The sequence below is a fragment of the Mycetohabitans sp. B3 genome, assembly GCF_021498065.1.
Classification (GTDB): Bacteria; Pseudomonadota; Gammaproteobacteria; order Burkholderiales; family Burkholderiaceae; genus Mycetohabitans.
Genome location: NZ_JAHLKN010000032.1, coordinates 1 through 57,517 on the forward strand (window position 1 = coordinate 1; position 57,517 = coordinate 57,517).

The 57,517-nt window shown below is 61.6% G+C and carries 53 protein-coding genes and 4 pseudogenes (1 of these 57 cut by a window edge); 20 read left to right on the top strand and 37 right to left on the bottom strand.

The window, feature by feature from the left end; genetic code table 11:
- From KQH55_RS09315 to KQH55_RS09350, 8 genes and pseudogenes are all read right to left on the bottom strand, one after another.
- On the bottom strand, positions 1-1,576 hold a 1,576-nt coding region (locus tag KQH55_RS09315; protein WP_235090666.1), incomplete at its 3' end, for a condensation domain-containing protein.
- 370 nt (positions 1,577-1,946) lie between these two features.
- Positions 1,947-2,874: pseudogene (locus KQH55_RS09320) on the bottom strand (IS3 family transposase); the annotation flags it as partial.
- Positions 2,875-2,978: 104 nt separating this feature from the next.
- On the bottom strand, positions 2,979-3,122 hold the full coding sequence (locus KQH55_RS09325) for a hypothetical protein (RefSeq protein WP_235090667.1): 144 nt from the start codon (positions 3,120-3,122) through the stop codon (positions 2,979-2,981).
- A 3-nt stretch (positions 3,123-3,125) separates the two neighbouring features.
- Positions 3,126-4,136, bottom strand: coding sequence for a 4-hydroxy-2-oxovalerate aldolase (gene dmpG, locus KQH55_RS09330; protein WP_076786539.1), 1,011 nt, complete (start codon positions 4,134-4,136; stop codon positions 3,126-3,128).
- The gene (locus KQH55_RS09335) at positions 4,133-5,095 is read right to left on the bottom strand and encodes an acetaldehyde dehydrogenase (acetylating) (RefSeq protein WP_235090668.1); all 963 of its coding nucleotides are present in this window, start codon (positions 5,093-5,095) and stop codon (positions 4,133-4,135) included. The genes dmpG and KQH55_RS09335 overlap by 4 nt, the downstream gene beginning before the upstream one ends.
- A 60-nt stretch (positions 5,096-5,155) precedes the next feature.
- Entirely contained in the window at positions 5,156-5,923 is a 768-nt protein-coding gene (locus KQH55_RS09340) for a 2-keto-4-pentenoate hydratase (protein WP_235090669.1), read from the bottom strand.
- The gene (locus tag KQH55_RS09345) at positions 5,920-6,726 is read right to left on the bottom strand and encodes a 2-keto-4-pentenoate hydratase (RefSeq protein WP_235090670.1); all 807 of its coding nucleotides are present in this window, start codon (positions 6,724-6,726) and stop codon (positions 5,920-5,922) included. The genes KQH55_RS09340 and KQH55_RS09345 overlap by 4 nt, the downstream gene beginning before the upstream one ends.
- A 1-nt stretch (position 6,727) precedes the next feature.
- A complete protein-coding gene (locus KQH55_RS09350) occupies positions 6,728-6,937 on the bottom strand; it encodes a tautomerase family protein (protein WP_076786533.1) in 210 nt (69 codons plus the stop codon).
- Positions 6,938-7,078: 141 nt separating this feature from the next.
- Between KQH55_RS09350 and KQH55_RS09355 the strand changes: the two genes are divergently transcribed.
- From KQH55_RS09355 to KQH55_RS16920, 5 genes and pseudogenes are all read left to right on the top strand, one after another.
- Positions 7,079-7,975 (top strand): LysR family transcriptional regulator, encoded by an 897-nt coding sequence (locus KQH55_RS09355; protein WP_076797233.1) that lies wholly within the window; start codon positions 7,079-7,081, stop codon positions 7,973-7,975.
- A 517-nt stretch (positions 7,976-8,492) separates the two neighbouring features.
- Positions 8,493-9,563 carry a hypothetical protein gene (locus tag KQH55_RS09360; protein WP_306666082.1) on the top strand — a complete coding sequence of 357 codons (1,071 nt, stop codon included), beginning with the start codon at positions 8,493-8,495 and terminating at the stop codon, positions 9,561-9,563.
- A gap of 318 nt (positions 9,564-9,881) precedes the next feature.
- Entirely contained in the window at positions 9,882-11,609 is a 1,728-nt protein-coding gene (gene leuA / locus KQH55_RS09365; protein WP_076795759.1) for a 2-isopropylmalate synthase, read from the top strand.
- Between the two features lie 357 nt (positions 11,610-11,966).
- On the top strand, positions 11,967-12,218 hold the full coding sequence (locus KQH55_RS09370) for a hypothetical protein (protein ID WP_076786528.1): 252 nt from the start codon (positions 11,967-11,969) through the stop codon (positions 12,216-12,218).
- Between the two features lie 284 nt (positions 12,219-12,502).
- Positions 12,503-12,586: pseudogene (locus KQH55_RS16920) on the top strand (TetR/AcrR family transcriptional regulator); the annotation flags it as partial.
- A gap of 179 nt (positions 12,587-12,765) precedes the next feature.
- On the opposite strand, the gene KQH55_RS09380 reads toward KQH55_RS16920, so the two are convergent.
- The 24 genes from KQH55_RS09380 to KQH55_RS09495 form a co-directional block, all read right to left on the bottom strand.
- The gene (locus tag KQH55_RS09380) at positions 12,766-13,986 is read right to left on the bottom strand and encodes an O-succinylhomoserine sulfhydrylase (RefSeq protein WP_235090672.1); all 1,221 of its coding nucleotides are present in this window, start codon (positions 13,984-13,986) and stop codon (positions 12,766-12,768) included.
- A 29-nt stretch (positions 13,987-14,015) separates the two neighbouring features.
- Positions 14,016-15,551 (bottom strand): amidophosphoribosyltransferase, encoded by a 1,536-nt coding sequence (gene purF / locus KQH55_RS09385; RefSeq protein WP_076786524.1) that lies wholly within the window; start codon positions 15,549-15,551, stop codon positions 14,016-14,018.
- Positions 15,552-15,587: 36 nt separating this feature from the next.
- Complete coding sequence (locus KQH55_RS09390) at positions 15,588-16,094, bottom strand: CvpA family protein (protein WP_083703693.1); 507 nt, start codon at positions 16,092-16,094, stop codon at positions 15,588-15,590.
- Positions 16,095-16,109: 15 nt separating this feature from the next.
- Positions 16,110-16,805 carry an SPOR domain-containing protein gene (locus tag KQH55_RS09395; RefSeq protein ID WP_076797235.1) on the bottom strand — a complete coding sequence of 232 codons (696 nt, stop codon included), beginning with the start codon at positions 16,803-16,805 and terminating at the stop codon, positions 16,110-16,112.
- A 56-nt stretch (positions 16,806-16,861) separates the two neighbouring features.
- The gene (folC, locus tag KQH55_RS09400; protein WP_076786522.1) at positions 16,862-18,187 is read right to left on the bottom strand and encodes a bifunctional tetrahydrofolate synthase/dihydrofolate synthase; all 1,326 of its coding nucleotides are present in this window, start codon (positions 18,185-18,187) and stop codon (positions 16,862-16,864) included.
- A 28-nt stretch (positions 18,188-18,215) separates the two neighbouring features.
- On the bottom strand, positions 18,216-19,088 hold the full coding sequence (gene accD, locus KQH55_RS09405) for an acetyl-CoA carboxylase, carboxyltransferase subunit beta (protein ID WP_076786520.1): 873 nt from the start codon (positions 19,086-19,088) through the stop codon (positions 18,216-18,218).
- A 44-nt stretch (positions 19,089-19,132) separates the two neighbouring features.
- Positions 19,133-19,936: a tryptophan synthase subunit alpha gene (trpA, locus tag KQH55_RS09410; protein WP_235090673.1), complete on the bottom strand. Its 804-nt coding sequence runs from the start codon at positions 19,934-19,936 to the stop codon at positions 19,133-19,135.
- Positions 19,923-20,831: a site-specific DNA-methyltransferase gene (locus KQH55_RS09415; RefSeq protein WP_286137283.1), complete on the bottom strand. Its 909-nt coding sequence runs from the start codon at positions 20,829-20,831 to the stop codon at positions 19,923-19,925. The genes trpA and KQH55_RS09415 overlap by 14 nt, the downstream gene beginning before the upstream one ends.
- A gap of 29 nt (positions 20,832-20,860) precedes the next feature.
- Positions 20,861-22,054, bottom strand: a complete 1,194-nt coding sequence (gene trpB, locus KQH55_RS09420; protein WP_235090674.1) for a tryptophan synthase subunit beta — start codon at positions 22,052-22,054, stop codon at positions 20,861-20,863.
- A 48-nt stretch (positions 22,055-22,102) separates the two neighbouring features.
- Positions 22,103-22,822 carry a phosphoribosylanthranilate isomerase gene (locus KQH55_RS09425; protein WP_139337383.1) on the bottom strand — a complete coding sequence of 240 codons (720 nt, stop codon included), beginning with the start codon at positions 22,820-22,822 and terminating at the stop codon, positions 22,103-22,105.
- A complete protein-coding gene (truA, locus tag KQH55_RS09430) occupies positions 22,815-23,615 on the bottom strand; it encodes a tRNA pseudouridine(38-40) synthase TruA (protein WP_235090675.1) in 801 nt (266 codons plus the stop codon). The genes KQH55_RS09425 and truA overlap by 8 nt, the downstream gene beginning before the upstream one ends.
- 11 nt (positions 23,616-23,626) lie before the next feature.
- Positions 23,627-25,039 (bottom strand): FimV/HubP family polar landmark protein, encoded by a 1,413-nt coding sequence (locus KQH55_RS09435; protein ID WP_235090676.1) that lies wholly within the window; start codon positions 25,037-25,039, stop codon positions 23,627-23,629.
- 184 nt (positions 25,040-25,223) lie between these two features.
- Positions 25,224-26,345, bottom strand: coding sequence for an aspartate-semialdehyde dehydrogenase (gene asd / locus KQH55_RS09440; RefSeq protein WP_235090677.1), 1,122 nt, complete (start codon positions 26,343-26,345; stop codon positions 25,224-25,226).
- 356 nt (positions 26,346-26,701) lie between these two features.
- The gene (gene leuB, locus KQH55_RS09445; protein WP_235090678.1) at positions 26,702-27,775 is read right to left on the bottom strand and encodes a 3-isopropylmalate dehydrogenase; all 1,074 of its coding nucleotides are present in this window, start codon (positions 27,773-27,775) and stop codon (positions 26,702-26,704) included.
- Positions 27,776-27,833: 58 nt separating this feature from the next.
- Positions 27,834-28,487, bottom strand: a complete 654-nt coding sequence (gene leuD, locus KQH55_RS09450; RefSeq protein ID WP_235090679.1) for a 3-isopropylmalate dehydratase small subunit — start codon at positions 28,485-28,487, stop codon at positions 27,834-27,836.
- Between the two features lie 94 nt (positions 28,488-28,581).
- Complete coding sequence (locus tag KQH55_RS09455) at positions 28,582-28,722, bottom strand: entericidin A/B family lipoprotein (RefSeq protein ID WP_083703694.1); 141 nt, start codon at positions 28,720-28,722, stop codon at positions 28,582-28,584.
- A 21-nt stretch (positions 28,723-28,743) separates the two neighbouring features.
- Positions 28,744-30,153 carry a 3-isopropylmalate dehydratase large subunit gene (leuC, locus tag KQH55_RS09460; protein ID WP_235090680.1) on the bottom strand — a complete coding sequence of 470 codons (1,410 nt, stop codon included), beginning with the start codon at positions 30,151-30,153 and terminating at the stop codon, positions 28,744-28,746.
- Positions 30,154-30,773: 620 nt separating this feature from the next.
- Complete coding sequence (gene gltA / locus KQH55_RS09465) at positions 30,774-32,075, bottom strand: citrate synthase (RefSeq protein WP_076795777.1); 1,302 nt, start codon at positions 32,073-32,075, stop codon at positions 30,774-30,776.
- A 51-nt stretch (positions 32,076-32,126) separates the two neighbouring features.
- Positions 32,127-32,396 carry a succinate dehydrogenase assembly factor 2 gene (locus KQH55_RS09470; RefSeq protein ID WP_076795780.1) on the bottom strand — a complete coding sequence of 90 codons (270 nt, stop codon included), beginning with the start codon at positions 32,394-32,396 and terminating at the stop codon, positions 32,127-32,129.
- A 7-nt stretch (positions 32,397-32,403) separates the two neighbouring features.
- Entirely contained in the window at positions 32,404-33,108 is a 705-nt protein-coding gene (locus KQH55_RS09475) for a succinate dehydrogenase iron-sulfur subunit (RefSeq protein ID WP_076786497.1), read from the bottom strand.
- A gap of 30 nt (positions 33,109-33,138) precedes the next feature.
- On the bottom strand, positions 33,139-34,914 hold the full coding sequence (gene sdhA, locus KQH55_RS09480) for a succinate dehydrogenase flavoprotein subunit (RefSeq protein WP_076786495.1): 1,776 nt from the start codon (positions 34,912-34,914) through the stop codon (positions 33,139-33,141).
- A gap of 3 nt (positions 34,915-34,917) precedes the next feature.
- Positions 34,918-35,286: a succinate dehydrogenase, hydrophobic membrane anchor protein gene (gene sdhD, locus KQH55_RS09485; protein WP_076786493.1), complete on the bottom strand. Its 369-nt coding sequence runs from the start codon at positions 35,284-35,286 to the stop codon at positions 34,918-34,920.
- Positions 35,287-35,697 carry a succinate dehydrogenase, cytochrome b556 subunit gene (sdhC, locus tag KQH55_RS09490; RefSeq protein WP_076786491.1) on the bottom strand — a complete coding sequence of 137 codons (411 nt, stop codon included), beginning with the start codon at positions 35,695-35,697 and terminating at the stop codon, positions 35,287-35,289.
- A gap of 203 nt (positions 35,698-35,900) precedes the next feature.
- Positions 35,901-36,659, bottom strand: a complete 759-nt coding sequence (locus KQH55_RS09495; RefSeq protein ID WP_235090715.1) for a GntR family transcriptional regulator — start codon at positions 36,657-36,659, stop codon at positions 35,901-35,903.
- A 414-nt stretch (positions 36,660-37,073) separates the two neighbouring features.
- On the opposite strand from KQH55_RS09495, the gene KQH55_RS09500 reads away from it, so the two are divergent.
- From KQH55_RS09500 to acnA, 6 genes and pseudogenes are all read left to right on the top strand, one after another.
- Entirely contained in the window at positions 37,074-38,057 is a 984-nt protein-coding gene (locus KQH55_RS09500; RefSeq protein ID WP_235090681.1) for a malate dehydrogenase, read from the top strand.
- A gap of 24 nt (positions 38,058-38,081) precedes the next feature.
- Positions 38,082-39,158 (top strand): CoA ester lyase, encoded by a 1,077-nt coding sequence (locus KQH55_RS09505; protein ID WP_235090682.1) that lies wholly within the window; start codon positions 38,082-38,084, stop codon positions 39,156-39,158.
- Positions 39,159-39,225: 67 nt separating this feature from the next.
- Positions 39,226-39,762 (top strand): hypothetical protein, encoded by a 537-nt coding sequence (locus KQH55_RS09510; RefSeq protein ID WP_235090683.1) that lies wholly within the window; start codon positions 39,226-39,228, stop codon positions 39,760-39,762.
- A gap of 32 nt (positions 39,763-39,794) precedes the next feature.
- A pseudogene (prpD, locus tag KQH55_RS16925) lies at positions 39,795-39,984 on the top strand (2-methylcitrate dehydratase); the annotation flags it as partial.
- A pseudogene (gene prpD / locus KQH55_RS09515) lies at positions 39,972-40,273 on the top strand (2-methylcitrate dehydratase); the annotation flags it as partial. The pseudogenes prpD (KQH55_RS16925) and prpD (KQH55_RS09515), both read left to right, overlap by 13 nt.
- A gap of 34 nt (positions 40,274-40,307) precedes the next feature.
- Positions 40,308-43,022, top strand: a complete 2,715-nt coding sequence (acnA, locus tag KQH55_RS09520; RefSeq protein ID WP_235090684.1) for an aconitate hydratase AcnA — start codon at positions 40,308-40,310, stop codon at positions 43,020-43,022.
- A 166-nt stretch (positions 43,023-43,188) separates the two neighbouring features.
- On the opposite strand, the gene KQH55_RS09525 is transcribed toward acnA, so the two are convergent.
- Positions 43,189-44,253, bottom strand: coding sequence for a 2,3-butanediol dehydrogenase (locus KQH55_RS09525; protein WP_235090685.1), 1,065 nt, complete (start codon positions 44,251-44,253; stop codon positions 43,189-43,191).
- Between the two features lie 718 nt (positions 44,254-44,971).
- Between KQH55_RS09525 and KQH55_RS09530 the strand changes: the two genes are divergently transcribed.
- The 4 genes from KQH55_RS09530 (at position 44,972) to KQH55_RS09545 (ending at position 48,797) form a co-directional block, all read left to right on the top strand.
- Positions 44,972-46,189 (top strand): DUF2863 family protein, encoded by a 1,218-nt coding sequence (locus KQH55_RS09530; RefSeq protein ID WP_235090686.1) that lies wholly within the window; start codon positions 44,972-44,974, stop codon positions 46,187-46,189.
- A gap of 187 nt (positions 46,190-46,376) precedes the next feature.
- Positions 46,377-47,231, top strand: coding sequence for a response regulator transcription factor (locus KQH55_RS09535; protein ID WP_076787778.1), 855 nt, complete (start codon positions 46,377-46,379; stop codon positions 47,229-47,231).
- A 72-nt stretch (positions 47,232-47,303) separates the two neighbouring features.
- Entirely contained in the window at positions 47,304-47,996 is a 693-nt protein-coding gene (locus KQH55_RS09540) for an energy-coupling factor ABC transporter permease (RefSeq protein WP_076797239.1), read from the top strand.
- 222 nt (positions 47,997-48,218) lie between these two features.
- Positions 48,219-48,797, top strand: a complete 579-nt coding sequence (locus KQH55_RS09545; RefSeq protein WP_076786475.1) for a BspC domain-containing protein — start codon at positions 48,219-48,221, stop codon at positions 48,795-48,797.
- A gap of 57 nt (positions 48,798-48,854) precedes the next feature.
- On the opposite strand, the gene KQH55_RS09550 is transcribed toward KQH55_RS09545, so the two are convergent.
- On the bottom strand, positions 48,855-49,997 hold the full coding sequence (locus tag KQH55_RS09550; protein ID WP_235090687.1) for a M14-type cytosolic carboxypeptidase: 1,143 nt from the start codon (positions 49,995-49,997) through the stop codon (positions 48,855-48,857).
- 24 nt (positions 49,998-50,021) lie between these two features.
- Positions 50,022-50,804 carry a peroxide stress protein YaaA gene (gene yaaA, locus KQH55_RS09555; protein WP_076795800.1) on the bottom strand — a complete coding sequence of 261 codons (783 nt, stop codon included), beginning with the start codon at positions 50,802-50,804 and terminating at the stop codon, positions 50,022-50,024.
- A 153-nt stretch (positions 50,805-50,957) separates the two neighbouring features.
- Between yaaA and KQH55_RS09560 the strand changes: the two genes are divergently transcribed.
- From KQH55_RS09560 to KQH55_RS09575, 4 genes are all read left to right on the top strand, one after another.
- Positions 50,958-51,500 (top strand): PIN domain-containing protein, encoded by a 543-nt coding sequence (locus KQH55_RS09560; RefSeq protein WP_235090716.1) that lies wholly within the window; start codon positions 50,958-50,960, stop codon positions 51,498-51,500.
- Between the two features lie 59 nt (positions 51,501-51,559).
- A complete protein-coding gene (locus tag KQH55_RS09565) occupies positions 51,560-52,744 on the top strand; it encodes a pyridoxal phosphate-dependent aminotransferase (RefSeq protein WP_235090688.1) in 1,185 nt (394 codons plus the stop codon).
- A 138-nt stretch (positions 52,745-52,882) separates the two neighbouring features.
- Entirely contained in the window at positions 52,883-53,662 is a 780-nt protein-coding gene (locus KQH55_RS09570; protein ID WP_076786467.1) for an oxepin-CoA hydrolase, alternative type, read from the top strand.
- A gap of 309 nt (positions 53,663-53,971) precedes the next feature.
- Positions 53,972-54,664: a glutathione binding-like protein gene (locus KQH55_RS09575; RefSeq protein ID WP_076795805.1), complete on the top strand. Its 693-nt coding sequence runs from the start codon at positions 53,972-53,974 to the stop codon at positions 54,662-54,664.
- 88 nt (positions 54,665-54,752) lie between these two features.
- Here the strand turns inward: KQH55_RS09575 and KQH55_RS09580 are convergent, their stop codons facing one another.
- Positions 54,753-55,208, bottom strand: a complete 456-nt coding sequence (locus KQH55_RS09580; RefSeq protein WP_076795807.1) for a DUF1178 family protein — start codon at positions 55,206-55,208, stop codon at positions 54,753-54,755.
- Between the two features lie 680 nt (positions 55,209-55,888).
- On the opposite strand from KQH55_RS09580, the gene ribA reads away from it, so the two are divergent.
- The gene (gene ribA, locus KQH55_RS09585) at positions 55,889-56,539 is read left to right on the top strand and encodes a GTP cyclohydrolase II (RefSeq protein WP_076786461.1); all 651 of its coding nucleotides are present in this window, start codon (positions 55,889-55,891) and stop codon (positions 56,537-56,539) included.
- A 96-nt stretch (positions 56,540-56,635) separates the two neighbouring features.
- Here the strand turns inward: ribA and KQH55_RS09590 are convergent, their stop codons facing one another.
- Positions 56,636-57,517: the final stretch of an ABC transporter ATP-binding protein/permease gene (locus KQH55_RS09590; protein ID WP_076797241.1), read on the bottom strand. The gene runs 942 nt beyond the window's last position; the window shows 882 of its 1,824 coding nt (coding positions 943-1,824); its start codon lies off the right edge, out of view; its stop codon occupies positions 56,636-56,638.

Consider the following 57,517-nt stretch of genomic DNA (forward strand, 5'->3'; position numbering starts at 1 on the left):
CCTTCAGAATGCCTAATAGGCCAATGATTGCCTCAAGCGAGCGCTCGGCGCACAGCCCCACCACGACTTCCGGACCCACATCTAAGGCACGCAGGTAATGCGCCAGCTGGTTTGCCTTATCGTTTAATTGCGCATAGCTCAGCGTCTGGTTCTCATAGACCAATGCCGTTGCATCCGGCGTGCGCTCGACCTGCGCTTCGAACAATTGGTGAATACACCGGTGCGATGGATAATCCTGTTGTGTCGCGTTCCACTCCATCAGCAGCCGATGCCGCTCTTCAGCATCGAGCAGATCGATCCGGCCAATCGGTTGCGTTGCATTCGCAGCCAGCGCGTGCACGAACCGAACGAACCGACGCTGATGCGCGTCGAGCTCTTTCATCGTATAGCATGCGGGATTCGCGTTAAAGTCGATCCGTAATTGACTGCTGTCCGGGGCCCAATAGACATCGAGCACCAGATCGTCAACCGGACCATTGAGCAGATTATGGTTCGTCGACGGGTAACCATCGAACGATAGATCATAGTCGAACGGCATCACGTTAACCGTGGCACCGAATAGCGCTTGTCCTGGAGGCAGCCCCAATCGGCACCGTAGCGCCTCGCTCGGGTAGCGTTGATATCGGAAGCCGCGCTGGATCTGCTGCGCGGCTTGCTGCAGCAATGACGACAAGTTCATTCCCGACTGGATTGTGAACTGCAGCGGAATATCATGCGCCAGCGTGCCGGGGATGTACCGATCCCCGCCCAAGCGAGCCGTCACTGGCAAGCCCAGCACCACGTCCTGCACGCCGGTCATCCGATGCAAATACACGGCCAGCGCAACTGTAAGAATTTGGGCTAACCGACCTGTATCCGACATAAAGTCCCCCAGCGCCTGAGTCGGCAGGTAAGCTGTCTGGCGCAGCCGGTGCTGCGAGAGTGGTGCGGCACGACTCACCAGCATCGTGGGCTCGGTCCAATCGGCGCATTGCTTGAGCCAATACGCTTCGTCTCGTTCTCGCTGAGCGGCCGCCTGCTGCGCATCGCTGTCCAACGGCTGCAGAACCGAGCCAAACGCACACGGCTCAGGCTTCTTGCCTACGCGCATTGCGCTGTACACTTGCGCGACGCGTTGAGCGATGAGCACAGCGCCATAGCCATCTATGATGATATGGCAGTAACGCTGATACCAAATCCATTGTTCAGAAGCGACTTTCAGTAACGCATAGCAAAAGAGCGGGCCTTGCACGAGATCCACCGGCTGCTCATAATCGGCGCGCATCCAGGCTTGCGCGCTTGTGTAAGGATTAGCCTCTGTATTAAAATCCAACACCGGCATCGACCATGCGGGTGAGCCAATTGCCTGCCGCAGCCCCTCGCTACTATCGACAAATTGCAAACGCAGGTTGTCCATCTCACCGATGACTTGGCACAATGCGGCTTCAAACACAGCCGGATCAATCGCGCCTTTGATCACTGTGTATTGGGCAATGTTGTCGGCTGGAATGTCCGGATGAAGCTGCTGCGCGAGCCAGATTTCCTTTCGCTCAGAAGAAGGCGAATACGTCGCAAGAGGTGTCGCGCTAACAGCCATCAATTTATCTCCAATTTAGGTCAAAAATTTATTTGATTTAAGATACGTGGTTCGCCCCTCCCCCACGTATTGAGGTACCGTCAAGTTTCGGGGGCATATTGTACGTCAGCGGCCTGTAATGTAACCTTTACCCGGCTTACCTTGGCGCAAAATTGCTTATCAGGTGCAATTTCGACCAGGGCTGCATCTTTTAGCTGCTTAATTCGATTAATTGTGCACTGCAGCTATCTTAATGCAATGGACTCCACCCACCCGAACCGCAGCGACATAATCCGTCTAGCCGGGTAGCGAGCGGCGTCAAACCAATGAGGCAAGGAATCCTTATGAATTGCGTAGCTACCGTGATCGGTCTAGGTATTTCGAAGGATGTGCTCACCATCTCAAACGCCGCACGGCGGCTGGTCTCGTCAGCGGCGATCTCGCCGTTGTACAAGTCCAGCACCGGCGAAAGGTCAAGCTTGTGCCCGCCCACATTGAATTCGGTGACGTCGGTCGCCCACTTTTCGTTTGGACGCTGAGCATGGAACTGACGCTGCATCAGGCGCTGAACGGTCTTGTGGTTGATGACTTGCTCAAGGTTGCGCAGCGCGAGCGTGATAAGCCGATAGCCATAGCGGCCCTTGTGCTGCTCAAACAGTGTAAGGATTTTGGTCTTCAACTCAGCATACTTGTCGGCGGTGCTCAGCGCCTTTTGCTGGTAATAAAACGTGCTGCGCACCAAGCCGGCGAGTTTCAGCAAGCCTTCCAGAGGGTACTGCTGCCTTAGCCCGAGCACGATTTGCGCTTTTTGCGTTGCGCTGCTTGTTGCTGCGCTTGAGCCAAAGCTTCGAGCTTTTTTAGATACGCGTTCTCCATGCGCAAGTCATTCAACTCCTCGAGTAGCGCCTAACGAGTGCGTGTGTCGCCATCGGGCGAAGGGGGCGCTTTGGTCGGCTGTTCTGGCACCTTTTGGAGCGTGCTGGCGGGCGTTGCGACAATGCATCTACGCCCCCTCATCATACTGACGTTTCCTCAGGCCGCTGACGGCACAGTTGCGAATATCGAACCGCGCAGCCGCTTCGCGATCTGCTAGGCCTTCGCTACGGATTTGCTGCAGAACAAGCAGCTTGAGCTCTCGGCTATAGCGCTCGTACTTGCGCTTGACGCTGACGGCGCCATGCACCCGGTACCCCGTGTACCCACTTGCGTATCGTCGCTTCATCTACGCCATGCCGACGAGCCATGTCGCGCAGCCCTGCTTGGCCAGATTCATACTCCTCGATGATCGATAACTTGAACTGCTCCGTGTACTTCGCCATGGAAAACACCCCAAAGGTTGGATTGGCGTCCAACTTTTGAGGTGCAGTTCACATCAAGTACTGGCTTTTTCGCAAGGGTGAGGCAGGCTGAGGTGTTAAGCTGTTCAGCGCCGCGGCAACGCATGCGCCTCGTGCAACACATCGGAAATTTGCGCGTCAAACTGAAATCCGAAATGACTAAACATCCATTCCCAGGCTTGGCTCGGCGTGACGTTGTGCAACGTCGGGCCGTCGGTATTCGGGTGCACGGCCTAGCGAAGATCGAGCGCGACGTCGACGATCATGTCTTCCTGGCCGCCCACCATCTTGCGGCGGCCAAGTTCGACCAGGATGTCAACGGTCTTCAGGCCGTACTTCTGCGCGGCCACCTCAGCATGACGCAGAAAACTCGAATACACGCCAGCATAACCCAGCGCAAGCGTCTCGCGATCGACGCGCACCGGGCGGTCTTGCAACGGCCGCACCAGGTCATCGGCTGCGTCCATCAGCTGATACAGGTCACAACCGTGATTCCAGCCCTGCTTGTCAGCAGCCGCGATGAATACCTCGAGCGGCGCATTGCCCGCCCCGGCACCCATTCCGGCTAGGCTCGCATCGATGCGGTCACATCCTTCTTCGACCGCAACCAGCGAATTGGCCACACCAAGGCTCAGGTTATGGTGCGCGTGGATGCCGGTCTGCGTATCGGCGCGCAGCACCTCCTTCAGCGCGCGGAACCGATCACGCACGTCGCTCATGCCGAGCGCACCACCGGAGTCGACCACATAGATACAGCGCGCGCCATAGCTTTCCATCAGCCGCGCTTGCTCGGCCAGCTTTTGCGGCGTGGTCATGTGGCTCATCATCAGGAAACCGACCGGGTCCATGCCCAGTTCTCGGGCGTACTCCAGGTGTTGTCGCGAGACGTCAGCCTCGGTACAGTGCGTCGCCACGCGCACGACACGGGCGCCGGCATCGTACGCATTGCGCAGGTCGTGGATCGTGCCAATGCCGGGCAACAGCAGCGTGGCGATTTTGGCCCTCGTCACGCTTTGCACGGCGGCCTCGATCCATTCAACGTCGCTGTGCGCACCGAATCCATAGTTGAAGCTAGAGCCCTGCAGCCCGTCGCCATGCGCGACCTCAATGCTGTCCACGCCGGCGCGGTCCAACGCTGCTGCAATCACGCGCACGTTCTCCACGCTGTACTGGTGTCGTATGGCGTGACTGCCGTCGCGCAACGTCACGTCGGAGATATACAGTTTCTTGCCGGTGTGGCTCATTGTGCAGTCTCCCGATGGCCGCGCGCCATGCCCGTGTCGAGGCGGCGGCGCGCGATCAAGTCGCCGCATGCAAGCGCGGCCGATGTCATGATGTCTAGATTGCCAGCATACGACGGCAGATAGTGCGCCGCGCCTTCGACCTCCAGGAACACGGACGTCTTCAGGCCGTGCGCGGGCCCGATGCCTGGCACGTTTAGTGGACGCTGCGGCACGATCTCGTCGAATTGGACCTTCTGTTTGAGCCGGTATCCCGGCACGTAGGCCTGTACGCTTTGCACCATTTGCTCGATGCTTTGCTCGACCAGCCGTGTATCGACGTGCTCGGACAGCACAAACACCGTATCCCGCATAATCAGCGGCGGCTCCGCCGGATTGAGGACAATGATTGCCTTGCCGCGCGTGGCGCCGCCCAACGACTCGATCGCGCGGCGCGTGGTCTCGGTGAATTCGTCAATGTTCGCGCGCGTGCCGGGTCCCGCGGACCGACTGGCGATCGACGCGACGATTTCCGCGTAGTGAACCTTGGCCACGCGCGATACTGCCGCCACGATCGGTATTGTCGCCTGGCCGCCGCACGTGACCATATTGATGTTCGACGCAGTCTCAGCATGCAGGTTAATCGCCGGAATCACGAACGGCCCAATCGCGGCTGGCGTCAGGTCGATCACCTGCACGCCATGGGCCTGCAGGATCTCATTGTGCCGCGCATGCGCGGCGGCAGACGTCGCGTCGAACACAATGTCGACGTCGTCAAACACGTCCAGCTCGAGCAATCCATCGATGCCCTGCGCAGTGGTCGCTACACCGAGCCGCGCAGCCCGCGCCAATCCATCGGACTGAGGATCGACGCCCACCATCACACCCATCTGCAGGTGCTTGCCGTTGCGCATCACCTTGATCATCAGGTCGGTGCCGATATTGCCCGAGCCGATAATGGCGACCTTCACCTTTTGCGTCATGCTTGTGCTCCAATCGTACGGTTTCTTGCTAAGTAGCGCGCGCTGCGAAGCATGCGCCACTTAGTCGGCCACGTGGAATCCGGCACTGCCCAGCCGCTCGATGTCGATCGACACATACTGACCCGGCGCGATGTACTCGGCCGAAGTCGCGCCACCCGCCATCACGATCCAACCAGCTTGCAGCGGCTCGCCGGCCTGCGCGGACAAGCGCGCGGCCGCCACCAGCGAACGCAGCGGGTGGCCGAGCAATGCCGCGCTCGAGCCGACTTGCTTCACTCGTCCGTCGATGTTCAGTGTCAAGCCCAGATTCGAGAAGTCGATGTGCGGATCACACCACGCGCCAATCACAAAGCCACTGGACGAGGCGTTGTCAGCGATCACCTCGGGCAACGTGAACTTGAAATTCTTGTAGCGCGAATCGATAACCTCGATCGCCGGCGCGATCGCCTCCACGGCGGCCAACGCCGCAGGGGCCGTCACCTCTGCGGCCAGCGGCCGCTTGAGCAAAAATGCGATTTCCGGCTCCACGCGCGGATGCACGAAGCGCCCGAACGACACCGATGCGCCTTCCTCGAGCTGCATAGCGCAGGTCAGCCTGCCCCAGATCACATCGGACAATCCCATCTGAAGCATCTTCGCGCGACTCGTGAAACCCATCTTCACGCCCACCCTGCGCTCGCCGCGCTCGAGCCGCCGCGCAATTGACGCGGCCTGGATCGCGTAGGCGTCCTCCAATGACAGACGAGCGTCGAGATCGAACTGCTCCACCTCGTGCGCGTCGCGCGCCGCCGTATCGAGCAGTGTGGCGTATTCAGTAATGAAGCTCATCCATGGGCCTCGTTCGAATCACGTTCAAAAACTGCCCGCACGGAACCCACACCATTGATGCGAGCTTGGACAACGTCGCCGGGCACGATCGGGACCATCGGCCCGAGCGCACCGGACAACACTAGGTCGCCGGCCCTGAGCGGCGTGCCCAAAGCCGCCATCGTGCGGGCGAGCCACACGAGTGCGTTGACGGGGCTGCCCAGGCATGCGGCGCCCGCGCCGACCGACACCGGCTCGCCGCGGCGCTCCATCACCATGCCGCACAACCGCATATCGAACGCGGCAACGCTTACCGGCGTATTGCCTAGCACAAAAGCCCCCGACGACGCGTTGTCGGCAATCGTATCGGTGATCCGGATATTCCAATTCGCGATGCGGCTGCCGACGATCTCGATCGCCGGCAACGCATAGTCGATGGCGCGCAGCACGTCCACATGACTGGGACGAACCGCCTCGATATCCTTACCGATGATGAATGCGATTTCGGCCTCGGCCTTCGGTTGCGCGAGCACCGACGTGGGAATCGGCTCGCCGTCGCCAAAAGCCATGTCATCGAACAGCATGCCGAAGTCGGGCTGGTCCACGCCTAGTTGCTGCTGCACCGCGACCGACGTGAGGCCGATCTTGCAGCCGATCACACGCTGCCCGCGCGCGATACGCCACTCAGTGTTCTCACGTTGGATTGCATAGGCTGAATCGATCGACAACAACGGCCAGGTGTCGCGAAGTGGTGCAATGTACTCGCCGCTGCTGGCCGCCGTGCGCAGCGCCGCGGCCGCCTGCTGGATCTGTTGTGGCGTCATGTCAGGCCCTCCGCTCCAGCTGCGCAGCCGCTTCGTCCTTCGTGTGCGCACCGATCGCCCAGTGCACGGCCGGCACTTGGGTTGCATACACACGAATGCTCTGCAGCGGTGCGCCAAGCGTCTCGTGCACCGTGACGGCGACCGCCTTGACGCAAGCCTTGACCGCTGCTTCACTGCGGCCCTCGACCAGCGAGATATGTACGATTGGCATCGAACTTCCCTTGAAATACTGAGTCCGCCAGGCGCGGACGCGCCAACACGGTAATGATCTTGCCCACCGCCGGACATACCGTCCAATACTATTTTTTTAGGTTACGATACTAAAACGGTATGGCATAACGGGATGCGAACGATGGATCTGAAGCAAATGCGGTACTTCCTCGCAGTCGCACAGGAACGCAATTTCGGACGCGCCGCCCAGCGTCTGCATATTGCGCAGCCACCATTGACGCGACATATCCATGCCATGGAGGCGCAGCTGGGCGTCACGCTGTTCGTGCGCAGTGCGCGCGGCGCGCAGTTGACTGAGGCGGGACGCACGCTGCTCGCCGAAGTGCCCAACATCCTGGCGCTTGCCCAAAGAGCTACCGAGCAGACACAACTCGCCGGCCAGGGGCTGATCGGACGACTGGACGTGGGCATCTTCAGCTCCGGCGTCCTGCAGGTGATTCCGCAGTTGCTCGCCACCTTTCATACCGAACGGCCACGGATTAAGATAGGACTGCACAATCTGACCAAGGCCCAACAGCTCGATGCGCTGCGCGAGCGCCGGATCACGATCGGCTTCAACCGGCTGGTGCCGTACGATGACGACATCGCCGTCGAGAAAGTACTCGAGGAGCCGTACCTCGTCGCGCTGTACGATGGTCATCCGCTATGCAGGAAGGAGCGAATACGACTGCGCGACTTGGACGGCGAGCCGATGATCCTGTATCCGAACGCGCCCGTGCATGGGCTCGCCCAAGAAATCGCGGCCGCCTTTGAGCAAGAACGTGTAACGTTGCGGGTGGAACAGGAGGTGGAGGATGTGGTGACCTGCATCGCACTGGTGGCCAGCCGGTTCGGCGTCTGCATCACCACGGCTTCCGCCGCCAACCTGCGCTTGCCGGGCGTCACCTACCGGCCGTTGCAGTCGCGACGCATGCGCCACATCGAGCTCAGTTGCCTGTATCGGCGCGACGACGATACGCCGATTCTGCATGCATTCTTGGACGTGATCCGGCGACGCCGCCATGCCGGCAAGCACTAGGGGTCGTTAACACACAATAAATGTGTTTCCATTTTGATTCTCAAGGGGAATCAGGATAGTGCGCAGACTGATGAGTGACACGCAATAGGCGAAGATCGACTATCTGTTCGCTTTCGACTATTTTATGGTGCAGCATCGCTTCGCGTTGCATGTATCCGACCTCTTACCGAGCTTGCCAATGGACTTTGATCTAAGCGCCGCTTTAAACAACCAGCAGACCTATCTGTGCGCGTTGGCAGCCTGCCCGGCACCCGCCGGCTCGACGCCGCCGCCATTGACGCCGTCAAGCGGTGCCCTGACAGGCAGGTCGGCCACCGGGCCCACCACCTATCAGGACCTACCGCCCGAAGTGATTCAGCGGATCGGTGACTACGTGCCCATTCGAGACATCGGACATTTCTCGGCAATCGATCGCCATACGTATCGTTCAATGCATGACCGGCGGCTTGTCTGGCACTATTGGCAACGTGCTAACCAAGCCACGAACTTGGCGTCAGTCAACCAGCTGCTCGATGAGATGGAGCGCACGCTCCACCAGCCAACGCAGCGGGTCGAGCCCATTGAGTCGCTGCGCCGGCGTCTGCACACGCTGCCGCAGGCCGAGCGCCTCGACGCGTTTAAGCGAGTGTTCTCGGCTGCGGACCGCCTTCCAGAATACGGCGTGCGGATACAAAGGGTAATGCTGTTCACGTTACGTCATCTTTTCGATAACCGTGCATTGTCTGGGCAGGAGTTTCAGGAGGTGTTCGACTTTGTTCACGCAATGGCAGCGCAGCGCGGGCCCGAACAAGAAAATGTCTGGCCGGAACTGGCATACGCATTAGCAACTAGCTGGACTTGCCCGTTCGATGCGTTTCTTGGGTATTATCAGGCGCTTTTATCTCGGTTGCCATCGTTAAGCATGCCTGAGCAAGCGGCATTGATTCCGGTATTGTGCAAAGCATTATTTTATTTTAAACCTAGAGAATGGCGCGTGAACATTCCTGAACTGCATGCGGCCTTACGCGAACGGGCCCGGCAGCTGCCACCGTCTCATCAGGGCGCATCAGTCGGCGCGTTAGCGAGTAAAGTTTGGAGATTGCCGCCAGCGGAGCAATTCACGATCTACGCAGAGCTGCGCGATTGGGCCTTATCGTTGCCCGACGATCAGTGGGGAGCCGCCCTATCGCTGCCAGGTGAGGAGTGGGGACCCCCGCAGTGTTTTCTAAAAGGACTCTATAGGTTGCCGCCCGAACTACGTGCGCAGGAGTTCGCGCTAATTGAGCCCCAGCTGGCGCGCGTACCCGCGGCACAGCGTGAGCAGGTGGCGCTTGGATTGCTTTTCGATATTCATCTCCATAATCTGGATAATGCGCTGGCGCAGCGGGTGTGGCAGCAGGCGTTAAGTCTGCTCAATGGCGTGGATGCGGCAACGTTCTCGCGCTTTCTTTGCAAGCTTCGGGAGAACGGTCCAATAGCTCCGCACTTTCACCAATGGCCATTGGTTAAGGCTGAGATTATCCGCTTTATACAAATCAATCAATTTTCTGAGGCGGCGCTGACACAAATCGGGAACAGTATGCCATGGCTCAAAAGTGAGTTGCCTTAACAGCAGCTTCGGCACGCACAACTTGGCCGGCTGCAACGTCAGTCTGACGCTAGGCTAGCCCTCATTGACATCGCCACGATACTGTGATTCTATTGCTCATATGAACCGCGCACCGATCCGTCTATCGCTACGACTACTAGCCTGCTTGTTCGGGCTAGGTCTGTTTGCGCGCGCTTCATGGCAGCTTCATTAACGAAGCACCCCTGAATCCCCTAATCTGACTACCTGGCCCCGGTAACCGACCGGCGGTCTTGTTCGTCCATGCCTTCCGGTCGCAAATGCCGGCCCGATGTTTTTCAACCCTTGGCGAGACGAACCATGCTGAAAGACCCTTCGATCAAATACCGTCCTTTTACGCCGATCGAGCTGCCGGATCGTGTGTGGCCCGCGCGCACGATCACCCGCGCGCCGATCTGGATGAGCACCGATTTGCGCGACGGCAACCAGGCGCTGTTCGAGCCGATGGACGCCAAGCGTAAGATGCGTCTGTTCAAGACGCTGGTCGCCATTGGTTTTAAAGAGATCGAAGTCGCATTCCCCTCCGCCTCCGAAACGGATTTCAACTTCGTGCGGGAGTTGATTGAAGGCGGCCACATCCCCGACGACGTGACAATCGAAGTGCTCACACAGGCGCGCGAAGACTTGATCGAGCGTACGTTCGCGTCGCTACACGGTGCCCAGCGTGCGATCGTCCACTTGTACAATGCCACCGCGCCGGCATTTCGCCGTATCGTATTCGGCACTGACCGCAATGGCGTACGACAACTGACGGAGCGGGCCGCCCGCTTGATCAAGCAACTCGCGGACGCGGCGCCCCAAACGCGGTTCACGCTGCAATACAGTCCGGAGACTTTTACCGCGACCGAGTTAGACTTCGCCAAGGAAGTCTGCGATGCGGTGTTCGACATCTGGCAGCCAAGCCCCGAGCACAAAGCCATCGTCAACCTGCCCGCTACTGTCGAGATTGGGATACCGAATTTCTACGCGGACCAGATCGAATGGATGCACCGTCACCTGGCGCGGCGGGACTCGCTGATCCTGTCCGTGCATCCGCATAACGACCGCGGCACGGCCGTCGCCGCAGCAGAGCTCGCGGTCATGGCTGGCGCGGACCGGATTGAAGGATGCCTGTTCGGCAACGGCGAGCGCACGGGTAACGTCGATCTCGTGACACTCGCGCTGAATCTGTACACACAGGGCGTCGACCCAGGCCTGGACTTCTCGCAGATCAACGAGATCGCGCGCACCGCCGAAGCATGTACCCAACTGCCTGTACATCCGCGCCACCCGTACGCCGGTGACCTGGTGTTCACCGCGTTCTCGGGCTCTCACCAAGATGCCATCAAGAAAGGCTTCGCCACGCAGCAGGTCAATGCCTTCTGGGAGGTCCCTTACCTGCCAATCGATCCGAGCGACCTGGGCCGTACCTATGACTCAATCATCCGCGTCAACAGTCAATCCGGCAAGGGCGGTATCGCATACCTGCTCGAACAGGGCTATGGCATCGCGCTGCCACGGCGGCTGCAGGTCGATTTCAGCGCCGCGGTACAGCGACACACTGACGACAGCGGCCAGGAGGTCAGCGCCGCACAAATCTGGGCGTTGTTCCAACAGGAATATGCGCGCAACGATGCACCGCTGCGCTACATCGGCCACGACTTGTCCAAGCACGAGGGTAGCGAATCCATCGCGGTCACCGTTCAGATCCATGGCCGCCAGCAGGTTCTGACCGGCACGGGCAACGGTCCCCTCGATGCGCTGATGCACGCGCTGCACACGCCGCTGCGCATCCAGCACTACGAGGAGCGCGCGTTGGCCCAGGGCGCCGACGCGCAGGCCATCGCCATCGCTGAACTGGCCGGCCCCGCCGTATGCGGCAGCGCGTTCGGCGTCGGCATTGATGCGAATTTGACGACTGCGTCGATCCGCGCGGTCGTGAATGGCGTGAACCGGGCGTATGCGCGCTGTGACGCCACAAGGCAACGCACGTTCTTCGATGCCGTACAGCAGGCATCGACCAACGCCGGCGTCAGCCGGGCTGCGTAACGCCCCGGTTCAACGCATGCCCAGGCGCGCGGCGACAATACACTGGGTTTCGTGTGCACTTGCGCCTGGATTCCGGTTCGAGGGACGAGCAGCGCAAGGACCTGGCACGAGCCCTCCCACCGCCGATTTCGAGCAGCCCGACATCGCTTACCCATAACCGTAAACTCGTGCGCGAACTCGGCGTCGCGCGCCGCACACCTATCGTCCGACGCGGCGCGATGCCGCAATGAACGGAAACAATCATCACGGAACAGCACGCGGTACCCGTGGTCCAACCCCGGTCATTCGACATCGCCGCCCGGCGGCATCCCCCTTGCCGGCGGCCAGCATTGTAAAAACCTTGCAGATACCCAGCGCATGAACGCCGATATCGTCAATACGCCGTCACCGCGCAAGCCGTTGTTGCGCCGCCTGTTGAGCCACCATGAAATAGCCACGCTGCTACTGTTGCTGCACGCGCCAGCCGGCGCCCTCGCGGCCAAGCCGGATGTCGCCGCGCTAGCGGAGGTCGGCCTAGTACGTATCGTCGATTCGTCGGAGAGCGGATCGCACGTCGAGTTGACTCCCGAAGGCGATGCAGTGCTGCGCACGTTGACCGCGTCGCGCTGAGCAGCCAAACAGAGCGACAAATGGATTACGCGGGGGCACCGTCCGGCGTGTCGCGAGTACCAGGACACCGACAGGACGGCCGATCCACTCGCGCACGCCGCCATACACGCCCATCTAGACGGAACGTTCGTTTACCGATGTATGTGCGTTATCACACCCATAGCGCGGTGTGGCAAGCATCACACATCCGAAGATATCGGGCCACTACGAATAGTCGAATGGCGCACCGCGCAGTTCGATGCATGCATCGACTCTGACAAGCACTTAATCGGGATGGCGATCCAATGCGCGAAAAGCGGCAAATCCTGCTCGATACGGCGGCGCGTCTGTTCGCGCAATACGGTTTTCATGCGGTTGGTATCGATCGGATCATTGCCGAATCCGGCATCCCCAAAATGACGATGTATCAGCACTTTGCGTCCAAGATGTCAGTTGGTGCTGGACGTGCTGCGCACGCACGCGGTGCAGCGAGCCGAGTCAGTGGCGGCGTTGGTGGACAAGCAGCGGGCAACGCGGGCGCGGCAACGCGAGCCTATCGTGGCGACGGTCAGCCGTTCAGGCCGCGCGCCAGGTCGCGCTTCAGGTCATCGACCCCTTCAAGACCAACCGACATCCGGATTAAGCCTTCGGTGATACCGGCAGCCGCTCGGGCCTGCTCCGTGATCCGCGCATGTGTGGTAGTCGCCGGATGGGTCAGCGTGGTGCGCGTGTCGCCAAGGTTGCCCGTGATCGAGCAGATTCTCGTGCCGTCGATCACGCGCCACGCGTTGGCGCGCATCTGCTCGGGCGAGTCGCCGTTGAGCTCGAACGATACGATCGCGCCGCCGGCACGCTGCTGGCGCTGGGCGAGCGTGTACTGCGGATGCGACTGGAGCCCCGGATAGAAAACCCGGTTCACCGCCGAATGCTCGTCAAGCCAACGCGCCAGCTCAAGCGCGTTGGCTGACTGCCGCTCGAGCCGCACGTGCAGGGTCTCCATACCCTTAAGCAGCACCCATGCGTTGAACGCGGACAGCGTCGGGCCAGCGCTGCGCACGAACGGGAACACCTTCTCCATCAACAACTGCCGCTCCCCCACCAGCGCGCCGCCGAGCACGCGACCTTGGCCGTCCAGATACTTGGTGGCCGAATGCATCACCACGTCTGCCCCAAGCTTCAGCGGCTGCTGCAACGCCGGGCTACAGAAGCAGTTGTCGACGACGAACAACGCCCCTGCCTGCTTCGCGATCTGGCTCACCGCTTCGATGTCCGACACCTCGGTGAGCGGATTCGACGGCGTCTCCAGAAAGAACATCCGGGTGGTGGGCGTCACCGCGCGACGCCAGGCATGCAGGTCGGACGGATCGACGAACGTTGTCGTGATGCCCAGCCGCGGCAGCATTTGCGCGAACATGCCGAGCGTCGAGCCGAACAGGCTTCGGGAACTGACAATGTGTTCACCAGCCTGCAGTACCGACAATACGATCGACAGGATAGCGCTCATGCCGGAAGCAGTCGCGATACAAGCCTCGCCGCCCTCGAGCGCCGCCAGACGGTCCTGGAACATCGATACCGTCGGATTCGTGAAGCGCGAATAAGTGAAGCTGTTTTCGGCGTCGGCAAAGCGCTCGGCGGCCTGCGCCGCGCTGTCGAAACAGAAGCTCGAAGTCAGCAGCAGCGCTTCGGAGTGCTCGTTGAACAGCGTGCGCCGCGTACCGGCACGCACCGCCAGCGTATCGCTGGACAATCCTGGCAGGTCCCCATCGTGCGGGTGGAGAAAATCGTTCATGGGATGACATTCGCCGATGGATTGCTTGCTTATTCAACCGCCAAATGCAAGTGCAGTTGTGAGCGATCGTTGCCTTCGCCGGCCACATCACGGTCCGACTGTGACGCCCGATCGAGCCGCACCCGTTCAAGCTTGCTTAGATACTCGGCCGTCACGTCGCCGGTGATGTAGTGGCCATCGAAGCACGATGCCTCGAAATTCTGCAGCTGCGGGTTCGTGTCACGCACCGCCTGCTTCATGTCCTCGACGTCCTGGTAGACGAGCGCATCGGCGCCGATGATCTGCGCCACTTCTTGGTCGGTCCGGCCGTGCGCCACCAATTCACCGCGGATCGGCATATCGATGCCATACACATTCGGGAACCGTACTGGCGGTGCCGCCGACGCAAAGATCACCTTGTTCGCGCCGGCGTCGCGCGCCATCTGCACGATCTCTTGTGACGTAGTGCCGCGCACGATCGAGTCGTCGACGATCAGCACGTTGCGGCCCTTGAATTCGACTGCCATCGCGTTGAGCTTCTGGCGCACCGACTTCTTACGCACTGCCTGACCAGGCATGATGAAGGTGCGGCCAACATAGCGGTTTTTGAAGAACCCTTCGCGATACTCGATATTGAGCTTCTTGGCCACCTGCATCGCCGCCGGCCGCGACGAATCAGGAATCGGCATCACGACATCGATCTGCATGCCGGGCAGCGTGCGCTTAATCTTCTCGGCCAAGTAGTCACCCATGCGCAGCCGCGCGTCATAGACGGGCACGCCATCGAGTACCGAGTCGGGCCGCGCCAGGTAGACCAGCTCGAAGATACACGGGTTCAGGCTAGGATGCTGCGCGCATTGCTTTGCGTGTAGCGCGCCGTCCATGCCGATGAACACGGCTTCGCCCGGCGCCACGTCTCGTACGAACTCGAAACCGATGCCCTCGAGCGCGACCGATTCGGATGCGATCATCCATTCGGTGCCCTGCGCAGTGTCGTGCTTGCCGATGGCCAGCGGCCGGATACCATGCGGATCGCGAAACGCCAGCAACCCGTATCCGGCAATCAACGCGACGATCGCATAAGAGCCCTTCACACGCCGGTGCACCCCGGACACCGCCTTGAAGATCGCATCAGGCTCCAGCGAGAACCCGGTCGTGGCCAACTGCAGCTCGTGTGCGAACACGTTGAGCAACACCTCGGAATCGGAACTCGTGTTGATGTGCCGACGGTCGATGCGGAACATTTCGTCCTTAAGCTGTTCCCAGTTCGTCACGTTGCCGTTGTGCGCGAGGATGATACCGAACGGTGCATTCACGTAGAATGGTTGAGCCTCCTCTGCACTACTGGCCGAGCCGGCGGTCGGGTAGCGGACCTGGCCGATCCCGCAGTTGCCGGGCAGCGAACGCATGTTGCGCGTGCGGAACACGTCACGCACCATGCCGTTTGCCTTGTACATGTGGAACGTACTGCCGTTGACCGTTGCAATACCGGCCGCGTCCTGGCCGCGATGCTGCAGCAGTAGCAAGCTGTCATAGATCAGCTGATTGATGGGAGACTGGGAAATTACGCCTACGATGCCGCACATGGCATGTCCTTCAAAGAAATTGAATCCGGGTGCCGCTCAGAAATGCACGTACGCTGCAATCGCGGCCGGCAGGAACGGTTTCAGTTCGCGCACGCCGTATTCGGCATAAGGCCTGAACATCGCGTTGCGCCAAAAATTCTGTCGCGGCAGCTCGGTCAACCCGGCGACCGCCACCAATACGAGTACCAGCAGGACGCCTCGTATCAGCCCAAATAGTATGCCCAACGTGCGATCGACACCGCGCAGCCCGCCGGCTTCGGCAAGCCGCGTGATCAGCGCACCGACCACGCCAGAGACAACCAGTACAGTTGCCGCCAAGCCGAAAAATGCGACTAGGTACTGCGTCAGCACACCGCCGGGCCAGTTCGCCGGTACATAGCGTACCAGCGCTGGCGCATAGACCGCGGCGACAATCAACGCGACGACCCACCCAATCAGGCCGAATACCTCCGCCAGCAGCCCCCGCCACATCCCGCGTAGCGCCGACAGGCCGATGACCACGATCACGGCGTAGTCGAAAGCGGTCAACGTCGCGTCTGTCACTTCGTCAGCCGTTCTCTACTGTGTGCGCTTGCTGTCGCCGCCCGAGGTCAGGCCGGCCTCGCGCACCTTCGCCACCGCGGCAGCGGCCGCCGAACGATCGGCGAAAGGTCCGGCGCGCAATAGGATGCGCTCGCTGCCGTCGGACTGGCGCCGGCGCTCGACATAAGCCGGCACGCCAAGCGCCTTCAACCGGCCCACCCAATCCCGCGCGGCGGCATCGCTGTTCAGCGCGCCCAGTTGCACCACGTAGCGATTGCCGGCTGGTGCATTCGGCGTACCGCCGGGGCTCGACGCGTCAAATGACGCATTCGCACCGCTTTGTGCTCGAGCGCGCCCGGTTTCCATCGCAGTCTTGCCGCGCGGCGGCGGCGCGGTGGCCGGCATCACCTCATCGCCATGCGCATGCGACGATGCCGGCGCCGATTCGAGCCGCGCCGGAATGTGGATGGCGATGTCGTCGGTAAAGGGCTTTGGTTGGGAGTCGAGAATCATCGGCAGCGCGACCACGGCCGCCACGACCAGCGCGATCGCACCGACCAGGCGCCGACGCGCGCGCTGTTTCTCAGGCAGCGTCGGATCGAGCAGCATCGCGTCCGGATCGGGGCGGCGCTCGGCACGCTGCTCGCGGCGGCTCGTGCGGCCGGCACGGCTCCCCGCGGTGGTCCGAGACGGGCCCGCGTTGTCTTTGCTGCCGAAGGAGAACAATCCCATATATGGCTCGTGGCGGCGCCGGCAGGCCGGTTTGCCCGGCTCGCGCGCCGCGCGGATCAATGATGCTGCATCTTACGATAGGCCATCACGCCGGCTACCGTATAGAAACTACCAAAGACCACGATTCTATCATTTTCGCCCGCCCGGCTGAGTGCATCCTGATAGGCAAGCTGTGGATTCGCGAACCGCCGAATCGACGCGTCCGAGGATGCGTCGGGATCGCCGCGCGACACACCCAGCGCCACCAATGTCTGTTCGATGTCGACCGCACTGGCCGCACGCGACGTGGGCAACTCGGTTACACACCAATGGTCGACCTCGCCTTTCAAGCGTGCGAGCACACCGGCGATATCCTTGTCGGCCATCGCGCCGAACACTGCATAGGTGTAGGGGAAATAGCCCATGTTGCCCAGATTCTGTGCCAACACCGCGGCCGCGTGAGGGTTGTGCGCAACATCCAGCACGATCGCCGGTTTGCCGGGCAGCACCTGGAAGCGCCCGGGCAGCTCGACATTGGCCAGCCCGAGCCGAATATCCTGCGCGCTGACTGGCAGACGCTCGCGCAGCGCCTCGAGCGCGGCGAGCGCCGCCGCGGTATTGAGTAACTGGTTTGCGCCGCGCAGCGCCGGATAGGCCAGCGCCGCGCGTTTGAGCGTACGGCCGCGGTAGCTCCATTGCTGCCGCTCGCTGCCGGCATGACCCTCGTAGTGGAAATCGCGGTTGAACAACCACAGGTCGGCGCCGATCGACTCGGCATGCTCGACCACGCTGGACGGCGGCAGCGGATCGCCAACGATCGCCGGCTTGCCGGGACGGAAGATCCCCGCCTTCTCGCGGCCGATCTGTTCCCGCGTGTCGCCAAGGTAATGCTGGTGGTCCAGATCGACGCTGGTGATGACCGCACAATCGGCATCGATGATATTCACCGCGTCGAGCCGGCCGCCCAGGCCGACCTCTAAAATCACCGCATCGAGCTGGCGGGATGCGAACAAGCGCATAATCGCCAGCGTCGTGAACTCGAAGTAAGTCAACGACACCGGCTCGGGCAACGACAACCGTGCAGCCTCGATCGCTTCAAAATGCGGCAGTAGTTCGTCATCAGTCGCATTGCGGCCATCCACACGCGCGCGTTCGTTGAACTCGAGCAAGTGGGGCGACGTGTGGCACCCGACATGATAGCCGGCACGCAGCAGAATCGCTTCCAGAATCGCGCACGTCGATCCCTTGCCGTTGGTGCCGCCCACGGTGATCACCGGACAGTCGAACTGCAGGCCAAGCGCCGCTTTGACGCACCCAATGCGTGCCAGCCCCATGTCGATACCGACCGGATGGGCGGTTTCCAAATGCGTGAGCCAATCCTGAAGCGTGGCGAAAACAGTCATGACAGCCCCATTGCTAAACGCCGCCGTTTCACGCGACCGCGTCCGCCGGCTGGTGCGTCAACAGCGCGATCAGCCGGGCAATTTCCTCGCGCATCTTGCGCCGATCCACGATCATGTCAATCGCACCTTTTTGCAGCAGAAATTCCGAACGCTGAAAGCCCTCTGGCAGTTTCTCACGCACCGTCTGCTCGATCACACGCGGGCCGGCGAAGCCGATCAGCGCGCGGGGCTCGGCAATCACGACATCGCCCAGGAACGCGAAGCTAGCCGACACGCCGCCCATCGTTGGGTCGGTCAGCACCGAGATGAACGGCAGCTTGGCCTCGGAGAGCTTGGTGAGCATCGCTGTGGTCTTGGCCATCTGCATCAGCGATAGCACGCTTTCCTGCATCCGCGCGCCGCCCGATGCGGCAAAGCAAATAAACGGGACCTGCTGCTCGAGCGCGTTCTTCGCCCCGCGCACGAAGCGCTCGCCAACGACCGAGCCCATCGAGCCGCCCATAAACGCAAACTCAAAGCAGGCGACCACTACCGGCAACGTGTGGATCGCACCGCCCATCACGACCATCGCGTCGGTCTCGCCGGTCTCGTCCATCGCGTCCTTGAGCCGATCCGGATATTTACGGCTGTCCTTGAACTTCAGCGCGTCGACCGGCACGATCTCCTGGCCGATCTCATAGCGACCCTCCGGATCGAGCAACACGTCCAACCGCTCGCGTGCCCCCATCCGCATGTGGTGATCGCACTTCGGACACACGTGCAGGTTGGCCTGCACATCATTGCGGTAAAGCACCGCTTCGCAGTTCGGGCACTTGACCCACAGTCCTTCCGGGATGCTCTTGCGGCTGCGCGGATCCGTTTGCTTGATCTTCGGCGGCAGCAGTTTATCCAGCCAACTCATGAAAGCTCCTCGATGCGTAGTTTCGTCGCGGCATACCGCCGGGTTCAGGCTGCGTGGTCCAGCGCGTGCCGCACCTCGGCGACAAACGCCTTGAGTACGTGCGCAGCGTCCTGCCCGGGTGTCTGCTCGAGCAGTTGGACAATGCGGCTACCGATCACGACCGCGTCGCTAACCTCGGCGACCGCACGGGCCATGGCGGCATCGCGAATGCCGAAACCGACTCCGATCGGCAAAGGCACCCGCGCCTTGATGGTCGGCATTTTACCTGCGATGCTGGAAACGTCGAGATTTGCCGCACCGGTCACGCCCTTGAGCGACACATAATAGACATAGCCGCTCGCCACGCGCCCCACCGCGGCAATGCGCTCTTCAGTGGACGTCGGCGCGAGCAGGAAGATCGGATCGATGCCGTAGCCACGCATCGCGTCGGCGAATTCGGCAGTTTCCTCGGGCGGATAGTCGACCACCAGCACGCCATCGACGCCGGCCTCACGCGCCGCGGCGCCGAACGCCTCGCGCCCCATCCGCTCAATCGGATTCGCGTATCCCATCAGCACCACGGGTGTATCACGGTCGCGCTCGCGAAACACGCGCACGTCGTCGAGCACGCGCCGCAGCGTGATACCGCGCGCCAGCGCCCGCTCGGACGAGCGCTGGATCACGGGGCCGTCGGCCATCGGGTCCGAGAACGGCACACCAAGCTCGATCACGTCGGCGCCACCAGCAGCCAGCGCGTGCATGAACTCGACGGTGCGCGCCGGATCCGGATCGCCCGCGGTCATGAATGGAATCAGACCCTTGCGTCGAGCGCGGGTCAACGCCGCAAACTTCGTTTCAATTCGGGACATGGGATGAAGTCTCGTCTAAGATCGCGCGGTCTGCCTCCAGCGCAGCCAATCGCCGGCGAGCAAGCGCGCAGTATTCAGGATTGATCTCGTAGCCGACAAAGCGGCGCTGGTGCCGCGCGCAAGCCACCGCGGTGGTGCCACTGCCCATGAACGGATCGAGCACCAAACCGCCCGGCGGGCAGCTGGACAGCACCATTCGCTCGATAATCTCCAGCGGCTTTTGCGTCGGATGCGCGACGCGCTCGCCATGCTGGCGATGCAGGCGCGACACTGACCAGACGTCCTTCGGGTTATAGCCGAGTTCGAGCCATTTGCTACCTTCGAAAAGGCGCCGCGAGCGGGCCTTCTTCGTGACAGGATCGTACGGGATACGCACCGAGTCTAGGTCGAAGTAATAGTCCTTCGACGCCGCGAAAAAGCCGATGTTGTCGTGCACCGACGTGAACCGGCGCGTCGTGCCGCCCATGCTCGGCACGCGCCGGTCCCAGATAATCTCGTTGATCATCGTGAGCCGGCGCTTCAAGAAGCAGAAGATTTCCGGCGCGTATTGCCACGTGCAGAATACATACAGTGAGCCGCTCGGCTTAAGCTTCGGAATGGCCAGCTCGAGCCAGCGGCAGGTCCACGCGATGAAATCCTGGCCGTTGCGTTTGTCCGAATCGTTGCCATAGTCCTTGCCCAGCCCGTATGGCGGGTCGGCCAGAATCAGGTCGATCGACTGGTCAGCTAGGCTGCCCACGTCGGCAACGAAATCGCGATTGCGTAACGCAATCCCCGGCGGGATGGCGCGCGGATGCAGTGCATCGAGCGCCAGCGCGAAGTCACACCCGCCGTCGGCCGGCTCGCCGTGATCGTCGTCCGGTCCGGCTCGTTCGCTCAGTTTGTCGCCGTGCATCGTGATCGGTGTCGTATCGCGCGGCACGCTCAAACCGCAATGCCGGCGCGCTCAGCCACCGTATGCATATCCTTGTCGCCACGTCCCGACAGGTTCACCAGCAGCAGCTTGTCGCGCGCCAAGCTCGGTGCAAGCTTCGCTGCATACGCAAGCGCGTGGCTGGACTCGAGCGCGGGAATGATGCCCTCGATGCGGCAGCAGTCGTGAAACGCCTGCAGCGCCTCATCATCGGTGATCCCGACGTACTGTGCACGGCCGGTATCGTGCAGCCACGCATGTTCCGGCCCGACACCCGGATAGTCCAGCCCCGCGGAGACCGAATGCGTATCGATGATCTGCCCGTTTTCGTCCTGCAACAGATAGGTGCGGTTGCCATGCAGCACGCCGGGCGTGCCGCCGATCAGCGACGCCGCGTGCCGGCCGCTGCCCAGTCCATCGCCGGCCGCCTCTACGCCGATCAATTGCACCGCCGTGTCGTCGATGTAGGGATAGAAAATGCCCATCGCATTCGAGCCGCCCCCCACACACGCGATCACCGCGTCCGGCTGACGACCGACCAGCTCGGGCATCTGCACGCGGCACTCGTCGCCGATTACGCGCTGAAAGTCACGCACCATCATCGGATACGGATGGGGGCCGGCCACGGTGCCGATGATGTAAAACGTATTCTCGACATTCGTGACCCAGTCGCGCATCGCCTCGTTCAGCGCGTCCTTCAGCGTGCGCGAGCCCGAGTCAACCGGCACGACGGTCGCGCCAAGCAGCTTCATCCGGTAAACGTTCGCCGCCTGCCGGCGCACATCCTCGACGCCCATGTACACCACGCATTCCATGCCAAGGCGCGCGGCGATCGTCGCCGTGGCCACGCCGTGCTGGCCGGCGCCCGTCTCCGCGATGACGCGCGGTTTGCCCATACGGCGCGCCAGCAACGCCTGGCCGATCACGTTGTTGACCTTATGCGCGCCAGTGTGATTCAAGTCCTCGCGCTTCAAGTAAATCTGCGCACCGCCGAGCAGCTCGCTCCAACGCTGTGCGTGATAGATCGGCGACGGACGGCCGACGAAATGCTTCAACTCGCGCGCATATTCGTTGACGAACTCGGGATCCTGCCGGTATTGGTCGTACGCGTCGCGCAGTTCAGCGAGCGCATGAACCAAGGTTTCGGCGACGAACACGCCACCATATGGGCCAAAGTGGCCACGTTCATCAGGCAAGTTGTGCATTGCGTCACTCTCGTCAGACAGGGCCCGCGCATCACGCGAGCCCACTGTTCACCAGGCGCCCATCGCCGCCGCTGCCACATCTGCGGCCCGCACGGCATCGACGAACGCCGCCATTCGGGCATGATCCTTCACGCCCTTTGCACCCGGCACTTCGATGCCACTGGACACATCCACGGCATACGGGCGCACCCGGTGGATGGCGTCAGTTACGTTTTGCGCGTTCAACCCACCACTCAAAACGGCCTGACGCGCGATATCTGCTGGAATAAGTGACCAATCGAAAACCTTTCCGCCTCCGCCATAGCCGGCGACCAGCGTATCGAGCAGCAAGCCCGTCGCGCAAGCATAGTTGACCGATAATTCTACCAAATCAGCCGGCTGGGTAGCCGGTCCGACACGTAGGGCGCGCAGCCAGCGCAGGCCCGCGCGCCCCGCCAATGCAGCGCAACGCTGCGGCGTCTCGTCGCCGTGAAATTGCACCATGCCAAGCGGCACCGCGTCGAGCACCTGTTCGAACAGCGCGTCGTCGGCATTAACGAACAGCCCCACCACGGTCATGAATGCCGGGACTCGGCGCGCCAGCGCGGCGGCAATCTCGATGCTCACACAACGCGGGCTGGGCGGATAGAAGACCAGTCCAATCGCATCGGCACCCAGTGCGACCGCGCAATCGACGTCTTGCGCGGTGGACAGGCCACACAGCTTCACGCGCGTGCGCCGCGCACGGCAGGCCGGCGCGGCGGCCCTGGTGGTGGCGGGCTCAGTCACGATGCCATACCTCGCTGAACGGCAAACTGGCAAGATTGGGCGGCGGCACGCCGAAGTCGTCAGGATACCCCACCTGCGTCAGATACAGGCCATCCGGCATGAACGTCGGCGCCGCGTGCTTGCGCTCGCGAGCGGCTAGCACTTCGGCCATCCAATGGGCCGGATGCCTGCGCCGTCCCACCGACACCAGGCAGCCCATAATGTTGCGCACCATGTGGTGCAGAAACGCATTCGCGCGAAAGCGCAAATGCACGAACGGCCCATGCTCGACGATATCAATCGCATACAGGTGCTTGACGGGCGTCTTCGCCTGGCAATCGGACGAGCGAAACGACGAAAAATCGTGCTCACCAATCAAATAACTGGCGGCCTCGCGCATCATCTCGACATCCAGCGCCGTATGAACCCACCCGGCGCGCCCCGCGAGCATCGGCGAGCGCACGGGATGCACATACAGCACATAGAAATACGTGCGCTCGAATGCCGCAAAGCGCGCATGAAAAGTCGGCGGCATCGGCTTGGCCCACTGCACCGAGACACTGGGCGGCAAGAACGCATTGACTCCACGAACCCACGAAAATTCTGCTCGGTCGAGCTGTGTATCAAAATGCACGACTTGACCGAGCGCATGCACACCCGTGTCGGTACGGCCGGCGACAACCGTGGGCAGCGGCACTTGCGCGAATTGCTCCAGTGCACACTCGAGCACGTTCTGCACCGTATTGCCGTGCGGCTGCGCCTGCCAGCCGCAAAATGCGGCGCCGTCATACTGAAGTCCCAGCGCGATGCGCATCGCCACCCCACTCAAAGCGGCGTAAGCACGGCGTGCAGCTTCCGCGCCTCGTCCAGCGTCGTCGACTCGTTCGACGCGATGACTTCACTGACCAATGCGCGCGCGCCCGCCGCATCGCCCAACTCCATGTATTCGACGGCCAGGTCGAGCTTGTTACGGGCGATCGCGGCGAGTTCGTCCGGCGTCGACACGACGCACGGTTGTTCGGCCAGCGGCGGCAAATTGAGATCAAAATCGAGGTTCAGTGCGCCGAAAGGGGCGGCACCGACGCCGGGCGGCGACGCAACGGAGGGTGGCGAGGCCATCGGTGCGTCGCGCTCAACGGCAGCAATTGCCGCATCGTTCGCGCTCGACGGCGTGGACGACAGCGGCGGCAGCGACAGCTCCAGCGATGCCAGCGCGGCAGCGGCGTGTGCCGGAAAGTCGGGCGCTAGCGGCGTTTGCCGCTCCCCAGCGTGCGTTGCTGTGACAGTCAGCGATTCGGCTGCTGAGGCGGCTAAAACAACACTCGATGACGGCGGCGCAGCGTTCGGACCGTGCTCGACCGTGTCACCGCGCGACAACGCGTCGTGCGCTCCGGCGGCGGAAACGGCCCTAGGCAGCAGGCCGGCCTGACCAGCGTCACTGGTCGGGCTTTCGCACGCCGTGTCAGCGGCATGGGCTGCCGCGCCGTCAGACGGCTCAGATCCGGTCCGCATCGCCAAGACGCGATGCGGCAAGCCATCATCCGGCGCACGCGCCGCACCCGCTCGAGTCTCTTCGCGTGGGCCAACGCCTTGTGCACCGCCCATGTCGCCGTTAGCTGCCGTGCGCCGCCGTCGTCGCACCAGTGCACTCAGCAACCCCACCAACAGGACCGCCAGCACAGCAGCACCCGCCGCGATCGCCGACGACAGACGTAGTGAGGCACCCGTGCGGGCCGACGCGTGGTCCGTACCCTGGCTCGCCGCCACGGTAGGTGTCGAAACCGCCCGCGCCGCAGATGAGGACGCGGCGCCACCCGGCGCGGCCGTGCCCGACGCCGCGGGCGGCAGTGCATTGCCGGCGCCCGACGCGGCCATCGCCGACGCCCCGGTCGTCACCGTCGCCGCCGCGTCGTCTGGTACGCGGATCACCGCGCCGATCTTCAAGCGGTTCGGATCGCGCCCCATGAACGCGCTGGGATTGGCCTCGAACAGCAGTGCCACCATCCTGTCACGCATCGCCCGGTCGTTGGACTGGACCACAGCACTGGCTATGTCGTTCAGCGATTGGCCGGGCTTGACGACAAAACGATTGGGGCCTGCGCTCTCGGCAACCGACGCGCCGCCCGTGCCGTCCGCGCTGGTATTCGTTCCGGCTGCCGCCGCGCCCGGCGGCAACACCGCAACCATTGCCGCCACCACCACAGCGCACGCGCGCGCGCCTCCTGCTCGAACAGTCATTGATACTCCTGCAGCGCCACAATGCGTGCTAACCTGAGCCGCCGTTGGCCTGTGCCACACGCCGACGCCGATCCCAGTCGGCTTTTGATCACAAAAGCAGAATCTTAAAACGAAAAAGGCGCCACGCAGCGCGTAACGCCCTTGTCTTTCGCGCGCACGGGCACGCGCGTTGTTCGCTGGCGAATCAACGCTCGAGCAAAATGCGCAACATCCGGCGCAGCGGTTCGGCAGCGCCCCACAGCAACTGGTCGCCGACCGTGAATGCCGATAAGTATTCGCCGCCCATCGCAAGCTTGCGCAACCGGCCGACCGGCACCGACAACGTGCCGGTCACGTTGGCCGGCGACAGCCCGTGCATCGACGCGTCGCGCTCGTTCGGCACGACCTTCACCCAATCGTTCGCCGTCGCCAGCATCTGATCAATCTCGTCAAGCGGCACGTCCTTCTTCAGCTTGATCGTCAATGCCTGCGAGTGGCAACGCATCGCACCGATGCGTACGCACAATCCGTCGACCGGGATCGACCCCGGCTCGCCGACGGCTGGACGGCCGAGGATCTTGTTCGTCTCGGCGCCGCCCTTCCATTCTTCCTTTGACATGCCATTGCCCAGGTCCTTGTCGATCCATGGAATCAGCGAACCGGCCAGCGGCACGCCGAAATGCTGCGTCGGCATCGCATCACTGTTCATCGCGGACGACACGCGGCGGTCGATGTCCAGGATGGCCGACGCGGGATCGGCCAGTTGCGGCCCCACCGCGCCATGCAGCGTCCCCATCTGCGCCAAAAGCTCGCGCATGTTTTGTGCGCCGGCCCCGGACGCGGCCTGATACGTCATCGCGGTCAGCCAGTCGACCAGGTCGTGCTGGAACAATCCGCCCAGCGCCATCAGCATCAAGCTTACGGTGCAATTCCCACCAATAAAATCGCGTCCGCCACGCACCAGCGAATCACGGATCACGTCGAGATTAACCGGATCCAGGATGATCACCGCATCGTCCTTCATCCGCAGCGCGGATGCCGCGTCGATCCAGTAGCCCTTCCAGCCGGCTGCGCGCAGCTTCGGATAAATGTCGTTCGTATAGTCACCACCCTGGCACGTGATGATCGCGTCGCAGCGCTTTAGTTCGTCGATATCGGACGCGTCCTTGAGCTTCGTGTTCGTGTTCGCGAATGCCGGCGCCGCACCGCCCGCATTGCTGGTACTGAAGAAGACCGGCTCTATCAGGTCGAAATCACGCTCCTGTTGCATACGCTGCATCAGGACACTGCCGACCATGCCGCGCCAACCAACGAAACCTACGTTCATGACTTACCTTTGGGATCGATTCTTCCCCGCATCTGTCCCCAGTGTGGCCGCGCGGGGAAGATGGGGCGGACACGACTGGACACGATCAAGCTTTGATCGTTTTGCGGGTACGAATAATCGTCGTGCCAATAAGCGTGCGATGCGCCGCGCGAACACGCACGGCCGCTAATTTCCGCTCGCGCGAACGCACACCGCGTTCGTCACCGATGATCGCGGCAACTAGGTTCGTGGAGCACGATGCTGGCATCATGGTGCGCAGTGTACACGAAATCGTGACGCGATGGCGCCAAACCCGTTCAAAAAGCGAGCCGATTCAGTGATTTGCACCGCCTCGGACAAATCGCCTGGGCGGTGTATCAGCGCGCCAGCGCCGCGATGACCGCATCGCCCATTTCGCGCGTGCCGACTTGCTTGCAACCCGGCGTGACGATGTCCGCCGTGCGATAACCTTGCGCGAGCACACGCTTAACCGCGTCCTCGATCCGGCCGGCCTGTTCGGCGCGCCCCAGCGAGTAGCGCAACATCATCGCAGCCGACAGGATCGTTGCGAGCGGATTGGCCACGCCCTTGCCCACGATATCCGGCGCCGATCCGTGCGACGGCTCATATAGGCCCTTGTTGTTCGCGTCAAGCGACGCGGAGGGCAGCATCCCGATCGAGCCGGTCAACATCGCGGCTTCGTCGGACAGGATATCGCCAAACATGTTGCCCGTCACAACCACATCGAACGCCTTGGGCGCCTTCACCAGTTGCATCGCCGCGTTGTCGACATACATATGCGAGAGTTCGACATCCGGATAGTCGCGCGCCACGTCGATTATGACGTCCTTCCACAGTTGCGATGTCTCCAGCACGTTGGCTTTGTCGACCGAGGTCAACCGCTTCGCGCGCTTTTGCGCGGCCTGGAAGGCCACGTGCGCAATCCGTCGCACCTCCGGCTCCGCATAGCGCATCGTGTCGAAACCCTCGCGGCTACCGTGGAACGGGCCGTCCGGCGCGTCGCGCAGGCCGCGCGGCTGGCCGAAGTAGATATCGCCGTTCAGTTCGCGCACGATCAGGATGTCCAGTCCAGACACGATCTCCGGCTTCAGCGATGACGCACCGGTCAGCTCCGGATAGCAAATCGCCGGACGAAAGTTTGCGAACAACTGCAAGTGCTTGCGCAAGCCAAGAATTGCCTGCTCCGGGCGCAACGCACGCTCGAGCTGGTCGTATTTCCAATCGCCGACCGCGCCGAACAGGATCGCGTCCGCGTGCCTGGCCAGCGCCAACGTGGCGTCCGGCAACGGGTGCCCGCTTGCCTCGTAGCCAGCGCCGCCGACCGGTGCCTGCTCTAGCTCAAATCGCTCGTCGAGTGCGTTCAGGACTTTTACCGCCTCGGTAACGATTTCCGGGCCAATCCCATCGCCCGGCAACACGGCAATCTTCATACGTTCCATTCCAAAGACATTGAATCGAAAGGCGCGATGTGCGGCGACGCGTGCCGCCTCAACCAACGAGACGATTGTTCAGCCACGGTTGACGGGCCAGCCGCTCGGCCTCGAACTGACGAATCCGGTCAGCATGACGCAGCGTAAGACCGATGTCGTCGAACCCGTTGAGCAAACAGTACTTGCGAAACGGTGCGATATCGAACTCGAACACGTGGGCACCGTCCACGGTGCGCACCTGCTGCTGTTCCAGGTCGATCGTCAGCTGGAAGCCGTTGAGTGCGGCCGTATCGTTGAACAGCCGGTGTACATCGGAGCCGCGCAACACGATCGGCAGCAAGCCGTTCTTGAAGCAGTTGTTGAAGAAGATGTCTGCAAAGCTGGGCGCGATGATCGCCCGAAAGCCATACTGCTGCAATGCCCACGGCGCATGCTCGCGTGAGCTGCCGCAGCCGAAGTTCTGGCGTGCAAGCAGGATCGAGGCGCCCCGGTAGCGCGGCTGATTCAACACGAAATCCGGGTTCAGCGGCCGCTTCGAGCAATCCTGGCCCGGCTCTCCATGGTCCAGGTAGCGCCACTCGTCAAACAGATTGGGACCAAAGCCCGTACGCTTGATCGACTTCAGGAACTGCTTCGGAATGATGGCATCGGTGTCGACATTCTCGCGATCGAGCGGTGCGACGATACCAGTGTGAACGACAAATTTTTCCATGACTTCCTCGAACGTGATCGAGTCCTGATCGGACCAGGTCAGGCCCGCCGTCGCGGGCCCTGCGCGTGACCCGTGACCTGCGGCGCGACCCGCATTACTCCGCGGCCTTCTTGATCGCCGCGCCGGCCTCGCGCATGTCCTGCCCGAAACCCGACACGGTGTTGCATCCGGCGATCGCGGCACAGCCCAGCACCGCCGCGGCCACTGCGAACCACCCGATGAATACGCGCTTCATTCTGGTGCTCTCCCCGTCGCGTCAGGCCAGCTGACGCACGTCGACAAAATGACCTTCGATGGCCGCCGCGGCTGCCATCGCCGGGCTGACCAGGTGCGTGCGTCCGCCGTTGCCCTGGCGCCCCTCGAAATTGCGATTCGACGTCGATGCGCAGCGCTCGCCCGGCTCGAGCCGGTCCGCGTTCATCGCCAGGCACATCGAGCAACCCGGCTCGCGCCATTCGAACCCGGCGTCCTTAAATACTTTGTCGAGCCCCTCGCGCTCGGCCTGCGCCTTCACGAGCCCGGAGCCCGGCACGACCAGCGCCTGCCGGATGCTCGGTGCAATGCGCCGCCCGAGCTTGCGCACCACGTGCGCGGCCGCGCGCAGATCCTCGATCCGCGCATTCGTGCAAGAGCCAATGAAGATCTTGTCGGGCTTAATCGCCTCGATCAGTGTATCGGGCTCCAACGCCATGTACTGGAGCGCGCGCTCCATCGCATCGCGCTTGACCGGATCGTTCTCGCGCTCCGGGTCCGGCACCCGTGCGTCGATCGAGGTGACCATCTCCGGTGACGTGCCCCACGTCACTTGCGGCACAATCTGCGCGGCATCCAGCTCGACGACGCGATCAAAGTACGCGCCTTCATCGGAGCGGAACGTGCGCCAATACTGCGCGGCCTGCTCAAACTCGGCGCCCTTCGGCGAGAACGGCCGCTCGCGCAAATAGTCGATTGTCGTGTCATCGACCGCCACCATCCCGGCGCGCGCGCCGGCCTCGATGGCCATGTTGCACACGGTCATGCGACCTTCCATCGACAGCGCACGGATCGTCGAGCCACCGAATTCAATCGCGTAGCCGGTGCCGCCCGCCGTGCCGATGCGCCCGATGATCGCGAGCACGATGTCCTTGGCCGTGCATCCACGCGGCAACACGCCATCAACTTTGATCAGCATGTTCTTGCTTTTTTTCTGCAGCAACGTTTGCGTGGCGAGCACGTGTTCGACCTCGGACGTGCCGATGCCGTGCGCGAGCGCGCCGAACGCGCCGTGCGTCGACGTGTGGGAATCGCCGCACACGATTGTCATGCCGGGCAACGTCGCGCCCTGCTCCGGCCCAATGATGTGAACGATGCCCTGCCGCTGGTCGTTCATCTTGAATTGCGTGATGCCATAAGCGTCACAGTTGGCGTCCAGCGTATCGACCTGCAGCTTGGACACCGGATCGGCAATGCCGTGGCTGCGGTCGGTAGTCGGCACGTTGTGGTCCGACACTGCCAGGTTCGCGCTGATGCGCCACACCGGTCGCTGCGCGAGCTTCAGGCCTTCAAATGCCTGTGGCGAAGTCACCTCGTGCAACAGGTGCCGGTCGATATAGAGCAGCGTGGTGCCGTCTTCCTCGGTATGGACGACGTGCGAATCCCACAATTTGTCATACAGGGTCTGGGGCATGGCGTTCAGTCTCGGGTCAGTGCTGGACCGGGGTATTGAAGGGACAGCGTAGGTCGATGCTGCGTGGGTCCACGCACCGATTATGCCAGCAGCACTGGCCGATTCGCTAGCCCTTTGATAAAAAAACCCAATAAAAACAAAAAGTTATGGTGGTATTCGCAATACCTGGATAAATACTGCCAGCTTGACTGATGCACGCTGGACAGCGATGTCCCGGCGCAGCGCCGATGTGCCCGCCGCCCCGCATGCGGATCCGCCGCACAGCTCGTTTGCCCCGTCACGAGGCTCCCTTGTCAGATCGAGCCAAGTGTGGATCTCGCGTTTGCGACGCAGGGCACGCTGCAGCCCTACGGCGTTCGACTGCTGCCGGTCTCGACCTGCCAGTCATTACCGGCAATCCCAACGCATACGCATCAAAGACGGCTGCAGACGGCGGCCCAGCCTACAACCATCCCGGCGCGGGAAAAGCGCACGGGCCAGAGGCGCCTGTCCAGCACCTCTGGCCCGCTCTGTCCTCGGCCTAATCAACCTTGACGGCCGGTTCACGCAGACTGCCCGTTCACACAGGCTACCGGTTACGAGCCGCCGAATACCGACAGCCGCAACACGCCGGTCCGCTCTTACCGCTTGTCGATCGGCTTCACCTCGCGCGACGTATGGCCGATGAACAATTGACGCGGACGACCGATCTTTTGCTCCGGCTCCGAAATCATCTCGCTCCACTGCGCGATCCAGCCTACCGTACGAGCCATCGCGAAAATACACGTGAACATCGACGTCGGAATACCGAGCGCGCGCTGCACGATGCCGGAATAGAAGTCCACGTTCGGATACAGCTTGCGCGACACGAAGTACTCGTCCTCGAGCGCGATCTTCTCCAGCTCCATCGCCAATTTGAACAGCGGATCATCGTGCAAGCCAAGCTCGTTGAGCACTTCGTGGCACGTCTCGCGCATCAACTTCGCGCGCGGATCGTAGTTCTTGTACACGCGGTGGCCAAAACCCATCAGCTTGACACCGGAGTTCTTGTCCTTGACCTGCTTGATGAACTCGGGAATCTTGTCCGGCGAGCCGATTTCCTCGAGCATATTCAGCGCCGCCTCGTTGGCACCGCCATGCGCCGGCCCCCACAGACACGCGATCCCCGCGGCGATACACGCAAACGGATTCGCGCCGGACGAGCCGGCCAGCCGTACGGTCGACGTCGATGCGTTTTGCTCGTGATCCGCGTGCAGAATCAAGATACGATCGAGCGCGCGCACCAGCACGTCGTTGATCACATATTCCTCGCACGGGTTCGCGAACATCATGCGCATGAAGTTTGCGCTGTACGATAGGTCGTTACGCGGATAGACGAACGGCTGGCCAATGCTGTATTTGTAGGCCATCGCGACGAGCGTCGGCAGCTTCGCAATCATCCGGATCGCCGATACCTCACGATGACGCGGATCGTTGATGTTCAGCGAATCGTGGTAGAACGCCGACAGCGCACCCACCGCCGCCGTCAGGATCGCCATCGGATGCGCATCGCGGCGAAAGCCCCGGAAGAAGAACTGCATCTGCTCGTGGACCATCGTATGCTTGGCCACGGTATCGACGAATTCCTTCTTCTGCTGTTGATTCGGCAGATCGCCCTTGAGCAGCGCATAACACGTCTCGAGAAAGTCCGCATTCTGCGCCAGCTCGTCGATCGGGTAACCGCGGTACAGCAGCTCGCCCTTGTCGCCATCGATATAAGTGATCGAGGAGTTGCACGACGCGGTGGACATGAACCCCGGGTCATACGTGAATTTGCCGGTCTGGCCGTACAGCTTGCGGATGTCGATCGCATCGGGGCCCATCGTGCCCTTGTAGATCGGCAGTTCGACACTCGGCGAATTGTCGCTGAACGATAGCGTGGCTTTAACGTCTGACGGGGTCATGGCAGATCCTCAATCGTGGTATGGGAAACAGTTTGCGATATGACGCATGAATCACACCGTACGCAGCCAGCCGAGTACGCGCGCCACGTCGAGCGTCGCGAGCGCGCCATCGGGTTCGCTGCGCGACAGCAGCAGGTCCATCAGCTCGTTGTCGGACAGCTCCAGCAATTGCGTGAGCGCACCAACGTCCGCGTCGCTGAGTGCATGTTCATATCGGCTGAAAAAACGCTCAAAAATCAGATCGTTTTCCAGCAGGCCGCGTCGCGCGCGCCAGCGAAGCCGCGCGCGACGCGTAGGGTCGGACTGATGAGACGAAGACACGTCAGCCTCAAACCGCCCGGCGCACCATCAGTTCCTTGATCTTGCCGATCGCCTTTGTCGGATTGAGCCCCTTCGGGCACACGTCGACGCAGTTCATGATCGTGTGGCAACGGAACAGACGATACGGGTCTTCCAGGTTGTCCAGCCGCTCGCCGGTTGCCTGGTCGCGACTGTCGGCGATGAATCGGTACGCTTGCAACAAACCCGCCGGGCCGACGAACTTGTCCGGGTTCCACCAAAAGCTGGGGCACGACGTCGAGCAGCTCGCGCACAGGATGCACTCATACAGGCCGTCGAGTTCGTCGCGCTCCTCGGGCGACTGCAACCGCTCCTTCTCCGGTGGCGGCGTGTCGTTGATCAGGTACGGCTTGATCGAGTGATACTGGTTGAAGAACTGCGTGAAGTCGCAAATCAGGTCGCGCACGACCGGCAGTCCCGGCAACGGACGCAGCACGATTTTGTGCGGCAGCTCGTTCAGGTTCGTCAGGCACGCCAGCCCGTTCTTGCCGTTGATGTTCATCGCATCCGAACCGCACACGCCTTCGCGGCACGAGCGGCGGAACGAGATCGTCTCATCGATTGACTTGAGCTTGACCAGCGCGTCGAGCAGCATCCGGTCATGCGAGTCGAGCTCGATCTCGTACGTCTGCATGCGCGGCGCGGCGTCCTTGTCCGGATCGTAGCGGTAAATTTCAAAAATACGTTTTGCCATGTTCGTTTCCTTTGACTTGCTGCGCGTCGCTCAGAAGGTCCGCGGCTTCGGCGGGACCGAATCGACCGTCAACGGCTTCATGTGGACTGGCTTGTAGTCCAGACGGTCGCCTTCGCTGAACCACAGCGTATGGCGCAGCCAGTTTTCATCGTCGCGGTGCTCATAGTCGCTCTGCGCGTGCGCCCCCCGACTCTCCTTGCGCGCCTCGGCCGACACCATCGTCGCACGAGCGACTTCGGTCAGGTTGGCTAGCTCGAGCGCCTCGACGCGCGCAGTATTGAACACTTTCGACTTGTCCTTCAGATGCACGTCGCCAGCGCGCGCGCACACTTCGCGGATCTTCACGACACCTTCGGCAAGCAGCTTCGACGTGCGGAACACGCCCGCATGCGCCTGCATCGTCTTGCGGATGTCCGCCGCCACCGCCTGCGTGTACTCGCCCGACGTGGACGCATCGAGTTTGGCCAGCCGCGCCAACGCAAAATCGGCCGCATCGGCCGGCAACGGCTTGTGCTCCTTCACGTCCTTCACGTGCTTGATGATGTGATTGCCGGCCGCGCGGCCGAACACCACAAGGTCCAGCAACGAGTTCGTGCCAAGACGGTTCGCGCCGTGGACCGATACGCACGAGCATTCGCCGACCGCGTAGAAGCCGTTGACCGGCTCCTCATGGCCCTTCGGCGTGCCGACGACCTGGCCATGGATATTCGTTGGGATGCCGCCCATTTGGTAATGGATCGTCGGCACCACCGGAATCGGCTCCTTGATCGCATCGACGTTCGCAAACTTCAGCGCGATCTCGCGAATCGACGGCAAGCGCTTCATGATCGTTTCCGCGCCGATGTGCGACAGGTCCAGCAGCACGTAGTCCTTGTTCGGACCACAGCCGCGCCCTTCCTTGATTTCCTGATCCATCGAGCGCGACACAAAATCGCGGGGCGCCAAGTCCTTCAGCGTCGGCGCGTAGCGCTCCATGAAGCGCTCTCCGTTCGCGTTACGCAGAATGCCGCCCTCGCCGCGCACCCCTTCGGTAATCAGCACGCCCGCGCCCGCAACACCGGTCGGGTGGAACTGCCAGAATTCCATGTCCTGCAACGCGATGCCAGCGCGCGCGGCCATCCCGAGACCGTCGCCGGTATTGATGAACGCGTTCGTCGACGCATTGAAGATGCGCCCGGCCCCGCCGGTCGCGAACAGCGTGCACTTGCCCTCGAGAATGTAGACGTCACCGGTTTCCATCTCGAGCGCGGTTACACCGAGCACGTCGCCTTCGGCGTCACGGATCAGGTCCAGCGCCATCCATTCGACGAAGAAATGCGTTTTGGCCTGCACATTCTGCTGGTACAACGTATGCAGCAGCGCGTGGCCGGTGCGGTCCGCGGCCGCGCAAGCGCGCTGCACCGGCTTCTCGCCATAGTTCGCGGTATGGCCGCCGAACGGGCGCTGATAGATCGTGCCGTCTGGATTGCGGTCGAACGGCATGCCGAAGTGCTCAAGCTCGTAGACCGCGTTCGTCGCCTCGCGGCACATGAACTCGATCGCGTCCTGGTCGCCAAGCCAGTCTGAGCCCTTGATCGTGTCATAAAAGTGGTAGTGCCAGTTATCCTCGCTCATGTTGCCGAGCGATGCGCCGATGCCGCCTTGCGCAGCCACCGTGTGCGAGCGGGTCGGGAACACCTTGGAGAGCACGGCGACCGACAAGCCAGCCTTCGCCAGTTGCAGCGACGCGCGCATCCCAGAGCCGCCCGCGCCGACGATCACCACGTCGAACTTGCGACGCGGCAGCGAATTCTTAATTGCAACCATGCTTTAAACTCTCCAGAGAATCTGTGCGGCGTAGCCCGCGCACGCGATGAGCCAGACAATCGTCAGCACCTGCAGCACGAGCCGCACGCCGACCGGCTTCACGTAATCCATCCAGATGTCGCGCACGCCGACCCAGGCGTGGTAGAAAAGCGCGAGCAGCGTGACGAACGTCGCGAGCTTCATCCATTGGATCGAAAAGATCGCCGCCCAGCCGTCATACGAAAAGTTACCGGCCGAGAAGAACCAGACGAGCAGGATGACCGTGTAGATTGCCATGATCGCCGCGGTCGCGCGCTGCGCAATCCAGTCGCGCAGCCCATAGTGAGCGCCGACGACCAGACGCTTCGGACCAATGCGGTGATTCGCTGCCATTTAAAAGACTCCGAACAGTTTGAGCGCGACGGCGATCGTAAGCACCGACGACACCACGAATACGACGATCGACGTTTGCTTGCCGCCCTGCTTCGTGACCGCACGGTGCGTGTCTAGCAGCAAGTGGCGCAGTCCGGCGCAGAAGTGGAACAGGTACGCCCACGACAGCACGAGCACGATGAGTTTGACTAAGGGATAGGAAAAGAAAGCTTTCAGGGACGCAAAGCTGAGCTCCGAAGTCAGGCTCTGCTCAAGCAGGTACAGCGAGAAAGGCAGCAGCAGGAACAGCAGCGCACCGCTGACGCGATGCAGGATGGACACACGGCCCGCGAGCGGTAGTCGGTATGTCAGTATCTGGCCGATACTGATGTTCCGGTACTCCGGTCTTGGTTTTTTTACGGCTTCAGCCATTGCTAGACCCCAAGTTGAGACACCAACCCGTAATTTTAACGCCTTTTCTTTTCGCAATGCATCGCAACAATGTTGCGCCGGCGTTCTTTCGGGCGCCAGTGTTGCAAGATTGCTTTGCCTTATACGCAACAATAGGGGTTGCACAACGCGCGCGGCGCGCGCCAGACTGGACTGCCGCGCGTCGGTGCCATCGTCTTTTTCTATCAGCTCAAATCGTTTTGGTAATGGTATCCGGCCGTCACGTACCAGCCGCGCCGCACTTCGACCGGTCGATCACCGTACGTGTACGATACGCGATCGACCGACAGCAGCGGATAACCGGGTGCGACACCCAACAGCGCGGCCACCGCCGCGTCGGCGGCCACCGCGCGGATCTTCTCGGACGCGCGGATCATTCGCGTACCGAACTCCGTCTCGAACATCGCATACAGCGGCCCCTTATACTCGGACAGCCGCTCCAGCGTGAGCCCGCGAAACATCGCACCGGGCAGCCAGATTTCGTCGAGCACCGTCGGCTTGGCCTCGAACTCAAGCACGCGCTTGACCAGCACCGCGGGGTCCGCGGGCTTGAGTTCCAGCTGCCGTGCGATCTCCGCCGGTGCACGCAAGCGCCGTACCTCCAACAGGCGGCTCTCGTGCGGCTGCAACTCGCCCTGGTCGGGCAACAGCCGCAGGAAACGGAACTGCACGCGGTCCTCGTGGTGGGTCGCCACGAACGTACCCTTACCCTGGCGGCGCACAAGCAGATTGCCGGCGGCCAACTCGTCGATCGCCTTGCGCACAGTGCCCTGGCTGACTTTGTAGCGTGCAGCTAATTCCACCTCGCTCGGGATCATCTCGCCCGGCTTCCACTCGCCCGACTCCAGGCTTTGCGTGATCAGCGCCTTGATCTGTTGATAAAGCGGGCTGAATGTGGGCGACGGCGCGCCCGCGGCCAGGCCGCGCTCGGTGCCGTCCGTCATGTTGCCCGGGCTCGCGTGGATCGAATTCATGGCGCTATTTCATCATGAAGGTCGCCACACCGTCCATCTTTTTTCGCCCTATTCATCTGTCTTATATAAGATATAAGATACGGTTGACTTTACCCCCTTTGGCTCCTAAACTTCGTTGCTATGCAATGCTTTACGGCGTATCGTGCCGGATCGGTGCGCGATACACCGCGCAATACGGAAAGACCGAAATTTACCGGCACGCCCCGTTTAGCCGCGTGCGCGAGCACCGCATCCCAGCAGGTGGTTCGCCCATGCGGCAAACGAGACCGCGCTTCACCAACGCGCGACGAACGTCAGCCCGGGCATGCTGCAAAGAGCCACGCGGCGCGCTTAAAATGGCGTTCTTTGTTGCGTTCAACGTCTCGTCCTCCTGGAGATTTATCAATGGCTAAGCCCGCTCAGCGCGTTGCCGTCACTGGCGCCGCAGGTCAAATTGGTTACTCGCTGCTATTTCGCATCGCTAATGGCGACCTACTTGGCAAAGACCAACCCGTCATTCTGCAACTGCTCGATTTGCCGCAGGCGCAAGCCGCCGTCAAGGGCGTGGTGATGGAGCTCGAGGACTGCGCCTTCCCGCTGCTGTCCGACGTGGTCGTCACCGACGATCCGAAAGTTGCATTCAAGGATGCCGACGTTGCGCTGCTGGTCGGCGCCCGCCCCCGTTCCAAGGGCATGGAACGCAAGGACTTGCTGTCGGCCAACGCCGAGATCTTTACGGTGCAGGGTCGCGCGCTCAATGAGGTCGCTAGCCGCGATGTGAAGGTGCTGGTGGTGGGCAACCCGGCCAACACCAACGCCTATATTGCGATGAAGTCGGCACCGGACCTACCCAAGAAGAACTTTACCGCGATGCTGCGCCTGGACCACAACCGCGCGCTGTCGCAATTGGCCGCTAAGGCGGGCAAGCCGGTCGCCTCAATCGAGAAGCTCGTGGTATGGGGTAACCACTCGCCGACGATGTACCCGGATTTCCGCTTCGCAACGGTTGAGGGCCAGTCACTAACCCAACTGATCAACGACGACGAATGGAACCGCAACGTGTTCATCCCGACGGTGGGCAAGCGCGGCGCGGCGATCATCGAGGCCCGTGGACTGTCGTCGGCCGCGTCCGCAGCCAATGCGGCAATCGACCATGTGCGCGACTGGGTGCTCGGCTCCAACGGCAAGTGGGTCACGATGGGCGTGCCGTCCGACGGCTCGTACGGCATCCCGGAAGACATCGTCTATGGCGTGCCAGTGATCACCGAGAACGGCGAGTACAAGCGCGTCGAGGGTCTGGAGATCGATGCGTTCTCGCGCGAGAAGATGGACGCCACGCTCAGCGAGCTGCTCGAGGAGCGTGACGGCGTGCAACACCTGCTCGGCTGAGCCGGCACGCGCTTCACGCCGACAATGCGCGCCTTGACGCCTGCCGATGTCCTGTTCGATGGCGAAGTGCCGCCCGCGCTGCTGCCCGCGTGCGATCATTACGCGGGCAGTGAGAAGCTGATGCGCAAGTCGCTCGAGCTGCAGCAGCGGCTCGGACCGGTGTTCGACATCACGCTCGATTGCGAAGACGGCGCGCAGGTCGGACGTGAGGCCGAGCACGCGGCGCTGGTCGCCTCGCTATTGCACGGCGAGGCCAATCACTTTGGCCGCGTCGGCGTGCGCATCCACGCGTACGATCATCCGCATTGGCGCGACGACGTGCGCATCGTGCTACATGCACCACGGCGCTCGCCCGCGTACATCATGTTGCCGAAGGTGCGTGGGCTACACGAGGCGGCCGAGCAGTGCGCATTCATCGACGCGGTGCGCCGCGAGACGGGTCTGCCCGCCCCCATCCCGGTTCATTTGCTCATCGAGACGCATGCCGCGCTCGACGCGGTATTTTCACTGGCCGCGCTGCCAGCCGTGCAATCGCTGTCGTTCGGCCTGATGGATTTCGTCTCCGCGCATCACGGCGCAGTTCCTGACGCCGCGATGCGCTCGCCGGGGCAATTCGACCATCCGCTGGTGCGCCGCGCCAAGCTCGAGATTGCCGCGGCCTGCCATGCGCACGGCAAGGTGCCGTCACACAACGTGACGACCGATGTTCGCGACGCGCAACGCGTCGCGCAGGATGCCACGCGAGCCCGCGACGAATTCGGTTACACGCGGATGTGGAGCATCCATCCGGCGCAAATCGAGCCGATCGTCGCCGCCTTCGCGCCGCGCGACGACGAATTGGCGCTTGCCACCGACATCCTGCGTGCCGCACAGCAGGCGCAATGGGGACCCATTCGCCACCGCGACACGCTGCACGACCGCGCGAGCTACCGCTACTACTGGTGCGTGCTGCGCCGTGCGCAAGCGTCCGGTCGGCCGCTTGCGAGCGACGTTGCAGCCTGGTTCACGCCTGCTGGGGACACCGTGTCGGATGCCGCCGCGGCGAATCGCGCCGCAACGGCAAACCCAATATCTGCCCCCTTGTTAAGTAGGCGAGAATAACGTCCGGCCAACAGCGCGCGCCGCCCGCACGCCCGGTTGACGCCCATTTTTCGAGGTATGGATACAGATGAAGACACTCGCTATCGCCACCGCCATCGGCGTGCTCTGCGCCACGCTGTTCGTCACTGCCGACGCGTGCGCCGCCACGGCCGCCGTAACCGGCGCCAGTTCCGCGTCCGTCAAATCCGGCACAAAGAAACCCGAGCCAAGCCATCGATTGTTCAAGAAGCGCGTCGCCAAGAAGGCCGCCGCAAAAACGATCGCCGATCCGGTGCCGGAAGGCGCGACAAAATGGGGCTGCGCGGAAAACAGCGAGTTTTTCGTGAGTGGCGACATGAAGCGCGACCAGATTGTCACCGTGCATTGGGCAGGCAAGAATTACAAGCTGCCGCGCGAGCAGACGACCACCGGCGCCGATCGCTTCCACGACGCAGCGACAGGACTGGATCTGATCGTGATTCCGACCAAGGCGATGCTGTTCTCCGACAAGAATAGCTCTCGACTGGCCGACGAATGTAAGACGCCCGCAATGGTCGCCGGTGCGCCGGCGCCGATCCAGACCGAGGCGCTCAAGCAGCGTCCGGGTCTGTTGCAAGGTAACTGAGCGACACCCGGCCGTATACCAGGGCCCCCGCCATGTCTGCACCGACCTCGAACGTGCGCCCCGAACCGGATTCCATGCTGGTCGCCAGCATCGACTACGTGCAGCACTGCCGCGTCGACAGTGCGCTCGCGCTAGAGACGGTGTGCTACTGTCTGCTCGACACGCTTGGTTGTGGGCTACAGGCGCTGTCCTACCCGGCCTGCACGAAGCTGCTCGGCCGGCTTGAGGCGGCTGACTATGAGGACGAAGTCGCACGCGACGCGCGCATCGACGCGCTAACCGTCGAATTGGACGACGGCACGAAATTCGACGAGGTGGTGGTTGAGTACCCGATCGGGCACCCGCGCCACCGCGCCGACGGCATCTCGTTGCTGGTTGATAAGTTCCGCGCGAATCTTGCGCGTCGCTTCGCCGACAAGCAGCGCAACGCCATTGTTGACGTCTCGCTGGAGCCGGCCCGCCTCGAGGGGCGATGCCCGTCAACGAGTATGTCGATTTGTACGTGATTTGACTGAACCCACGCGTATCAACCCAAGGGAAACACCATGGCCCACAATCTCCACAAAACGCTTAAGGAATTCGACAGCGGCTCAGGCAAGGGTAAATACTACTCGTTGCCGCAGCTCGGCAAAGCCCTCGGCATTCAGATCGACCGCCTGCCCGTGTCGATTCGTATCGTGCTCGAATCCGTGCTGCGCAATTACGATGGCAAGAAGATCAGCGAGGAGCACGTCGAGCAGTTGGCGAAGTGGCAGCCCAACGCCGCGCGCACCGACGAGATCCCGTTTGTTGTGTCGCGCGTTGTGTTGCAAGACTTCACTGGCGTGCCGCTACTGGCCGACATCGCGGCAATGCGCGGCGTCGCGCAGCGCGCCGGCAAGAATCCGAAGCGCATTGAGCCGTTAGTGCCGGTCGACCTAGTCGTGGACCACTCGGTGCAGATTGACTACTTCCGGCAGAAGGATGCACTGGACCTGAACATGAAGTTGGAGTTCGAGCGCAATAAGGAGCGCTACCAGTTCATGAAATGGGGCATGCAGGCATTCGACACGTTCAAGGTCGTGCCACCGGGCGTAGGCATCGTGCACCAGGTGAACCTGGAATACTTGGCGCGTGGCGTGCACAAAAAGAGCGTGGACGGCGGCATGATCTACTATCCCGACACGTTGGTGGGCACCGACAGCCATACGACGATGATCAACGGCATTGGCGTGGTCGGCTGGGGCGTGGGTGGCATCGAGGCGGAGGCGGGCATGCTCGGCCAGCCGGTGTATTTCCTGACGCCTGACGTGATCGGCGTCGAACTCAAGGGCCGGCTGCGCGAAGGCGTGACCGCGACGGACCTGGTGCTGACGATCACTGAGATGCTGCGTAAGGAGAAGGTGGTCGGCAAGTTCGTCGAATTCTTTGGTGAAGGTACCGCATCGCTGACGCTGCCGGACCGTGCCACAATCGGCAACATGGCGCCAGAATATGGCGCAACGATGGGCTTTTTCCCGGTTGACGACAAGACGATCGACTACTTCAAGGGCACGGGCCGCACGAAGGAGGAAATCGCCGCGTTCGAGAACTACTTCAAAGCGCAGGGCCTGTATGGCATCCCAGGCGCCGGCCAGATCGACTACACGAAGACGCTGACGCTAGACTTGAGCACGGTCGCGCCGTCGCTTGCCGGTCCGAAGCGCCCACAGGACCGGATTGAGATCGGCAACGTGAAAAGCACGTTCGCTGACTTGTTCTCGCTGCCGGTCGCGCAAAACGGCTTCGCAAAGAAAGCCGACGACCTGGGCAAGGTATATAAGACCACCGATGGCGTCGAGTTGAAAAACGGCGACGTGCTGATCGCCGCGATCACTTCGTGCACGAACACATCGAACCCGAGCGTGCTGATCGCCGCCGGCCTACTCGCGAAGAAGGCCGTTGACGCGGGCCTCACGGTGGCCCCGCACATCAAGACGTCGCTCGCGCCGGGGTCGCGGATCGTCACAGCGTACCTGAGCGCCACCGGCCTGCTGCCGTACCTGGAGAAGCTCGGCTTCACGGTCGCAGCGTACGGCTGCACGACCTGTATCGGCAACGCCGGTGACCTAACTCCGCCGCTCAATGATGCAATCGTCAAGCATGACGTAGTCGCCGCCGCGGTGCTATCAGGCAACCGTAACTTCGAGGCGCGGATCCACCCGAACATCCGCGCGAACTTCCTCGCGTCGCCGCCGCTGGTGGTCGCGTACGCGATCGCTGGCACGATCACACGCGACCTGATGACCGAGCCGGTCGGCAAAGGCAAGGGCGGCCGCGACATCTACCTGGGCGACATCTGGCCGTCCAGTGATGAAGTCAACCAGCTACTCAAGTACGCGTTGGACGCGAAAAAGTTCAAGGAGAACTACTCGCAGTTGACCAAGCAAGGCGACTTGTGGAGTCAGATCGAGGGCGCCGAGGGTCAGGTCTATGACTGGCCGAAGTCGACCTATATCGCCGAGCCACCGTTCTTCGGCGAGCATTTCTCGATGCAGTCGGCCCAGTCGATCACGCCGGTCAAGAACGCCCGGGCACTGGGCATCTTCGGCGACTCGGTGACGACCGACCACATTAGCCCGGCCGGATCAATCAAGGAAGACTCGCCGGCCGGCCGCTGGTTGAAGGAGAACGGCGTGCAGAAGGCCGACTTTAACAGCTACGGCTCGCGGCGCGGCAACCACGACGTGATGATGCGCGGCACGTTCGCCAACGTGCGGATCAAGAACCTGATGATTCCCGCCAAGCCGGACGGCTCGCGGGTGGAAGGCGGCCTGACCATTCACCAGCCGAGCGGCGAACAGACGTCGATTTATGACGCCGCGATGCAGTACATCGCCGAAGGCACGCCAACCATCGTATTCGCCGGCGAAGAGTACGGCACCGGCTCATCGCGTGACTGGGCGGCCAAGGGCACGTACCTGCTCGGCGTGAAGGCGGTCGTGGCGCGCAGCTTCGAGCGCATCCACCGCTCGAACCTGGTGGGCATGGGCGTGCTACCGCTGCAGTTCATCAATGAGGACAGCGTGCAGTCGCTCGGCATCACCGGCGAGGAGACCTACGACATTGAGGGCCTGACGGATGAGTTCAAGCCGCAACAGGAAGTCACGCTGGTCGTCCGCGGCAAAAACGGCGTGAAGAAGGTGCCGGTGCTGCTGCGCATCGACACGCCGATCGAGGTCGACTACTACAAGCACGGCGGGATTCTGCCGTTCGTACTGCGCCAGTTGCTGACCGCATAACGCACGCCGTTGCAGACACCGCACCGGATCTGCTGTACCGGTGCAGCAATGGAAAAGCCCTACGCCACTGCACCCCAAAGGTCGGATCGGCGTCCAACTTTTGGGTGCAGTTCAACGGCGTCGGGCTTTTTTGACTTCGCGCGCGTCAGGCTTGACTTCGCGCACGTCAGGCGGCGACCGGCGACACGATGATTTTGACGTTCGCGTCCTTATTGTTGACCAACTCCTCGAATCCTTTGCTCACGATGTCAGACAGCGCGATGCGACCGGTAATCAGCGGCTGCACGTCGATGCGCCCATCCGCAACATAGCGGATCACATCGGCGAATTCACCATTGTAGGCTAGCGAGCCGATGACTTCCTTCTCGGTCGAGACGAGCTCAAAGAAATTGAACTCGCTCGACTCTTCAAAGATACCGACCATCACGCACTTGCCGGCCTTGCGGATCAAGTCGATCGCCAGCTTGGCCGTGGTGCGATGGCCGATGCACTCGAACGACACGTCCGCGCCATAGCCACCGGTCAACGCGCGCACCTGTTCAATCGCGTCACCCTGGGTCGGGTCGATCACCGTCGTAGCGCCGACCTCCAGCGCCTTCTTCTTACGCGCGGCGGACATTTCGAGCGCGATGATACGGCCAGCGCCAGCGGCCTTGGCGGACATGATCGTGCACAACCCGATGGTACCGGCACCTACCACCACCACGGTCTGCCCGACGATGCTACCCGCCTTCTTCACCGCGTGTAGCCCAACGGCGAGCGGCTCAATTAGCGCACCAGCCTCGGTCGGAAAATCATCCGGCAGTTTGTAAAGTAGCTCCGCCGGCACATTCACGTACTCGGCGAACGCCCCATTGTTCATCAGGCCGGTGAACGCTAGGTTTTCACAAATGTTATACAGGCCATGCTTGCAGTAATAGCACGTGCCGCAGTGCTGGCATGCATCCGCTGTGATCCGCTCGCCGACGCAAAAACCGCTTACGCCAGCGCCGATGTCGGCGATCTCACCACTGAATTCATGCCCGAGGATGCACTGGCCTTTCAGCCCAGTAAGCGGGTGAGGACGCTCGACCGGGATGAACACTGGTCCCGCCACATATTCATGCAGGTCAGAGCCGCAGATACCGCACCAGTGCACCCGGATCTTGACCCATCCTGGCGGAGGGGCATCGGGAACCCGCACCTGCTCGACGCGAATGTCCTTGCGGCCGCGCCAAACGGCGGCTTTCATGCTGGGTTGCTGTAAGGGAGTTGTGTCGTTCACGATTGTGCCTCCATCCTAGTTGTTCGATGCCAAATCAACGAATGGGCCAGCCGGGCACCACGCGTACCTGCGGCTTGCGTGCCTGTATGCCTGTGTGTCCGTGTGCTATATGCTTTATGCCTGCGTACCGGGGGCTTGGCTCGCCGCGTCCGCTATACCTGCATGCTTGCACGGGAGCCGTTTTGCACGGCGGCCGTTACTTACGCGACCGTCGTTACTTGCGCGCTGGTATGCCCATGCAGGAACGGTGCCAGCCGGCGGACCTGCGGCAGGTTCGTTCACGGGCGGCACGATGTGGCAGCGCAACAGGCTCGTAAAATCCACTACATCGATGCGCTCCTGAATTCGCGAGGGCTGTAGCGCTGCACTGCACAACGCAACCCGGCCGAACGCGGACTGGTCGCCGGTGACCTGCGCCGAGACGCGGCGTCACAGCGCACGTGAGACCGTCGTCTCTGCTGTCTTTCCGTGCTTGTTTGGCCTTCCTGGCGGCCAAAGCCCGCGGCAGCATACCCGTGAGACGCGTGTATCACGCAAGTGCATCGCAACTTCGACACGACGCAGTCCTGCTGCGGCAGCAAACGCGCCATTGCACGAAAGCCCGCCTCCATGGACGACGGAAAATGTACCGTCAGCCTCGATCCGGACTAAAATGTAAGGTTCTTTGCACCTGAATTGGCACACCATGCGCTCGCGTATCGCTAAACGTCTCCCACCCGACGCCGACAAGCTGGTCGGTCTGTCGCTCGCGCTTTTCGCGTCCGGCAGCCGCATCGAAGACCGCTTCTGGGAAGCAAAGCTCGATGCGCTCATCGAAAAAGTGATCCGCAATGGCAACCAGACGACACTGGATGCCGCTTTAGACCATTTGCAGCAAAAACATACGGACGCCTATGGTGCCCTCGCCGACATGGCCGAGACCCATAGCGAATCGTTCCGCATCGAGCACGAGGGTCAACCGTACGATGTACTGCTGATCGCGGCACCAGTGCTCGCATGGACGCGTTACATGATCCCGTCCGGCCCGCTGAAAGGCGACGTCGTCGATGCGCTGCGTGCGCAGTTGCAAGCGCACATCTTCGCGGCACGGGCGCGCGTCGCGTTAGCGCCGTATCTGTACAGCATCGACCAGTTACCACGCCATCACGTCGAGACGTTCCGGCTCGCGCAGCAACTTGGCCAAGCGGCGCTGGTCGGCGGCACGATCAAGCTAAATTTCGGCGATCTTCCTGAAACATCACCAATCCTCGCCGATCCACGCTTTCTGCTGTCTGTGGTCGCCGTGCCGGCCGGCGAGCCGCTGTTTCGCTGGCAGGAGGAGGAGAACGGCGCACGCGTTGAGCGCGGACAGTGCCTGGAACAATGGCGTGCGCAGGGCGGCGCGAACTTGTCGGGTGTGCTGCCCGGCTGCGAATTCGACTGCCTGCTGCCGGACGCGTATTACTCGGCCTGCCGCGACGCGGATGAGCAAATCCGCCCGCATACCGTGCGCACTGCAGTCAGGTATCTGGGCGACACGATCGGTGCCAAACCGGATGGACTACGTGCGGTTGTCGCCGGTTTCGGCGAACGGCGCGTAGATGAATATCGGATCGCCTTCACCCGGCGCGGCAGCAACGACGTGATCTACGGCGTGGTATGGCCGCTGTACGGCCGCGAGAACGGCGATCTCGGCCCAGATGACGACGTGCCGCCCGACGAAGATCCGGCCGGTGGCATGCTCGACGATGTCATCGGACTGCTCAAGGAAATTGGTGTCACTGATATCCGTCGTCACGCGGCACGATTCGAACCGGAGTACTGCGACGACTGTGGCGTGCCACTGTATGCTGACCCACTCGGTGAGATCGTGCATGCCGAAATGCCTGAGGATGCCGAACCAGCGCAACCTCACTTCCACTAAGACCCGCGCTTTTCCCACCCGCCACGTGCGTCGCGTCATCGGCCGAAGAGCCGTCAAGACGCGTTCCGACTGGCCTTTCGGCTAATGCCGGCCCACTGCTTGTTCTTGCCATCATTGATCTCTGATGTCCGCCGCGCTGGCCAACGCGGCGGCGCGGTTGTGTGGACTCAGTCAGGGAGAAGTGGTCATGAAAGTCTGCTTGCTGAATGAGCAAGCCGAGAGGCGCGAAGGGCTAAAAACATTGCTGCGCCAGATTAATCGACATGCATCATTCTACGATGCGCGTGACTGGCGACAAGCGCAGCGCGTCCTGCAACATGCCTGCCCAGACATGCTCGTCATCGACTGGCAGGATGGGATGAGTGTGCAGGATATCTTCGATCTCCGGCGCCATTATCCCAACCTGCCGATTGCGGCGTTGGTCGATGATGCCAGCCCAACGCGGGTCAAGTCGCTGGTCGACGCCGGCGTGCTCGGCGTTGTGCCGCGGCACCTCAATCCGCGTCTTATCGTTCGCGCGTTCGAGATCGTGCTGCTCGGCGGGCACTACGTGCCGCCCAGTGGACTGAATCTGCACACGCCCACCGTCGTGCCAATCAACGCGTACGGGGACAGTTCGCTGAACCGAGCAGCCTGCCGGCGCCAAAGTGCGTCGTCTGGCCTACTGTCGCCGCGCCAAGAGCAAATCCTGCGGCTTGTGCACATGGGTGCGACCAACAAAAGCATCGCACGCGCGCTGGGCATCAGTGAAGGAACGGTCAAGATCCATCTCGGCGCGATCTTCGAGAAGCTTGGCGCCACCAATCGCGCGGCCGCGGTGGCGATCTACAATGGTTGGCAGACTGGCGCACTGGAAGTGCTACGCGATGCGACCCAGCAGGCACGGCAACCGGTCTATGGTGAGGCTGGGCCGACGCCGCTGCGTGCGGCCACCCGCGAGCACCGGCGGCGCGACGCAGCCAATGGGCGCGACCAAGCGATACTGCAAGCCGCGGAGCCAGACGGCGTGCCATACAAGGTCGTTCCACGCAAGCGTCGTTGAATCGCAACGCCGTGCGCGGGCATGCGATTTGCTTCCACCACCGGGAGCCGCGCAGCGAGTAATATGTGTGATATGGGATTCCTCTACACGTCGTTACCATGGTGGTTGGCGATAGGTGGCAACCTTGCCGCCGTGGCTTTGCTTGTGCTCGCGGCATGGAAGAAGCCCTTCGCGCGGTTGCGCGACGATACGCTGCAGCACCTGTGGCTTGGCATGACCGTGGCGATCGCGGTCATGTGGGCCACCAACGCATGGCTGAACGATGGCCCGGTGATGCATCTGCTTGGCGCGACATTGATGGTCACGCTGTTCGGCTGGTCGCTCGCGTTGGTGTCGATGGCAGCCATATGCGCGCTGGTGGCCGCGATTTTCAGCGTACCGTGGGATGGCGTGGGTCTGACCTTTGTCATATTTGGGGCAGTGCCGGTCTTTGTCTCGACGCTGCTACAGCGGGTTATTGCCGCATGGTTACCGCGAAACTTGTTGATGTTCATCTTCGGCCACGGCTTCGTGACCGCCGCGCTAGCGCTGGTTGCCGCCTGTGCCGGTGCACTAGGCCTATACCTGGTGCTGGCCCACGGTGATACGGCCGTGATCCCGCCCGGCTACGGGATGGCCGTCGGCATGCTCGCCTCCGGCGAAGCGTGGTTCTGTGGCATGCTAACCGCGCTGTTCGCCGTCTATCGCCCGGCGTGGGTCACCACGTACGATGTACGCCGCTACCGGTTCGATCGCCGCCACATGGACCGGGGCCCGCGCGCCTGACTCAGCAGCCTGGCGGTCCACTATGTCGTGTGCAACAGTTGCCGCGCGCTACGCCGGCCGGCCGCAGTACCTCCTCTGTTTTGCGTTAAGATAGAACGCTAGCTCAACCGCGGGCCTCTGAGTGTATCCAAGTCCGGACTCGACATCGCGTGCGAATCCACTTGCGCACATCCTCTCACTTCGACCGCGGCTTTTTTTCACGGCACCTAGCAACAGGATTAGATGGATCGTCATTCTACGTCGCGCCCGATGCAACGACTGATCGGCGCCATGGCCTCATGCGCGCTCGTGGCCATGGCAATCGCCATTCCCACGATGGCCTGCGCCGACCAAGTCGAACACCACAACGAGCTAGTCTACCAATTCATCACGCAAATGAGAGCCAATCCGCTAGTCGCGGACTGCGCGGCGCACGCCGACTTTATCGTCGGCACATCGAGCGCGTTTGACCACGTCGAATTTCCACACAGCTCGTTCGATCCCGCGCACGCCGAAGTCAAGCCATGGAAAGGCTCGTTCGACCAGGGCAAGCAACGGATCAAGGTCGATTCGATCGTCACCGTCCAAGGGGTCGGCATGCGCAAGGATGGTTCAACGAAGCCCGACGCGCTGAAATTCCGCTGCGGCTACGTCGACGCGAAAATGCTCGCCTTTAGTTGGAATGATCCGGTCGCGCCGTTTAAGCGCGCTGCGCCGAGTCGCCAGGCCGGCAAGGCCAAAAAGGCGTTGCGCGGCTCGGGCCGCAAAAGTCCAGCGAAGGCGGCAGGCAAAGGCACCGGCAAGAAAGGCCGGCGGCGCTGAGCCCACCATGCACGCGCCTGCGTGTGACAAACGCTGCGCACACAATGCCGCAGTGCGTCACATCGCGTCGAGTTGCCAACCGATGGCCTGCAGCATCGCCGCACCCAGCGACGCACTGCGCGCGCCGTTCCAGCCGACGTGCGGGTCAGGCAAGTTCGCATCGTCCTTAAATGGCATTTCAAGCGTGAGCGACAGGCACTTAAAGGTGTGGCCGATATACTTGGAGGCGAGCTGGAGCGCATCCTGCTGGTAACGCCCGGACTCGTATCCGTGCTCATCCTGGAAGTGCGCGCTGGCGCGCTTGAAATGGCGGATGAATTCGTCTTGCACACGACGTTGCGCGTGAGAGAAATCGGGCAGCATTTCCGAGCCGGCGACGAAGACGTATGGCAGCGTTTCATCGCCATGGATATCGAAGAACATGTCGCAACCGCTCGCATGGATAGCGTCGCGTACGGCCAGCACTTCGGGGCTGCGATGCGGGTCCGGCTGCAACCATTCCCGGTTCAGGTTCGCGCCAGCGGCATTGGTGCGCAAGTTACCCAGCGCGCTGCCATCCGGGTTCATGTTCGGTACCACGTGAAAGACCGCACGTTCGAGCACGATGCGGCCCAGCGGGTCGCCCCGCCAATCGCCAAGGCCGCACAAGCGCCTGAGCAGACCCTCGACGAACCACTGCGCCATCGTCTCGCCCGGATGCTGCCTTGCGATGATCCAGATGTTGCGCTTGTGCGGCGCCGGTTCGCCAACGGTCAGCAGATCCAGCGCACGCGCCTGCACGGTACGGGTCAGTTCGGTCAAGCGCACGCCAGGCTGCTGGACCAGCGTGTCGACCAACTGTGCATGTCGCGCATACGGATACGGTTCGAAATACGCGTAATAGATCCGGTCGTGCGCCGGCCGATGACAGATGCGCAGCACCTGACCGTCATACGTGGTGGGCACCCGGAACCAGTCGATGCCATCATAACTCGCGGCAGCCTGATAACCGTGCCATCCATCCGGAAAAGCACTGTGCGACGCGTTCTCGAACGTGATCGTGCAGCCCACGTCTTTCGCACCGCTCAGCGAGAAATAGAACCACTGCGCAAACGCCGCTTGGGTGTCGGCGCGCAACCGCAATCGAATGTCGTCCGCGCGCTCGCACGATACGACATCAATTGCCCCTGAATCGAATTGACTACTGATGTGAATGCTCATGGGTCGGATCCGCAACGAATGGAGTCAAGTGGCCTGCTTGCGACGAAATACATAGGTCGAATCGTTCGACGCCTTCGCATCGAACCGGTAGCCGTCGGCGTCGAACGCGATGAGCCTAGCCGGCTCGTCGATCCGGTTCACGACTGCAAAGCGGGCGAACGCGCCACGCGCACGCTTGGCGTAGAAGCTGATGATTTTGTATTGACCGTTTTTCCAGTCCTCGAACACTGGGGTGATCACCGGTGCGTCAAGCTGGCGCGGCCTGACCGAACGGAAATACTCGTCCGACGCGCAATTGATCAATACCCGCGCGCCACCTGCGCGCTTGAGCTGTGCGCTCAGCGCAGCGGTAATCTTGTCGCCCCAGAATGCGTACAGATCCTTGCCGCGCGGGTTGGCAAGCCGCGTACCCATTTCGAGCCGGTACGGCAGCATTAGATCAAGCGGACGCAGCACCCCATATAAGCCGGAGAGCACGCGTATATGGCGTTGCGCATAATCCAGATCGGCGGCAGACAAGGACCGCGCGTCGAACCCATCGTAGACATCGCCATTGAACGCGAGCATCGCCTGCTTGGCATGCGGTGGCGCGAACCGCGCGGCAGACCAGTCGCCGTACCGCGTATAGTTCAAGCGCGCGAGCGGATCGGAAAGACGCATCAATGTGCCGATTTGCTGCGGCGAGAACGTGCGCAACTGCGTAATCAACTCGGCCGAGTCGTCAAGGAACGCCGGTAGCGTATGCTTGCGTACATGGGGCGGTGTGTCATAGTCCAGTGACTTGGCGGGCGACAAAACGATTATCATGGAAGGCTGACTGAAAAAAGGCATCGCGCGGCGTGATTGGCCGCAAGCGTTGCCATTGTATCGACAATGACGCCCTCCCGTTCCGCCCCGCCGCTGCCGGCCGACCCTGTCGCACCATCGAGCGCCCCTGCGGCTGCCTTCGTCCGTCCACGGGTGGTACTCGACACGAACGTGTGGATCGACATCCTAGTATTCGACGATCCCGCGACCCGCCTGATTGCAATAGCGCTGCAGGACGGCAGCCTCGACGCGGTGCAGAACGACCGCTGCCTCAACGAGCTGCAGCGCGTGCTCGACTACCCGCAGTTCGTACGCTACGCAATCGATAAGCCGGCGGCACTCGCGCGGCTCGCCCGGCTGTGTGTGCGCGTAGCACCGGCGCTGCGCACGAAGGGCGGCACTGCAATGTCTGTACCGGAGGCAGGCGCGAATGCGAGCGCAAGTGCGCGCGCAGCCGGCGCCGCACCGCGCGCACTACCGCTGTGCCGAGACCGCGACGACCAAAAGTTCCTCGAATTAGCGTATGACGCAGCCGCACAGTGGTTGGTCACCAAGGACAGGGCGCTGTTAAAGATGGCGCGCCGGATGGCGCGCGAGTTCGACTTGCGCATTGTGCAGCCGGCCCAGTTCGTCGCCGCCGCAGGCCTTGCCCAGTCGGCGGCGGGCGACGCAATGCACGAGCCTACCGTACAATAGGCCTGCTGGCATCGATCATCCGGTCGCACGGCTCCCCCTATCGACACAACGCTTATGCCATGAACGCCTCGCATCGCCCGCCCGATACGTCGCCCCGCGTGCCCTCCTTCCCATCGCGGTTGCCGCAAGTCGGCACGACGATCTTTACGGTGATGAGCGCGCTCGCGTCCGAGGCCAACGCCGTCAACCTGGGTCAGGGGTTTCCAGATTTCGACTGCGACCCGACAATTATCGATGCGGTCGCGCAGGCGATGCGTGACGGCTTCAACCAGTACCCGCCGATGGCCGGTCTTGCGTCGCTGCGCAATGCGATTGCCGCAAAGATCGAGCAGCTGTACGGCCATCGTTACGATGCGGCCAGCGAAATCACCATCACCGCGGGCGCAACGCAAGCGTTGCTCACTGCCGTGCTGTGCTGTGTGCAGCCGGGCGACGAGGTCATCGTGATCGAGCCTTACTACGACAGCTACTTGCCGGCAATTGAGCTGGCGGGTGGCAAACCCGTGTTCGTGACGCTGGACGCACCCGATTATCGGATTGCGTTCGACCAACTCGCCGCGGCGATCACGCCGAAGACCCGGCTGATCATCGTGAACACGCCGCACAACCCAACCGGCACGATCTGGCGCGACAGCGACATGCGGGCGCTGCAGGACATCGTGCGCGGCACGGACATCCTAGTGCTGTCTGACGAGGTCTATGAGCATATGGTGTTTGACGGCGCCCGCCACGAGAGTGTTGCGCGCTATCCGGACCTCGCGGCGCATAGTTTCATCGTATCAAGCTTCGGCAAAACCTATCACGTGACCGGCTGGAAGCTCGGCTACGTCGCCGCGCCGCGCGAATTGAGCGCCGAGTTCCGCAAGGTCCACCAGTTCAACGTGTTCACGGTGAATTCGGCCACCCAGGCAGGCGTCGCCGCGTACATGGCCGACCCAGCGCCCTACCTGACGTTGCCGGCGTTCTACCAGGCCAAGCGCGACTTCTTTCGTGCCGGCCTGGAACGCACGCGTTTTAAGCTATTGCCATGTGAAGGTACGTATTTTCAGTGCGTCGATTATTCGGCAATCTCGGCACTGCCAGAGGCGGAGTTTGCCAGGTGGTTAACCGTCGAGATCGGTGTTGCGGCGATTCCCGTGTCCGCGTTCTATCATCGGGCGCACGACGCCGGCGTCGTGCGCTTTTGCTTTGCCAAACGCGAAACAACGCTGGCAAGCGCGCTCGAGCGCCTTGCCGCGCTGTAGCGTGTGGCGCGCGCCCATCTGCGCCACACTGAACGATCCGCACTACCGGCCGTCGCCATGGCTGGCGCGCCGCGCACAACTGGGCCTGTCGCTGCTGCCTGTCGAGAGCGACGCCCCCCAACATGAAGGAATCCACCGATGACCGCCGAATTGCTCGCCACCCGCCGGGATGCGACGCTCGTGCTCACGCTGTCCAACCCGGGCGCACGCAACGCGTTGCATCCTGACATGTACGCCGCCGGCATCGAGGCGCTCGATTCATCCGAGCGCGACCCGGAGATCCGGGTCATCGTGCTGACCGGCGCCGACGATTTCTTCTGCGCGGGCGGCAACCTGCACCGGCTGCTGGAGAATCGGGCGAAGGGCCCATCGGTGCAGGCCGACAGCATCGACCTGCTCGGCGCGTGGATCAGCGCGATCCGCGCCTCACGCAAACCGGTGATCGCCGCGGTCGAAGGGGCAGCGGCCGGCGCAGGTTTCTCGCTCGCGCTCGCCTGCGACCTGCTGGTGGCAGCGGACAACGCAAAATTCGTGATGTCGTATGCGCGTGTCGGACTCACGCCCGATGGCGGCGGCTCATGGTTCCTGTCCCGGGCACTGCCGCGCGCGCTAGCCACCGAAATCATCCTGGAAGGCAAGCCGGTGCCGGCGCCGCGCCTGGCGGCGCTGGGCGTAGTCAACCGGCTCAGCGCAGCAGGCGCAGCGTTGGAGAGCGCACTCGCATGGGCTGACGAGCTGGCGCGGCTGTCGCCAAACGCGGTGGCCCGGATTAAGGCGCTCGTCGACGATGCCCCCAGGCAACCGCTGGCCGAGCAGCTGGTCGCCGAACGGGACCATTTCGTCGCGTCGCTGCATCATCGCGATGGTCTCGAAGGGATCAGCGCGTTCCTGGAAAATCGCGAAGCGCGCTATAAATGACCGCGGGCCTACGCGTACACGTCGGCGCGTACGCTGCGACAGGCCGACGGACCGAATGAAGTCCATCGCAGCAATCGCCCGACTGGAGCTGGCATCGTATCTGAAAGACAAAAACGGCGTCCCGCGTGTAAGCCTGGCCCGTGACGCTGCGATCCAGCCGGTTCTATGCTTAAATAGCATGCACCTCGCAGCCGACGGCGCTCGATGCGCTGCAGGCATCGTGTGAACATTCAACTTTCTACAGGATGGGGCGCCGAAAGCGCGCGCGGGCCGGATCCGCGCACCGGGGACGCGCCTCGATAAGCGGATATGATCGATATTTACAGCTGGGCCACGCCGAACGGCCACAAGGTCCATATCATGCTTGAAGAGCTAGCGCTGCCCTACACCGTCCATGCGGTCGACATCGGCGCAGGCGACCAGTTCAAGCCCGAGTTTCTGGCGATCAGCCCAAACAACAAGATCCCGGCGATCGTCGATCACGAGGGTCCCGGTGGCCAGCCGATCGCGCTGTTCGAATCGGGCGCGATCCTGATCTACCTCGCGGAGAAGACCGGAAAATTTCTGCCAGCCGATCCGGCCCAACGTTATGCGACATTGCAGTGGCTGATGTTTCAGATGGGTGGACTTGGCCCGATGCTCGGACAGGCGCACCACTTCCGGATCTATGCGCCGGAGCAGATCGAATATGCGGTCAATCGCTACACGAACGAAGCGCGACGGCTGTATGGCGTGATGGAGAAACAGCTCGGTAAGCATCCCTATCTGGCCGGTGATGACTACACGATCGCGGACATCGCGGCATTCCCGTGGACGCGCTCGTGGAAGAATCAGGGAATCGATCTCGACAACTTCCCAAACGTGAGCGCATGGCAGCAACGCATTAATGCGCGGCCCGCGGTGCAGCGGGGCGTCGAAGTGCTGGTATCCGCGCGCAAGGCGCTGACCGACGACAAGGCGCGCGAAGTCCTGTTCGGCGCCACGCAGTACGCGCAACGCTAAAGAAACCGAGTCGGCAGGACGGGTACTGAAATCCATGCGCTCGTTTTCTTGCCGCACGCTGTTACGCGCAGCTGAAGCGCCGCCCAGATCATTGGAGCGGCTCTTTCAGCAACGCTGGCAACGGCAACGGCATCACGTCGATGCCTTCGTCCAACAGAGCCCGCGCGTCGTCAAGCGTCGTGACCCCGCGGATGCTGCGGGCCGGCGCCTCGTCATAGTGGATCCGCCGCGCTTCCTCAACGAACTGCTCGCCTACGTCTTCGGTGTGCTCGATCACCTGCCGCATCATCTGCAGCCAACGCGCCTGCAATTCGCCCGCATTCAGCGACTGCCCGCCGACGCCCGGCGCGCCATCGCATTGCGCCGGCGCGGTCGCACCTGACAGGTTCAACCGGGGCGCCGACGGCACGCGCTGCACCGTCTTCGAACCACATATCGGACACTCAACGAAGTGCCTCTCCAGTTGCGACTTGAAGTCCTCAGCCGACTGAAACCAGCCTTCGAACCGGTGCGCGTGCTCGCAGGTTAAATCAAGAACTTTCATACCCATGAAATGTACGATCCAGTGTAGCGCAATCCGCGCGATTTGTGCATGATCGTTCTAAATTATCAGACCGTGGCCGACCATTCTAGCGCGTTTGCGCGTGGCGCAACCTCCCCCGCTCCTTCGGCAACGCATCTCCAGAACGCTTGCTTCGTCTCCAACTGATTGACGCTTGGTCTGCCAGGCGATGACATCATTGGCCGTCCCGTTTGCCTCGAGGCCCAACCCCGTGGTCGTCTCCTATAACACCGCTAATTCGAAGTTGTTGCAACAACCGGTCGAACCTGCTGACGTGCTACCGTGCCGGATGAAACAACAGAGCAACAATTACGGCAATCTGCCATCAAATAATGCTTTATTATCTACAACGAAATTCACGCACGCATCACTTGCCGCCCGTATAGCGCACGTTCCCGCAAAGGGCTATACCACATGCAATTTTTCTATTGCCATTTCCATACAAGTATGCAATCCTGCTCGACGACATAGCTTAAAAACATCATTGCACACTGCGCTGTTAGGGTATTCAACATTACATAGCGATCGTTAAGCACATAGGTCCATTTGGCATGTTGGGTGTGCTTGCTCAGTGAGCAATGCTGAATAAAGATTAAGTTTTGTCTGATACAGAAAATTTTGTGTATTGCAGCAGTACCACTTCAGCCTCCCGGGGTGATCCGATGCTACTACAATGCCATGATAGAAGCAGCGAATACGTGACGCATGTTGGCAAAGCGGCACTACCAACTCGTTACGGAAATTTTGTTGCCCACGCATTTCGTTCGAAAAGCGATGACAATGAGTATCTCGCGCTAGTAATGGGCGATGTTTGCCAGCGTGAATCAGTACTGACACGACTTCACTCTGAGTGCCTTACGGGTGATGTACTAGGATCACTGCGTTGCGATTGTGGCGAACAATTGGACGCTGCACTACGCCATATCGCATCCGAGGGCGTTGGCGCGCTATTGTATCTGCGAGGCCATGAAGGACGCGGCATTGGCTTGTGCAACAAAATTCTTGCATACGGACTCCAGGAACAAGGACGTGACACTGTCGATGCCAATCGCGACCTGGGTTTGCCAGACGACGCGCGCGAGTATGACTGCGCGGCGAGCATCGTGCGCCAACTTGGCATCCTGTCGGTACGGCTGATGAGCAACAACCCGGATAAATTTGAGGCGCTGCAGCGCCATGGCATTCCGGTATGTGAGCGCGTTGACCTCGCGGTTGCATTACGCGAGGAAAATGAGCGTTATATCTGGACCAAGCGTAATCGTTTCGGGCATTATTTCGACGAGAATGAACTTCAGTGCCCGTTGTCATTATAGCCGTTGTCATTATATTTAACTCGGCGCTCACTACAATATATCCACTGCTTTACGTGGTGAGCGCTAATCAAAGCAATCGTTTTTATTTACATGCTTTTATTCAGGCTGCTTATGCTGCAATGCCCACATTTGCGCATATAGGCCGCCTGCATTCAGCAATGTTCTATGGGTGCCGCGTTCAACGATACGGCCTTGATCCATAACAAGGATCTGTTGTGCATGCGTAATTGTTGATAGACGATGCGCAATGATCAGCGTTGTACGATGACGCGCAAGCTGTTTCAACTCGCGCTGAATCGCACGCTCAGCACGTGAATCGAGTGCTGAAGTCGCTTCATCAAAAATTAGAATAGGCGGCTTTTTCAGCAATGTGCGGGCGATTGCGATGCGCTGCTTTTCGCCGCCAGATAATTTCAAACCACGCTCACCCACGATGGTGGCATAGCCAGCAGGCAAGCTTTCAATAAAAGCATGAATATGGGCGGCGCGCGCAGCCGCAATCACCTCTTCTGGCGAAGCAGACAACCGACCATACGCAATATTGTAATAAATTGTGTCACGGAAAAGCACCGTATCTTGCGGCACAATGCCAATGGCCGCGCGCAGCGAATCTTGCGTCACAGCTCGAATATCTTGGCCACCGATCAGAATACGCCCAGCGCCATGGTCCACATCATAAAAGCGGAGCAACAGTCGTGCGAGTGTTGACTTACCTGAGCCGCTATGTCCGACAATTGCAGTCGTCGTGCCCGCCGCAATCGTAAACGTTATATCTCGTAAAATTTGCCGTTGCGGCTCATATGAAAAGCTAACATGCTCGAAGCATACTTCAGCGCTCCGGACAGCAAGCGGAAACGCACCTTGAATGTCGTCAACTTCACGCCTGAGATTTAGCAGCGAAAACATCTGATCCATATCGGTCAGACTTTGCTTCAAAGTTCGATACATATTCCCCAAAAAACTCAGTGGAATATATAT

Coding starts and splice junctions, on each gene's coding strand:
- dmpG (WP_076786539.1), bottom strand. CDS start 4,136: ATGAGCCACACCGGCAAGAAACTGTATATCTCCGACGTGACGTTGCGC.
- KQH55_RS09335 (WP_235090668.1), bottom strand. CDS start 5,095: ATGACGCAAAAGGTGAAGGTCGCCATTATCGGCTCGGGCAATATCGGC.
- KQH55_RS09340 (WP_235090669.1), bottom strand. CDS start 5,923: ATGAGCTTCATTACTGAATACGCCACACTGCTCGATACGGCGGCGCGC.
- KQH55_RS09345 (WP_235090670.1), bottom strand. CDS start 6,726: ATGACGCCACAACAGATCCAGCAGGCGGCCGCGGCGCTGCGCACGGCG.
- KQH55_RS09350 (WP_076786533.1), bottom strand. CDS start 6,937: ATGCCAATCGTACATATCTCGCTGGTCGAGGGCCGCAGTGAAGCAGCG.
- KQH55_RS09355 (WP_076797233.1), top strand. CDS start 7,079: ATGGATCTGAAGCAAATGCGGTACTTCCTCGCAGTCGCACAGGAACGC.
- KQH55_RS09360 (WP_306666082.1), top strand. CDS start 8,493: ATGGAGCGCACGCTCCACCAGCCAACGCAGCGGGTCGAGCCCATTGAG.
- leuA (WP_076795759.1), top strand. CDS start 9,882: ATGCTGAAAGACCCTTCGATCAAATACCGTCCTTTTACGCCGATCGAG.
- KQH55_RS09370 (WP_076786528.1), top strand. CDS start 11,967: ATGAACGCCGATATCGTCAATACGCCGTCACCGCGCAAGCCGTTGTTG.
- KQH55_RS09380 (WP_235090672.1), bottom strand. CDS start 13,986: ATGAACGATTTTCTCCACCCGCACGATGGGGACCTGCCAGGATTGTCC.
- purF (WP_076786524.1), bottom strand. CDS start 15,551: ATGTGCGGCATCGTAGGCGTAATTTCCCAGTCTCCCATCAATCAGCTG.
- KQH55_RS09395 (WP_076797235.1), bottom strand. CDS start 16,805: ATGGGATTGTTCTCCTTCGGCAGCAAAGACAACGCGGGCCCGTCTCGG.
- folC (WP_076786522.1), bottom strand. CDS start 18,187: ATGACTGTTTTCGCCACGCTTCAGGATTGGCTCACGCATTTGGAAACC.
- accD (WP_076786520.1), bottom strand. CDS start 19,088: ATGAGTTGGCTGGATAAACTGCTGCCGCCGAAGATCAAGCAAACGGAT.
- trpA (WP_235090673.1), bottom strand. CDS start 19,936: ATGTCCCGAATTGAAACGAAGTTTGCGGCGTTGACCCGCGCTCGACGC.
- KQH55_RS09415 (WP_286137283.1), bottom strand. CDS start 20,831: ATGCACGGCGACAAACTGAGCGAACGAGCCGGACCGGACGACGATCAC.
- trpB (WP_235090674.1), bottom strand. CDS start 22,054: ATGCACAACTTGCCTGATGAACGTGGCCACTTTGGCCCATATGGTGGC.
- truA (WP_235090675.1), bottom strand. CDS start 23,615: ATGCGCATCGCGCTGGGACTTCAGTATGACGGCGCCGCATTTTGCGGC.
- KQH55_RS09435 (WP_235090676.1), bottom strand. CDS start 25,039: ATGACTGTTCGAGCAGGAGGCGCGCGCGCGTGCGCTGTGGTGGTGGCG.
- asd (WP_235090677.1), bottom strand. CDS start 26,345: ATGAACGTAGGTTTCGTTGGTTGGCGCGGCATGGTCGGCAGTGTCCTG.
- leuB (WP_235090678.1), bottom strand. CDS start 27,775: ATGAAGATTGCCGTGTTGCCGGGCGATGGGATTGGCCCGGAAATCGTT.
- leuD (WP_235090679.1), bottom strand. CDS start 28,487: ATGGAAAAATTTGTCGTTCACACTGGTATCGTCGCACCGCTCGATCGC.
- KQH55_RS09455 (WP_083703694.1), bottom strand. CDS start 28,722: ATGAAGCGCGTATTCATCGGGTGGTTCGCAGTGGCCGCGGCGGTGCTG.
- leuC (WP_235090680.1), bottom strand. CDS start 30,153: ATGCCCCAGACCCTGTATGACAAATTGTGGGATTCGCACGTCGTCCAT.
- gltA (WP_076795777.1), bottom strand. CDS start 32,075: ATGACCCCGTCAGACGTTAAAGCCACGCTATCGTTCAGCGACAATTCG.
- KQH55_RS09475 (WP_076786497.1), bottom strand. CDS start 33,108: ATGGCAAAACGTATTTTTGAAATTTACCGCTACGATCCGGACAAGGAC.
- sdhA (WP_076786495.1), bottom strand. CDS start 34,914: ATGGTTGCAATTAAGAATTCGCTGCCGCGTCGCAAGTTCGACGTGGTG.
- sdhD (WP_076786493.1), bottom strand. CDS start 35,286: ATGGCAGCGAATCACCGCATTGGTCCGAAGCGTCTGGTCGTCGGCGCT.
- sdhC (WP_076786491.1), bottom strand. CDS start 35,697: ATGGCTGAAGCCGTAAAAAAACCAAGACCGGAGTACCGGAACATCAGT.
- KQH55_RS09495 (WP_235090715.1), bottom strand. CDS start 36,659: ATGACGGACGGCACCGAGCGCGGCCTGGCCGCGGGCGCGCCGTCGCCC.
- KQH55_RS09500 (WP_235090681.1), top strand. CDS start 37,074: ATGGCTAAGCCCGCTCAGCGCGTTGCCGTCACTGGCGCCGCAGGTCAA.
- KQH55_RS09505 (WP_235090682.1), top strand. CDS start 38,082: ATGCGCGCCTTGACGCCTGCCGATGTCCTGTTCGATGGCGAAGTGCCG.
- KQH55_RS09510 (WP_235090683.1), top strand. CDS start 39,226: ATGAAGACACTCGCTATCGCCACCGCCATCGGCGTGCTCTGCGCCACG.
- acnA (WP_235090684.1), top strand. CDS start 40,308: ATGGCCCACAATCTCCACAAAACGCTTAAGGAATTCGACAGCGGCTCA.
- KQH55_RS09525 (WP_235090685.1), bottom strand. CDS start 44,253: ATGAAAGCCGCCGTTTGGCGCGGCCGCAAGGACATTCGCGTCGAGCAG.
- KQH55_RS09530 (WP_235090686.1), top strand. CDS start 44,972: ATGCGCTCGCGTATCGCTAAACGTCTCCCACCCGACGCCGACAAGCTG.
- KQH55_RS09535 (WP_076787778.1), top strand. CDS start 46,377: ATGAAAGTCTGCTTGCTGAATGAGCAAGCCGAGAGGCGCGAAGGGCTA.
- KQH55_RS09540 (WP_076797239.1), top strand. CDS start 47,304: ATGGGATTCCTCTACACGTCGTTACCATGGTGGTTGGCGATAGGTGGC.
- KQH55_RS09545 (WP_076786475.1), top strand. CDS start 48,219: ATGGATCGTCATTCTACGTCGCGCCCGATGCAACGACTGATCGGCGCC.
- KQH55_RS09550 (WP_235090687.1), bottom strand. CDS start 49,997: ATGAGCATTCACATCAGTAGTCAATTCGATTCAGGGGCAATTGATGTC.
- yaaA (WP_076795800.1), bottom strand. CDS start 50,804: ATGATAATCGTTTTGTCGCCCGCCAAGTCACTGGACTATGACACACCG.
- KQH55_RS09565 (WP_235090688.1), top strand. CDS start 51,560: ATGAACGCCTCGCATCGCCCGCCCGATACGTCGCCCCGCGTGCCCTCC.
- KQH55_RS09570 (WP_076786467.1), top strand. CDS start 52,883: ATGACCGCCGAATTGCTCGCCACCCGCCGGGATGCGACGCTCGTGCTC.
- KQH55_RS09575 (WP_076795805.1), top strand. CDS start 53,972: ATGATCGATATTTACAGCTGGGCCACGCCGAACGGCCACAAGGTCCAT.
- KQH55_RS09580 (WP_076795807.1), bottom strand. CDS start 55,208: ATGAAAGTTCTTGATTTAACCTGCGAGCACGCGCACCGGTTCGAAGGC.
- ribA (WP_076786461.1), top strand. CDS start 55,889: ATGCTACTACAATGCCATGATAGAAGCAGCGAATACGTGACGCATGTT.